The 56,366-nt window shown below is 63.2% G+C and carries 55 protein-coding genes, 1 other RNA gene and 1 pseudogene (2 of these 57 cut by a window edge); 13 read left to right on the forward strand and 44 right to left on the reverse strand.

All coding sequences use genetic code 11. The features are described from left to right. From dnaN to NKH99_RS00260, 4 genes are all read left to right on the forward strand, one after another. Positions 1 to 584: the 3' portion of a DNA polymerase III subunit beta gene (gene dnaN / locus NKH99_RS00245; RefSeq protein WP_023676920.1), read on the forward strand. The gene continues 535 nt to the left of window position 1, outside the view; the window shows 584 of its 1,119 coding nt (coding positions 536-1,119); its start codon lies off the left edge, out of view; its stop codon occupies positions 582 to 584. Positions 585 to 610: 26 nt separating this feature from the next. Continuing rightward, on the forward strand, positions 611 to 1,759 hold the full coding sequence (gene recF / locus NKH99_RS00250; protein WP_352455124.1) for a DNA replication/repair protein RecF: 1,149 nt from the start codon (positions 611 to 613) through the stop codon (positions 1,757 to 1,759). 76 nt (positions 1,760 to 1,835) lie between these two features. Next, positions 1,836 to 2,597, forward strand: coding sequence for a molybdopterin-synthase adenylyltransferase MoeB (locus NKH99_RS00255; protein ID WP_352920671.1), 762 nt, complete (start codon positions 1,836 to 1,838; stop codon positions 2,595 to 2,597). Then, the gene (locus tag NKH99_RS00260) at positions 2,594 to 3,082 is read left to right on the forward strand and encodes a GNAT family N-acetyltransferase (protein WP_352744423.1); all 489 of its coding nucleotides are present in this window, start codon (positions 2,594 to 2,596) and stop codon (positions 3,080 to 3,082) included. The genes NKH99_RS00255 and NKH99_RS00260 overlap by 4 nt, the downstream gene beginning before the upstream one ends. A gap of 64 nt (positions 3,083 to 3,146) precedes the next feature. Here the strand turns inward: NKH99_RS00260 and NKH99_RS00265 are convergent, their stop codons facing one another. Continuing rightward, positions 3,147 to 4,148, reverse strand: a complete 1,002-nt coding sequence (locus tag NKH99_RS00265; protein WP_352455122.1) for a 2-hydroxyacid dehydrogenase — start codon at positions 4,146 to 4,148, stop codon at positions 3,147 to 3,149. A 156-nt stretch (positions 4,149 to 4,304) separates the two neighbouring features. Between NKH99_RS00265 and NKH99_RS00270 the strand changes: the two genes are divergently transcribed. Further along, positions 4,305 to 4,862 (forward strand): SH3 domain-containing protein, encoded by a 558-nt coding sequence (locus NKH99_RS00270; RefSeq protein ID WP_023676915.1) that lies wholly within the window; start codon positions 4,305 to 4,307, stop codon positions 4,860 to 4,862. 80 nt (positions 4,863 to 4,942) lie between these two features. On the opposite strand, the gene NKH99_RS00275 is transcribed toward NKH99_RS00270, so the two are convergent. Both NKH99_RS00275 and irrA read right to left on the reverse strand, forming a co-directional pair. Beyond that, positions 4,943 to 5,302 carry a DUF4260 domain-containing protein gene (locus NKH99_RS00275; RefSeq protein WP_352680480.1) on the reverse strand — a complete coding sequence of 120 codons (360 nt, stop codon included), beginning with the start codon at positions 5,300 to 5,302 and terminating at the stop codon, positions 4,943 to 4,945. Between the two features lie 10 nt (positions 5,303 to 5,312). After that, the gene (irrA, locus tag NKH99_RS00280) at positions 5,313 to 5,744 is read right to left on the reverse strand and encodes an iron response transcriptional regulator IrrA (RefSeq protein WP_023676913.1); all 432 of its coding nucleotides are present in this window, start codon (positions 5,742 to 5,744) and stop codon (positions 5,313 to 5,315) included. Between the two features lie 240 nt (positions 5,745 to 5,984). On the opposite strand from irrA, the gene fabA reads away from it, so the two are divergent. From fabA to fabI, 3 genes are all read left to right on the forward strand, one after another. Then, a complete protein-coding gene (gene fabA, locus NKH99_RS00285; protein WP_023676912.1) occupies positions 5,985 to 6,503 on the forward strand; it encodes a 3-hydroxyacyl-[acyl-carrier-protein] dehydratase FabA in 519 nt (172 codons plus the stop codon). Between the two features lie 120 nt (positions 6,504 to 6,623). Beyond that, positions 6,624 to 7,844, forward strand: a complete 1,221-nt coding sequence (gene fabB / locus NKH99_RS00290; protein WP_353011883.1) for a beta-ketoacyl-ACP synthase I — start codon at positions 6,624 to 6,626, stop codon at positions 7,842 to 7,844. Positions 7,845 to 7,857: 13 nt separating this feature from the next. Then, on the forward strand, positions 7,858 to 8,670 hold the full coding sequence (gene fabI, locus NKH99_RS00295) for an enoyl-ACP reductase FabI (RefSeq protein ID WP_352613887.1): 813 nt from the start codon (positions 7,858 to 7,860) through the stop codon (positions 8,668 to 8,670). Between the two features lie 36 nt (positions 8,671 to 8,706). Here the strand turns inward: fabI and NKH99_RS00300 are convergent, their stop codons facing one another. The 10 genes from NKH99_RS00300 to rimP all read right to left on the reverse strand — a co-directional run bounded on the left by NKH99_RS00300 (position 8,707) and on the right by rimP (position 21,094). After that, positions 8,707 to 9,720 (reverse strand): class I SAM-dependent methyltransferase, encoded by a 1,014-nt coding sequence (locus NKH99_RS00300; RefSeq protein ID WP_352541267.1) that lies wholly within the window; start codon positions 9,718 to 9,720, stop codon positions 8,707 to 8,709. 89 nt (positions 9,721 to 9,809) lie between these two features. Further along, complete coding sequence (gene pnp, locus NKH99_RS00305) at positions 9,810 to 11,957, reverse strand: polyribonucleotide nucleotidyltransferase (protein WP_353011887.1); 2,148 nt, start codon at positions 11,955 to 11,957, stop codon at positions 9,810 to 9,812. 418 nt (positions 11,958 to 12,375) lie between these two features. Continuing rightward, positions 12,376 to 12,687, reverse strand: a complete 312-nt coding sequence (rpsO, locus tag NKH99_RS00310; protein WP_280940423.1) for a 30S ribosomal protein S15 — start codon at positions 12,685 to 12,687, stop codon at positions 12,376 to 12,378. A 140-nt stretch (positions 12,688 to 12,827) separates the two neighbouring features. Then, positions 12,828 to 13,922, reverse strand: coding sequence for a magnesium/cobalt transporter CorA (gene corA / locus NKH99_RS00315; protein ID WP_023676906.1), 1,095 nt, complete (start codon positions 13,920 to 13,922; stop codon positions 12,828 to 12,830). Between the two features lie 133 nt (positions 13,923 to 14,055). Next, positions 14,056 to 15,015, reverse strand: coding sequence for a tRNA pseudouridine(55) synthase TruB (gene truB, locus NKH99_RS00320; RefSeq protein WP_353011890.1), 960 nt, complete (start codon positions 15,013 to 15,015; stop codon positions 14,056 to 14,058). Next, positions 15,015 to 15,440: a 30S ribosome-binding factor RbfA gene (gene rbfA, locus NKH99_RS00325; protein ID WP_352470068.1), complete on the reverse strand. Its 426-nt coding sequence runs from the start codon at positions 15,438 to 15,440 to the stop codon at positions 15,015 to 15,017. The genes truB and rbfA overlap by 1 nt, the downstream gene beginning before the upstream one ends. 125 nt (positions 15,441 to 15,565) lie before the next feature. Further along, entirely contained in the window at positions 15,566 to 18,133 is a 2,568-nt protein-coding gene (infB, locus tag NKH99_RS00330) for a translation initiation factor IF-2 (protein WP_353011893.1), read from the reverse strand. After that, a complete protein-coding gene (locus tag NKH99_RS00335; protein WP_352455116.1) occupies positions 18,130 to 18,780 on the reverse strand; it encodes an RNA-binding protein in 651 nt (216 codons plus the stop codon). The genes infB and NKH99_RS00335 overlap by 4 nt, the downstream gene beginning before the upstream one ends. A gap of 38 nt (positions 18,781 to 18,818) precedes the next feature. Further along, positions 18,819 to 20,414, reverse strand: a complete 1,596-nt coding sequence (nusA, locus tag NKH99_RS00340) for a transcription termination factor NusA (RefSeq protein ID WP_352681242.1) — start codon at positions 20,412 to 20,414, stop codon at positions 18,819 to 18,821. Between the two features lie 47 nt (positions 20,415 to 20,461). Beyond that, positions 20,462 to 21,094 (reverse strand): ribosome maturation factor RimP, encoded by a 633-nt coding sequence (rimP, locus tag NKH99_RS00345; protein ID WP_023676900.1) that lies wholly within the window; start codon positions 21,092 to 21,094, stop codon positions 20,462 to 20,464. A 281-nt stretch (positions 21,095 to 21,375) separates the two neighbouring features. Here rimP and NKH99_RS00350 point away from each other — a divergent pair, with 281 nt between their 5' ends. Beyond that, a complete protein-coding gene (locus NKH99_RS00350; protein ID WP_353011896.1) occupies positions 21,376 to 21,540 on the forward strand; it encodes a hypothetical protein in 165 nt (54 codons plus the stop codon). 60 nt (positions 21,541 to 21,600) lie between these two features. Here the strand turns inward: NKH99_RS00350 and trmB are convergent, their stop codons facing one another. From trmB to NKH99_RS00440, 18 genes are all read right to left on the reverse strand, one after another. Continuing rightward, positions 21,601 to 22,302 (reverse strand): tRNA (guanine(46)-N(7))-methyltransferase TrmB, encoded by a 702-nt coding sequence (trmB, locus tag NKH99_RS00355; protein ID WP_353011898.1) that lies wholly within the window; start codon positions 22,300 to 22,302, stop codon positions 21,601 to 21,603. Between the two features lie 11 nt (positions 22,303 to 22,313). Continuing rightward, positions 22,314 to 23,603, reverse strand: coding sequence for a methionine adenosyltransferase (gene metK, locus NKH99_RS00360; protein ID WP_023676896.1), 1,290 nt, complete (start codon positions 23,601 to 23,603; stop codon positions 22,314 to 22,316). A 330-nt stretch (positions 23,604 to 23,933) separates the two neighbouring features. Then, on the reverse strand, positions 23,934 to 24,353 hold the full coding sequence (locus tag NKH99_RS00365) for a helix-turn-helix domain-containing protein (protein WP_023676895.1): 420 nt from the start codon (positions 24,351 to 24,353) through the stop codon (positions 23,934 to 23,936). A gap of 137 nt (positions 24,354 to 24,490) precedes the next feature. Continuing rightward, positions 24,491 to 26,077: an apolipoprotein N-acyltransferase gene (gene lnt / locus NKH99_RS00370; protein WP_353011901.1), complete on the reverse strand. Its 1,587-nt coding sequence runs from the start codon at positions 26,075 to 26,077 to the stop codon at positions 24,491 to 24,493. Between the two features lie 93 nt (positions 26,078 to 26,170). Beyond that, positions 26,171 to 26,641, reverse strand: a complete 471-nt coding sequence (locus tag NKH99_RS00375; RefSeq protein WP_352680491.1) for a VOC family protein — start codon at positions 26,639 to 26,641, stop codon at positions 26,171 to 26,173. A gap of 17 nt (positions 26,642 to 26,658) precedes the next feature. After that, positions 26,659 to 27,732: a hemolysin family protein gene (locus tag NKH99_RS00380; RefSeq protein ID WP_352613880.1), complete on the reverse strand. Its 1,074-nt coding sequence runs from the start codon at positions 27,730 to 27,732 to the stop codon at positions 26,659 to 26,661. 28 nt (positions 27,733 to 27,760) lie between these two features. Continuing rightward, positions 27,761 to 28,258 carry an rRNA maturation RNase YbeY gene (gene ybeY / locus NKH99_RS00385; protein ID WP_352541254.1) on the reverse strand — a complete coding sequence of 166 codons (498 nt, stop codon included), beginning with the start codon at positions 28,256 to 28,258 and terminating at the stop codon, positions 27,761 to 27,763. A gap of 17 nt (positions 28,259 to 28,275) precedes the next feature. Then, positions 28,276 to 29,325 carry a PhoH family protein gene (locus tag NKH99_RS00390; RefSeq protein ID WP_352541253.1) on the reverse strand — a complete coding sequence of 350 codons (1,050 nt, stop codon included), beginning with the start codon at positions 29,323 to 29,325 and terminating at the stop codon, positions 28,276 to 28,278. Between the two features lie 26 nt (positions 29,326 to 29,351). Then, positions 29,352 to 30,761 (reverse strand): tRNA (N6-isopentenyl adenosine(37)-C2)-methylthiotransferase MiaB, encoded by a 1,410-nt coding sequence (gene miaB / locus NKH99_RS00395; RefSeq protein WP_353011906.1) that lies wholly within the window; start codon positions 30,759 to 30,761, stop codon positions 29,352 to 29,354. 63 nt (positions 30,762 to 30,824) lie between these two features. Then, entirely contained in the window at positions 30,825 to 31,625 is an 801-nt protein-coding gene (gene olsA, locus NKH99_RS00400) for a lyso-ornithine lipid O-acyltransferase (protein ID WP_353011909.1), read from the reverse strand. A gap of 21 nt (positions 31,626 to 31,646) precedes the next feature. Next, positions 31,647 to 32,141 carry a ribosomal protein S18-alanine N-acetyltransferase gene (gene rimI / locus NKH99_RS00405; RefSeq protein ID WP_352470057.1) on the reverse strand — a complete coding sequence of 165 codons (495 nt, stop codon included), beginning with the start codon at positions 32,139 to 32,141 and terminating at the stop codon, positions 31,647 to 31,649. Further along, on the reverse strand, positions 32,141 to 32,833 hold the full coding sequence (gene tsaB, locus NKH99_RS00410; protein WP_352541250.1) for a tRNA (adenosine(37)-N6)-threonylcarbamoyltransferase complex dimerization subunit type 1 TsaB: 693 nt from the start codon (positions 32,831 to 32,833) through the stop codon (positions 32,141 to 32,143). Before tsaB ends, rimI begins: the two co-directional genes overlap by 1 nt. Positions 32,834 to 32,991: 158 nt before the next feature. Continuing rightward, the gene (locus NKH99_RS00415; RefSeq protein ID WP_353011914.1) at positions 32,992 to 34,098 is read right to left on the reverse strand and encodes a DUF1513 domain-containing protein; all 1,107 of its coding nucleotides are present in this window, start codon (positions 34,096 to 34,098) and stop codon (positions 32,992 to 32,994) included. A 2-nt stretch (positions 34,099 to 34,100) separates the two neighbouring features. Continuing rightward, positions 34,101 to 35,174: an imelysin family protein gene (locus NKH99_RS00420; RefSeq protein WP_352613875.1), complete on the reverse strand. Its 1,074-nt coding sequence runs from the start codon at positions 35,172 to 35,174 to the stop codon at positions 34,101 to 34,103. Continuing rightward, complete coding sequence (locus NKH99_RS00425) at positions 35,174 to 36,760, reverse strand: di-heme oxidoreductase family protein (RefSeq protein ID WP_502899989.1); 1,587 nt, start codon at positions 36,758 to 36,760, stop codon at positions 35,174 to 35,176. Before NKH99_RS00425 ends, NKH99_RS00420 begins: the two co-directional genes overlap by 1 nt. Before the next feature lie 33 nt (positions 36,761 to 36,793). Then, positions 36,794 to 37,279, reverse strand: coding sequence for a bacterioferritin (gene bfr, locus NKH99_RS00430; protein ID WP_023676883.1), 486 nt, complete (start codon positions 37,277 to 37,279; stop codon positions 36,794 to 36,796). Next, the gene (locus NKH99_RS00435) at positions 37,245 to 37,556 is read right to left on the reverse strand and encodes a (2Fe-2S)-binding protein (protein ID WP_023676882.1); all 312 of its coding nucleotides are present in this window, start codon (positions 37,554 to 37,556) and stop codon (positions 37,245 to 37,247) included. Before NKH99_RS00435 ends, bfr begins: the two co-directional genes overlap by 35 nt. 57 nt (positions 37,557 to 37,613) lie before the next feature. After that, complete coding sequence (locus NKH99_RS00440) at positions 37,614 to 38,903, reverse strand: imelysin family protein (protein ID WP_353012441.1); 1,290 nt, start codon at positions 38,901 to 38,903, stop codon at positions 37,614 to 37,616. Between the two features lie 426 nt (positions 38,904 to 39,329). On the opposite strand from NKH99_RS00440, the gene NKH99_RS00445 reads away from it, so the two are divergent. Further along, positions 39,330 to 40,583, forward strand: a complete 1,254-nt coding sequence (locus tag NKH99_RS00445; protein WP_353011917.1) for an NAD(P)/FAD-dependent oxidoreductase — start codon at positions 39,330 to 39,332, stop codon at positions 40,581 to 40,583. A 9-nt stretch (positions 40,584 to 40,592) separates the two neighbouring features. On the opposite strand, the gene NKH99_RS00450 is transcribed toward NKH99_RS00445, so the two are convergent. The 12 genes and pseudogenes from NKH99_RS00450 to ffs all read right to left on the reverse strand — a co-directional run bounded on the left by NKH99_RS00450 (position 40,593) and on the right by ffs (position 53,530). Then, positions 40,593 to 41,870, reverse strand: a complete 1,278-nt coding sequence (locus NKH99_RS00450; protein ID WP_353011919.1) for a 4-aminobutyrate--2-oxoglutarate transaminase — start codon at positions 41,868 to 41,870, stop codon at positions 40,593 to 40,595. Between the two features lie 354 nt (positions 41,871 to 42,224). Continuing rightward, complete coding sequence (locus NKH99_RS00455; RefSeq protein ID WP_352470049.1) at positions 42,225 to 42,974, reverse strand: ABC transporter ATP-binding protein; 750 nt, start codon at positions 42,972 to 42,974, stop codon at positions 42,225 to 42,227. Then, a complete protein-coding gene (locus NKH99_RS00460; protein WP_352767069.1) occupies positions 42,971 to 43,804 on the reverse strand; it encodes an ABC transporter ATP-binding protein in 834 nt (277 codons plus the stop codon). The genes NKH99_RS00455 and NKH99_RS00460 overlap by 4 nt, the downstream gene beginning before the upstream one ends. Positions 43,805 to 43,814: 10 nt before the next feature. Then, a complete protein-coding gene (gene nikC, locus NKH99_RS00465; protein ID WP_353011924.1) occupies positions 43,815 to 44,735 on the reverse strand; it encodes a nickel transporter permease in 921 nt (306 codons plus the stop codon). Between the two features lie 13 nt (positions 44,736 to 44,748). Continuing rightward, positions 44,749 to 45,816 carry an ABC transporter permease gene (locus NKH99_RS00470; RefSeq protein ID WP_352448583.1) on the reverse strand — a complete coding sequence of 356 codons (1,068 nt, stop codon included), beginning with the start codon at positions 45,814 to 45,816 and terminating at the stop codon, positions 44,749 to 44,751. Between the two features lie 31 nt (positions 45,817 to 45,847). Next, a pseudogene (locus tag NKH99_RS00475) lies at positions 45,848 to 47,477 on the reverse strand (ABC transporter substrate-binding protein). A gap of 201 nt (positions 47,478 to 47,678) precedes the next feature. Continuing rightward, on the reverse strand, positions 47,679 to 48,944 hold the full coding sequence (locus NKH99_RS00480; protein ID WP_353011927.1) for a lytic murein transglycosylase: 1,266 nt from the start codon (positions 48,942 to 48,944) through the stop codon (positions 47,679 to 47,681). A gap of 178 nt (positions 48,945 to 49,122) precedes the next feature. Next, the gene (recR, locus tag NKH99_RS00485; protein WP_023676872.1) at positions 49,123 to 49,728 is read right to left on the reverse strand and encodes a recombination mediator RecR; all 606 of its coding nucleotides are present in this window, start codon (positions 49,726 to 49,728) and stop codon (positions 49,123 to 49,125) included. Positions 49,729 to 49,970: 242 nt separating this feature from the next. Continuing rightward, positions 49,971 to 50,909, reverse strand: coding sequence for a cell wall hydrolase (locus NKH99_RS00490; protein ID WP_353011930.1), 939 nt, complete (start codon positions 50,907 to 50,909; stop codon positions 49,971 to 49,973). 225 nt (positions 50,910 to 51,134) lie between these two features. Continuing rightward, positions 51,135 to 51,458, reverse strand: a complete 324-nt coding sequence (locus tag NKH99_RS00495) for a YbaB/EbfC family nucleoid-associated protein (RefSeq protein WP_353011933.1) — start codon at positions 51,456 to 51,458, stop codon at positions 51,135 to 51,137. Between the two features lie 32 nt (positions 51,459 to 51,490). After that, a complete protein-coding gene (locus NKH99_RS00500) occupies positions 51,491 to 53,329 on the reverse strand; it encodes a DNA polymerase III subunit gamma/tau (RefSeq protein ID WP_353011936.1) in 1,839 nt (612 codons plus the stop codon). A gap of 104 nt (positions 53,330 to 53,433) precedes the next feature. Next, positions 53,434 to 53,530: signal recognition particle sRNA small type (ffs, locus tag NKH99_RS00505), an RNA gene on the reverse strand. A gap of 358 nt (positions 53,531 to 53,888) precedes the next feature. Here ffs and NKH99_RS00510 point away from each other — a divergent pair. From NKH99_RS00510 to NKH99_RS00520, 3 genes are read left to right on the forward strand one after another with little or no spacing between them, the layout of a single operon-like run. Further along, the gene (locus NKH99_RS00510) at positions 53,889 to 54,308 is read left to right on the forward strand and encodes an HIT family protein (protein WP_023676868.1); all 420 of its coding nucleotides are present in this window, start codon (positions 53,889 to 53,891) and stop codon (positions 54,306 to 54,308) included. A gap of 38 nt (positions 54,309 to 54,346) precedes the next feature. Further along, on the forward strand, positions 54,347 to 55,288 hold the full coding sequence (nudC, locus tag NKH99_RS00515) for an NAD(+) diphosphatase (protein ID WP_352621955.1): 942 nt from the start codon (positions 54,347 to 54,349) through the stop codon (positions 55,286 to 55,288). 25 nt (positions 55,289 to 55,313) lie between these two features. Beyond that, a complete protein-coding gene (locus NKH99_RS00520) occupies positions 55,314 to 55,616 on the forward strand; it encodes a Dabb family protein (RefSeq protein WP_023676866.1) in 303 nt (100 codons plus the stop codon). 25 nt (positions 55,617 to 55,641) lie between these two features. Here NKH99_RS00520 and NKH99_RS00525 read toward each other — a convergent pair whose 3' ends face one another. Beyond that, a protein-coding gene (locus tag NKH99_RS00525) for a 2-hydroxyacid dehydrogenase (protein ID WP_353011939.1) crosses the window boundary here: on the reverse strand, positions 55,642 to 56,366 show its 3' portion. Its footprint extends 217 nt past the window's final position; 725 of the gene's 942 nt are visible here — the last part of the coding sequence; its start codon lies beyond the right edge, outside the window; its stop codon occupies positions 55,642 to 55,644.

Genomic DNA, 56,366 nt, shown 5'->3' on the forward strand with positions numbered 1-56,366 from the left:
GCCACCGGCTGGCGCGCGCCGAGATCGATGCGCCGGCAGGCTCTGAGGGCATGCCTGGCGTCATAATCCCGCGAAAGACGGTCAGCGAGCTGCAAAAGCTGGTCGACGATCCCGATGTTGCAGTCACTACCGAGTTGTCCGACACCAAGATCCGTTTCACCATCGGCAGCGTTATCTTGACCTCCAAGCTGATCGACGGCACTTTCCCGGACTACCAGCGCGTCATTCCGACCGGCAACGACAAGAAGCTGATTATCGATCGCCAGAGTTTCGCCGCTGCCGTCGATCGCGTTTCGACCATTTCGTCCGAACGCGGCCGGGCGGTGAAGCTTTCGATCGCCGAAGGGCAGGTCACGCTTGCGGTCAACAACCCGGATTCGGGCAGTGCCACCGAGGAACTGGCGGCCGACTATTCGTCCGATCCGATTGAAATCGGCTTCAACGCCAAATACCTGCTCGACGTTGCCGCGCAACTGACCGGCACGGAGGCGAAGTTCATGCTGGCGGATGCCGGTTCCCCGACGCTGATCCACGACATGGCCGACGAGACCGCGCTCTACGTGCTGATGCCGATGCGGGTGTAGGGCCCGAACGGGGCCATCTTGCTGTCGTGACCAGATCTGCAAAACCGCAGCAGACGCACATAAGTAAGCTCACACTTACTAATTTCCGCAACTATGCGGCGTTGGCAATCGACCTTGATCCCGGCGCTGTCGTTTTCTCCGGCGACAATGGCGCCGGCAAGACCAATCTGCTTGAAGCGATCTCGCTGCTCACGCCGGGCCGCGGCCTGCGCCGCGCACCCTATTCCGAGGTGGCGCGCGAAGGCGGCGACGGTGGGTTTGCGCTGCATGCCCGGCTTGACGGGCCGGAAGGCCAGGTCGAGATCGGTACCGGAATATCGGGCAGCGACGGCGAAGCCGGCCGGCGGGTGCGGATCAACGGCGCGACGGCACGCTCAGCCGAAGACATGCTGGAATGGCTGCGCGTGGTCTGGCTGACACCGGCCATGGACGGCCTGTTCCCCGGGCCGGCTGCCGACCGCCGGCGCTTCCTAGACCGGCTGGTGCTGGCGATCGATCCTGGCCACGGCCAGCGCGCGCTTGACTACGAAAAGGCAATGCGCGGCCGCAACAGACTGCTCGCCGACGGTTCACGCGACGGTGCCTGGTTCGATGCGATCGAGATGCAAATGGCCGAGACCGGCGTGGCGATTGCCGCGGCGCGTGCCGAACTGGTGCGCCTGCTCGCCGCCATGATCGACCGGCTGCCCGGCGACGGACCGTTTCCGCAAGCCGACATCGGCATCTCTGGCGAACTGGAAGGCGAACTCGGTATTTTGCCGGCCGTCGACGTAGAGGAACGGTTCCGTCGTGCGCTTGCCCAGGGGCGCGACCGCGACCGCACCGCCGGACGCACGCTCGACGGCCCGCACCGTTCCGACCTCGTGGTGCGCCACCGGCCCAAGGCGATGCCGGCCGAGCTCTGTTCGACCGGCGAGCAGAAGGCGCTGCTGGTCGGCATTGTCTTGTCGCATGCGCGGCTAACCGGCGAGATGTCGGGCATGACACCGATCCTGCTGCTCGACGAGATCGCCGCCCATCTCGACGGCGGTCGACGGGCGGCCTTGTTCTCGATCCTGGAGGAACTAAACTGCCAGGCCTTCATGACCGGGACCGATGCCGCGTTGTTTGACAGCCTCAAGGGACGCGCGCAATTCCTGACCGTCGATCACGGCACGGTCAGGCCGACCATTTGAACTTGGTTGATGGCGCACTTCTGAGCGGCATGCATTGATACCTGACAAGCTTTTTCCTCCGCTATATGGTCCGGCGATGATCACAGCCGCCCTCACCGATGAAGAGCTCGAACGCTACGCCCGCCACATCGTGCTGCCCGAGATCGGCGGCGCCGGCCAGCAGCGGCTGAAGCGGGCGCGGGTGCTCGTCATTGGCGCCGGCGGATTGGGTGCGCCGGTGCTCGAATATCTCGCCGCCGCAGGGATTGGCACTCTCGGTATCGTCGACGACGACATCGTTTCGCTTTCCAACCTGCAACGACAAGTGATCCACGCCACGGACATGGTCGGCATGGCGAAAACCGACAGCGCCAGAGCGGCGATCATCCGCATCAATCCAAACGTCGTCGTGGAAGAGCACAATTTCAGGCTGACCGTGGACAACGCCCCTACCCTCATTGCCCGTTATGACATCATCGTTGACGGCTCCGACAATTTCGAGACACGCTACGCGGTGGCCGACGCCTGCGCCGCGGAAAGCCGGCCGCTCGTGCATGCCGCCGTTGGCCGCTTCGACGGCTCGGTCACCGTACTGAAGCCATTCGAAACCGGCCCGGACGGCAAGTTGAACCCAAGCTACCGCGATCTCTTTCCCGAGGCGCCGCCGCCGGGACTGGTGCCATCCTGCGCGGTGGCCGGCATTGTCGGCGCGCTGACCGGGGTCATCGGCACGCTGCAAGCCATGGAAGCGATCAAGCTGATCACCGGGATTGGCGAGCCGCTGGTCGGACGACTGCTGCTCTACGATGCGCTGGCGGCACGCTTCGACACGATCCGCTACAAGCGAACCAGCCCGTGAGCCTGCCTGCCGACGTTTCCATCGTGCAGCTTGCGGCCGATTTCGACCGTTGGGACGAGGTGCTGGCGCTGGTCATGCGCGCCTTCGCCTTTATGGACGGGGTTATTGACCCGCCGTCCTCGGTGCATCGGCTCACCGTTGAAAATCTCAGGGCTAGAGCGCTGGAGGAAACAGCATTCCTGGCGCTGAAGGAAAACGAGATCGTCGGTTGCGTCTTCATCCTGAAGCGCGCAGACGAGCTCTATGTTGGAAAGCTCGCGGTCGAGCCGGTTCTTCAGGGACAAGGCATTGGAAAACAGCTGATGCAGGCCGTCGAAGATCTTGCCCGCAGCCACAACAGGACCGCCATCGAGCTCCAGACGCGGGTCGAGCTGACCGGAAATCACGCAGCCTTTGCCCGCCTCGGTTTTCGTGAAACCGAACGGACAGCGCACAAGGGCTACGACCGGCCGACCTCAATCACCATGCGCAAGGCGTTTTCGTAAGCCAAAGCTATCCAACGACGAACGCGCGGTTGCCGCGGCAAGACCGTGCCGGCGTGACGGCAGGTCACGCCCTCAACGGCAGCACGCGGTCGGGCGGGCGATGACCATCGAAGAAGGCGCGGATATTGATGATCACCTTCTCGCCCATGTCGACACGGCCTTCGAGCGTCGCCGAACCCATATGCGGCAACAGCACGACCTTGCCTTTGTGGGCAAGCTTCAGCAGCTTGCTGTTCAGCGCCGGCTCGTGCTCGTAGACGTCGAGGCCGGCGCCAGCGATCTTGCCGTCATGGATGAGCTTGACCAGCGATTCCTCATCGATGATATCGCCGCGCGCGGTGTTGACTATGTAAGCTGACGGTTGCAGAAGCGCCAGCCGCCGTGCCGAAAGCAGGTGGAAGGTTGCCGGTGTCGATGGACAATTGACCGAGATAATGTCCATGCGGGCGAGCATCTGGTCAAGGCTTTCCCAATACGTCGCTTCCAACTCGTCCTCGATTGCCGGCAGTACGCGGTGGCGGTTGTGGTAGTGGATCGAGAGGCCAAACGCCTTGGCGCGCCTGGCGACAGCGGTGCCGATGCGACCCATGCCGACAATGCCGAGCCGTTTGCCCCAAATGCGCCGGCCGAGCATCCAGGTCGGCGACCAGCCCGCCCATTTCTTATCGCCGGTCAGCACGTTGGCGCCTTCGGCCAGCCGCCGCGGTACGGCCAGCATCAGCGCCATGGTCATGTCGGCCGTATCTTCGGTCAACACGTTCGGCGTGTTGGTGACGGTGATGCCTTTCTTGGCCGCTGCCGCAACGTCGATCTTGTCGACGCCATTACCGAAGTTGGCGATCAGCTTGAGGTTGTCGCCGGCCTGGGCAATCAGCGCCGCGTCGATATTGTCGGTCACAGTCGGCACCAGCACGTCGGCCTCCTTGACCGCCGCCACCAGTTCCGGCTGCGTCATCGGCCTGTCCTCCACATTCAAGCGGGCGTCGAACAACTCGCGCATGCGGGTCTCGACTACGTCGGGCAACTTGCGCGTGATGACGACGAGGGGCTTCTTTTTGCCTGTCATTGTTTCCTCGAACCCGATCTCGTTGAGACCTCTTTAACCAAGAACGGCGAAACTGAGAGCCGATCGCGGTACCGTCATCCATGTAACAAGCGGTTCCGCCGAAGACAAAGAAAAATGGGCGCGAAGGCCGATGGGCGGGCGCCGAAAGGAACGAAAGTGTCTGGTTTCGCGTCGCTCCGCCTGACCCTCAGTGCAGCATTCCTCGGCGCTCTCATCCATAGCCCACTGGTGATGGCGCAAAGTGCCGCCGCACCCGCCCAGAGCGTCACGCTCGGACCAAGCGGCTTGCCGCTGCCGCGCTTCGTCAGCCTGAAATCCGGCCGCGTCAACTCGCGCGTTGGGCCGGGCGTCAATTATTCCGTCGACTGGATGTATATGAAGCCAGGCCTGCCGATGGAGATCATCCAGGAGTTCGATACGTGGCGCCGTGTGCGCGATGCCGACGGCTCGGAGGGCTGGATCAATCAGTCGCTGCTTTCGGGCCGTCGCACGGCGATCGTCGCCCCCTGGCAGCGCGGCAAGGACGCTCGCGTCAACCTCCTTGACGACCCGGCAAAAGATGCAGGCGTCATCGCGATCCTCGAACCGGGGGTGATGGGCACGATCAAGTCCTGCGATGGCCAGTGGTGCGAAATGACCTTCGACGGCCATACCGGCTGGCTCGCGCAGTCGCTGGTCTGGGGTGCCTATCCCGGCGAAAAGGTCAAGAACTGACTTTCCGAACCGGAGGTCGGGCCAGCGCTGCAAGCGCCGGATCCGGCATTTGTTCCGCTGATCTTCGGTTCGGGGATGGTTTAGCGGCCGATGCGGCCGAGATGGGTATCCTGGAAACTGCTTGACAGCTTCAAACCATAGCCCAGAGCGCGGTCGATGGCGATGTGGGCGATCCAGATCAGCGCGACAGCTACCGCCATTGCATTGTCAAAGACGCTGCCGACAAGCGCCAGCAGAACGGGCAAGATCAGTATGTGCAAGGCGTTGTAGGCGACCGCCCCGACGCGCGGCCCGGCCATGTAACCCAGCATCGACAGGTCGGGCGCCAGAATGAGCACGGCGAACAGCCACCAAGAAACACCGGCGATTGCATAGAAGACAAGAGCCGCCACCGCGACAGCGACCCATTCGAGCCGGAGCGTCAAATCCAGGAATTTCATAAGGCGCCGGTCAGTCGCAGCGTTTCGGACGCAGTCTCACCACGATATCGACATTGGCGATCTCCATGCCCTCCGGCGGTTCCGGCAGGTTGGAAACCGTCACCGGGCCGCTGTCGATATCGAAGATCCTGTTTTCGCCCTCGATATAGAAATGATGGTGATCGGAGGTGTTGGTGTCGAAATAAGTCTTCGATCCCTCGACGGCAAGGATGCGCAGAAGACCGGCCTGGGTAAACTGGTGCAGAGCATTGTAGACGGTGGCCAGAGACACCGGCACCCCGGCGGCAAGCGCCTCCTCGTGCAGTTCCTCGGCCGAAAGATGGCGGTCGCCCTTGGCGAAAAGCAGATCGGCCAGCGCGATGCGCTGGCGTGTCGGCCTCAGACCGGCCTCGCGAACCCGCTTGTCCACAGCGACATTATCCTTCCGGCAACCCAGATCCATCTATCCGTCGCGCTCACAGTTCCGCCTCAGACAGGTCCAAAATGGCAGAAATTGAGCATCTGCCGAAACTGGACGTGTCCTGACATATATTCTGTCGACCGAATGCGATCAATAGCGCGCATTGACCCGGGCAGACGGGCAGGTTAAGCGCAAGCGCCGGTTTCCGGCCTGAAACAGATTGTGTTAGGAAACCACCGACAAGGGCGCCTATCGCCCGGGACGATCACGGGGACGAGATTGATGGCGGGTTCGAAATCCAGCTACGGTTACGAGGAATTGCTTGCCTGCGCCCGCGGCGAGCTGTTCGGACCGGGAAATGCGCAGCTGCCCTATCCGCCGATGCTGATGTTCGACCGCATCACCGAGATCAGCGAGACCGGCGGTGCGTTCGACAAGGGTTTCATCCGCGCGGAATTCGACATCAAGCCGGACTTGTGGTTTTTCGCCTGCCATTTCATCGGTAATCCGATCATGCCAGGATGCCTAGGCCTGGACGCCATGTGGCAGTTGACGGGGTTCTATCTCGGATGGCTCGGTGAACCCGGCAAGGGGATGGCGCTGTCGACCGGTGAGGTGAGGTTCAAAGGCATGGTCACGCCTTCGGTCAAGAAGGTGGAGTATGGCGTCGACTTCAAGCGCGTGATGCGCGGTCGGCTTGTGCTTGGCATCGCCGATGGCTGGCTGAAGGCAGATGGCGAGCCCATATACGCGGCAACGGATCTGAAGGTCGGTCTGTCCAAGCAATCGGCCGCCGTCTGAACGAAGACCCTGCAGTACGACGTCTTGGACGTCTGATGAACGCTGTAGCACTTTAATTTTGCGCATGGTTCCATTCCGGAAATTGATTTCAGGTTCGGGGTCCGCTGGAAGGAGTTGCGAATGAGACGGGTCGTAGTCACAGGTCTCGGCATCGTGTCGTCGATAGGCAACAATGCCAACGAGGTGCAGACCTCGCTGCACGATGCCAGATCCGGCATCAGCTTCTCCGACTCTTTCGCCGAGCATGGCTTCCGTTGCCGGGTGTGGGGTGCGCCGACGCTGGACCCATCGGGCATGATCGACCGTCGCGCCATGCGCTTCCTGTCGCAGGGTGCTGCCTGGAACCATGTCGCAATGGACCAGGCGATCGCAGACGCCGGCCTCGACGAGGCCGACATCACCAATGAGCGCACCGGTATCGTGATGGGCTCCGGCGGACCGTCGACCCGTGCAATCGTCGAGGCGGCCGAGACCACGATCAAAAACGGCAGCCCCAAGCGGATCGGGCCGTTCGCGGTGCCAAAAGCGATGTCGTCGACCGCGTCGGCGACGCTTGCCACCTGGTTCAAGATCCACGGCGTCAACTATTCGATCTCATCGGCCTGCTCGACGTCTGCGCATTGCATCGGCAATGGCTACGAGCTGATTCAGTGGGGCAAGCAGGACATCGTCTTCGCCGGCGGCCATGAGGATCTCGACTGGACGATGTCGGATCTCTTCGATGCCATGGGCGCCATGTCGTCCAAGTTCAACGACAGGGCGTCGGTCGCCTCACGCGCCTACGACGTCGATCGCGACGGTTTCGTCATTGCCGGCGGCGCCGGCGTGCTGATTCTTGAAGAGCTCGAGCATGCCAAGGCACGCGGCGCCAAGATCTATGCCGAGATCGTCGGCTATGGCGCTACATCGGACGGCTACGACATGGTGGCGCCATCGGGCGAAGGCGCGACGCGCTGCATGAAGCAGGCGCTCGCAACGGTGTCCTCGCCGGTCGACTACATCAATACGCACGGCACCTCGACGCCGGTCGGCGACTCCAAGGAAATGGGCGCCATCCGCGAGGTGTTCGGCGAGAAGATGCCTTTCATCACGTCGACCAAATCGCTAACCGGCCATTCTCTGGGCGCCGCCGGCGTGCAGGAATCGATCTACTCGATCCTGATGATGCAAGGCGGCTTCATCGGCGAGAGCGCCCACATTGAGAACCTCGATCCGGAATTCGAGGGCATGCCGATCGTGCGCAAGCGCATCGACGATGCAAGGATCGACACCGTTTTGTCCAATTCGTTCGGTTTCGGTGGCACCAACGCAACGCTGATTTTCCAGCGCTATTCCGCATAAGGATTTGCCGACCATGGACGGATTGATGAAGGGCAAGCGCGGGCTTGTCATGGGTGTTGCCAACGATCATTCGATCGCCTGGGGTATCGCCCGCAAACTGTCCGAACATGGCGCGGACCTCGCCTTCACCTATCAGGGCGAGGCCTTCGGGCGCCGGGTCAAGCCGCTCGCCGAGAAATTGGGCGCATCCCTGGTGGTGCCTTGCGACGTCGAGGACAGCGTGTCGGTCGCCGCGACTTTCGAGACTTTGGGGAAGGCGTGGGGCGGGCTGGATTTCGTCGTCCATGCCATCGGCTTTTCCGACAAGAACGAGCTGAAAGGCCTCTACGCCGACACGAGCCGCGACAATTTCATCCGCACCATGGTGATCTCCTGCTACTCCTTCACCGAGATCGCCCGTCACGCCGCCACATTGATGAAGGATAGCGGTTCGATGGTCACGCTGACCTATGCCGGTTCGGTCCGTGTCATGCCGAACTACAACGTTATGGGTGTCGCCAAGGCGGGGCTGGAGGCCAGCGTCCGCTATCTCGCCAACGACTACGGCCCGCGCGGCATCAGGGTGAACGGCATATCGGCGGGACCGGTACGGACGCTTGCGGGCGCCGGGATTTCCGACGCACGCCACATGTTCTCCTACCAGCAGCGCAACTCGCCGCTACGCCGTACAGTAACGATCGATGAAGTCGGCGGCTCCGCGCTCTATTTGCTGTCCGACCTGTCCTCCGGCGTCACCGGCGAAATCCATTATGTCGATTCCGGCTATCACATCGTTTCCATGCCGACGCTTGACGAATTGAAGCAGACCGACGGCGGGCGGGAATAGCGCGAGCGACGTATCGCCGGCTTGCCCCGCAGGATTTCAGCGTCGCGCCGATAAGACCTTGAACATGCCGTCGCGGGCGAGCTCCGCATGGCTGGAGAAGGCGGCCGCCAGCACCGGTTCGTAGGGAAGCTGGCGGTTTGCCACCATGAACAGCCGGCCGCCGGGCTTCAGCGCCTTGCCTGCCGCGCGGATCATGCCGGCACCGATTTCCGGCTCAGTCGCCCGGCTGCGGTGAAAGGGCGGGTTCATGACGACCACGTCGTAGCGGCGCTCGACCGGTTCGCTCAACAGATCTATCCAGAAGAAACGTGGCTCCACGCCTATGTTGCCGACATTGGCCTTGGCCGCCTCCAGCGCCTCGAAGTCCGCTTCGTAAAGGTCAAGCGCCGATATGCCGGGTGAGCGGGCGGCGACTTCGGCGGCGACATAGCCCCAACCGGCACAGAAGTCCGCAACGCTGCCACGCAGATCGTTGGGCAGATTTTCGACTAGCAGCTTCGATCCGGCATCGATCTTGTCGAAGGAAAACATGCCTGGGGCCGTGCGGAAGCGGTCCTCGACCACCAAGTCCGGATTGGCGGCGCGAAGCGTTGCCGCGGCAACGGTATCGGCCGGCCGGCGAAACCAGAAGGCAATGCCGTGATGCTTCGGCAGGTGGCCTTCGAGCGGCACAAGGGCGCCGACATGCTTGCGCAGGCTGGCGATTCCATCGTCCTTGCTGCCGGCGACGACGATCAACCCGCCTGGTGCTGCGCGTTCGACCGCTTCGGCAACGCGCAACTCGTTTTGGCCGCGATGGCGGCCAGCGAGCACAAATGCCGCGTCGAAAGCCTCGCCTTCGACCTGCGGCGTGACCGCGAAGCCGGACGCCTGCAAGGCGCGAAAGTGCGGCCTGAAGCCTTGGACAAGATGAAGCTTGGCATCAAAACTTTCGGGCAAGCGAAAGCCGGGCTCGGCACCGAGAAAGAGTATGCGTTCATCCTTTCGTGGCAGGGAGACAGCACCGGCCTCGAACGGATGGAAAAGCGTTTTCAGCGGCTCGGCGGACATTCACCACTCTTGAACTGCAAGGCTGTTGTTGAAACGCAAACGGGCGCGACCTTCCGGCGCGCCCGCTTCGATTGCATAGTTAGATCAGCTTAGGCGGCGTTTTCTTCGCCTTCGCTCTTCTTGTCGCGCACGATTTCCTTGCCGGTGGCCTGGTCGACGACCTTCATCGACAGGCGGACCTTGCCGCGCTCGTCGAAACCCATCAGCTTGACCCAGACCTTGTCGCCTTCCTTGACCACATCGGAGGTCTTGGCGACGCGGTCATTGGCGAGTTGCGAGATGTGGACGAGGCCGTCACGCGGACCGAAGAAATTGACGAAAGCGCCGAAGTCGGCGGTCTTGACGACCGTGCCTTCGTAGATTTCACCGACTTCCGGCTCGGCGACGATGGTGTGTATCCACTTCTTCGCCGCCTCGATCTCCTTGGCATTGGCCGAGGCGATCTTGACGGTGCCGTCGTCCTCGATGTTGATCTTGGCGCCGGTCTTTTCGACGATCTCGCGGATGACCTTGCCGCCCGAGCCGATCACGTCGCGGATCTTGTCGGTCGGGATGTGCATGACCTCGATGCGCGGCGCGAACTCGCCGAGCTCGGCACGTGCGCCGGACAGCGCGTGGGCCATTTCGCCGAGAATGTACTGACGGCCATCCTTGGCCTGGTCGAGGGCGATCTTCATGATCTCCTCGGTGATGCCCTCGATCTTGATGTCCATCTGCAGCGAGGTGATGCCGTAGGCGGTGCCGGCAACCTTGAAGTCCATGTCGCCGAGGTGGTCCTCGTCGCCAAGGATGTCGGAGAGCACGGCGAAGCGCTCGCCTTCCTTGATCAGGCCCATCGCAATGCCGGCGACCGGCTTGGCAAGCGGCACGCCCGCGTCCATCAGAGCCAGCGAGGTGCCGCAGACGGTAGCCATCGACGACGAGCCGTTGGACTCGGTGATCTCCGAAACGACGCGCAACGTATAGGGGAACTGGTCGGCGGTCGGCAGCATCGGCCGGATGGCGCGCCAGGCGAGCTTGCCATGGCCGATTTCGCGGCGGCCCGGCGAACCCATGCGGCCGGTTTCACCGACCGAATAGGGAGGGAAGTTGTAGTGCAGGAGGAACTTCTCCTTGTACATGCCGGTCAACGAATCGACATACTGCTCGTCCTCGCCGGTGCCGAGCGTGGCGACGACCAGCGCCTGGGTCTCGCCGCGAGTGAACAGCGCCGAGCCGTGCGTGCGCGGCAGGACGCCGACTTCCGAGACGATCTTGCGGACCGTCTTCAGGTCGCGGCCGTCGATGCGCGAGCCGGTGTCGAGGATGTTCCAGCGCACGACCTTGGCCTGGAGCTCCTTGAACACGGTGCCGATCTGTTCGGACGTGTATTTGGCTTCTTCGCCTTCTGCCGGCGCGAACGCGGCCTTGACCTTCGCCTTGACGGCGTCGACGGCGGCATAGCGCTTCTGCTTGTCGGTGATCTTGTAGGCGTCGCGAAGCTCGCCTTCGACGATCTTGAGCATCTCGGCTTCAAGTGCGGAATATTCCGGCGCGGTGAAGTCGCGCGGGTCCTTGGCCGCGACTTCAGCCAGCTTGATGATCGCGTCGATCACCGGCTGGAAGCCCCTGTGGCCGAACATGACGGCACCAAGCATAAGGTCCTCGCCGAGTTCCTTGGCTTCGGACTCGACCATCAGCACGGCGTCGGCGGTGCCGGCGACGACCAGGTCGAGCTTCGATTCCTGCATCTCGTCGACATGCGGGTTGAGCACATATTCGCCGTTGATGTAGCCGACGCGGGCGCCGCCAACCGGGCCCATGAACGGCACGCCGGACAAGGTCAGGGCGGCGGAGGTGGCGACGATCGACAGGATGTCCGGGTCATTTTCGAGATCGTGCTGGACGACGGTGACGACGATCTGGGTGTCGTTCTTGTAGCCTTCGGCGAAGAGCGGGCGGATCGGGCGGTCGATCAGGCGGGAAACCAGCGTTTCCTTCTCGCTCGGACGGCCTTCCCGCTTGAAATAGCCACCCGGGATCTTGCCGGCGGCGTAAGTCTTTTCCTGGTAGTTGACCGTCAGCGGAAAGAAGTCGAGGCCGGGCTTCGGCTCTTTCATCGAGACGACGGTGGCGAGAACCTTGGTTTCGCCATAGGTGGCCAGCACCGCGCCGTCAGCCTGACGTGCGATCTTGCCGGTTTCGAGAATGAGCGGACGGCCGCCCCATTCGATTTCCACTTTGTGGTAATTGAACATGTCTTGTCCTTCATATGCGGAAAGGGCCGCGCCGTTTCAGCGTGCGCGGATGCCCCTTTCCCTTGGCTTCCTTTCTCGGGCAGCCACGGGCAAGACAACGGGAGGCTCGGTTTATTCGGCGCGGTGCCGCACGAGCGTCCTGCAATCCTGCCCCATGACCGTCCATGGGCGGTTTCGAGCGGCCCTCTGCTGTTTCGAAACCGGGTTGGCCAATCGATCCGAGTGGCCTTGCGCGTGAACCCGAAAACCAGGTTTTCGGAAAATATCCTGCGCAAATCTAAACTTCAGAGCGTCCTTTGCGCATCCAAACCGATGCGCGGCGCTCTAGTTCCTTCCTACTTCCTTCATGGAGCCTTGGATGACCCGATGCTCCAATGCGCGACCGGCGGGCTCTCGAAAGAACCCGCCGGTCAATTCGTCAACGGCGCAGACCGAGCTTCTCGATCAGCGTCTGATAGCGCGCGTCGTCCTTGCGCTTGAGATAATCAAGCAGGCTGCGGCGCTGGGAAACGAGAGCGAGCAGACCACGGCGGGAATGGTTATCCTTCTTGTGGTCCTTGAAATGGTCGGTCAGGTTCTTGATGCGCTCCGAAAGGATGGCCACCTGGACTTCCGGAGACCCGGTATCGCCTTTGGCGGTAGCGAATTCGCCCATCAATTCCTTCTTGCGTTCGGCAGTAATCGACATCGTGTTTTTCCTTGTCTGTTTGAGGAAACGGGACGCCCTCAGCCGGGATGTCGTCCAGCAGGGGCCGGTGCAAGCAACGCGTCAAAGCGCGAGGCTGCGGCGCATATAGTGCAATTCCGACAAAAAGGCCAGCCTAATTCACAAGCCGGCTTTTTGCTGCATAAACGGGCACTTCCGCCTAGTCAGAGCCATTTCTTCCATTTGAAGTACGCAAAGAGCCCGACCGCAACAAGCGCCATGAAGACGAGCGACAGGGGATAGCCGTAATAGGCTTTCAGCTCCGGCATGTTCCAGGGCGAGGTGTCGGGGTCGAAATTCATGCCCCATACGCCGACGAGAAAGGTAAGCGGCATGAAGATCACCGAGACGATCGTCAGATAGCTGATGACGTCGTTGGTGCGCGCCTGGCTGAGCGACAAGTGCATCTCGATCAGGCCGGTCAGCATGTCGCGCTGGGTTTCGACCAGTTCGATCAAACGCAGCGAATGATCGAGCGTGTCGTTCAGAAATATCTTGGTTTCGGCCTTCACATAAGAGACGTCGTTGCGGATCATGGTCGCCAGCGCGTCGCGCATCGGCCAAAGCACGCCCTTCAGCACATTGGCATCGCGCCGCAATTCGTGAAGCTGCCGCATCTGATGCTTGTGCGCCTGGTTCAGCATCTGGTCCTCAATGCTGTCGACCAATTCGCCGGCAGCCTCGATCGGCGGGAAATAGCTGTCGACGATGGCGTCGATCAAAGCATAGGCGAGATAGTCGGCGCCGCGCGAGCGCAAGCGGTTGGGCACCGAGCTTGCGATCCGCTTGCGCACGGGATCGAACGGGTCGCCTTCGCGCTCCTGAAAGGTGACGACGAAGTTCCTGCCGAAGAAGACGGCGATCTGTTCGTAGCGATGCGCGGTGACATCGTCGATCATCCTGACGACGACAAAGGCATGGTCCTCGAAGAAATCCACCTTCGGCCGCTGGCCGGTGTTGACGACATCTTCCAGCGCCAACGGATGCAGGTTGAAGATCCGGCCGATCTCCTCGATCAGCTGGATGTTGGCGAGGCCTGTGCAATCGAGCCAGATAACCGGCCAATTGTGGCAATGGGTGTTGACGTCGTCGATGCTGGCATTGTCGATGGTCTTGAACTTTTCGGGCGAGATCAATGTCAGCCTGAGCTCCGAGCGGCGTGCCGCCGGGTCGGCGATCAGCGTGCCCGGCGAAGCCCCGACGGGCGGCCGCCGTGTGTTGAGCACCGCCCGCTTCCTGCCCGTCTCAGCCTTTGCCATGTGCCCCCTCGAATGCAGCGTCGGTGCCGCGCGTCCTTTCGGACGGCAAACGACGCCGTAGCGCTGTTGATTTAGCGCATGATCCTTTCCCAAAATAGAATCCGGTTGGAGATCATGCGCCGAGAGATAGCTGTTACCCGATAAAGACCCGCTTTGGCTTGAACATGCCTTGCTCGATGGCGCCGATGGCGACCAGCTTGCCGCGCGCGGTGGCGCAGGCCTCCTCCGCTTCTACCGGCGCGTCACGGCCGCGAATGATGACCGGATTGCCGAGGCGGATTTTGGTTGCCGCATCATCGCTGATCGCGACCTGCGGCAGGCATTCGAGCGCGGCGGCGGTCTCGACCAGAAGTGCATCGATGGCACCGAAGTCGATCGGCGCGTCCGCTGTTTGCGAACCTTCCTCGCTCTGTTCGCCGAAGCGGGCGGCTTCCAGCTCGGCCAAGGTGACGAAATCTTCCTGCGTGAACGGCTCGACCTCGACCCGCCGCAGCTCGGCGATGTGACCAAAGCAGCCAAGGTCGCGGCCCATGTCGCGCGCCAGCGAGCGGACATAGGTGCCCTTGCCGCATTCGACCTCGAAGATGGTGCGATCGGCCATGTGCTCGACCAGATCGAGCCGGCCGATCTCGACCTCGCGTGGCGGAATGTCGATCGTCTCGCCATCGCGGGCAAGGTCGTAGGCGCGCTCGCCGGCGATCTTGATCGCCGAGAATTGCGGCGGTGTCTGCATGATCACGCCGGTATATTTCGAAAGCAGCGCCAGCACTTCGGATTCCGCCGGAAGGCGGTCCGAGCTTTTGGTCGCCGGGCCTTCGAGGTCGTCGGTCGAACGCTCCTCGCCCCAGGCAACCGTGAAGCGGTAGACCTTGGCGCCGTCCTGGACGTATGGCACGGTCTTGGTCGCTTCGCCGAGCGCGATCGGCAGCATGCCGGACGCCAGCGGGTCGAGCGTGCCGGCATGGCCGGCCTTTTCCGCCTGGAACAGCCATTTGATCTTGGAGACGGCTTCAGTCGAGCCCATGCCGACCGGCTTGTCCAGTACCAGCCAGCCCGAGATCGGCCGGCCCTTCTTCTTGCCGCGACGCGCCACTATTCGCTGTCCTTCCGGTCGTCTTTGTCTTTGTCGTCGGCGCTGAGATCGCGCGCCACTTCGGGCGAGTGCAGCAATTCGTTGATCTTCTGGAAATTGTCGTAGCTGGTGTCGAGCCGGAAGCGGAATTCCGGCATGTACTTCATCTGCCGCAGCGCGCCGGAGACACGGCCGCGGACGAACTTCGCATGCTTGTTGAGCGCTTCGACCACCACGCCGGCATCCTTGGCGCCGAGCGGCGAGACGAAGGCGGTGGCGATCTTGAGATCGGGCGACATGCGCACTTCCGAGACCGACACCACGGCATTCTCGATCAGCGGATCGAGGATCTCGCCACGCTGCAAGGTTTCCGACAGAGCATGGCGCACCTGCTCGCCGACGCGAAGCATGCGCTGGGATGGGCCTGATGTGATTGAACGGGGCATTTTTTTCTCTATCCTGAAATCGTGGGGCGCGGGATAGGACCGCACCACATGTCTCATATGGTTTGGGCGGCGGTCTTTCGACCACCGCCCGGTCTCGATGGATGCCCGAACTCGAACGTTCGAGCTCAGAGCGTCCTGGTCACCATCTCGACGCGGAAGCACTCGATGACGTCGCCGACGCGCATGTCCTCGTAGTTCTGGAAGGCCATGCCGCATTCCTGGCCGCCCGGAACTTCCGAAACCTCGTCCTTGAAGCGCTTCAGGGTCTTCAGCGTGCCTTCGTGGATGACGACGTTGTCGCGGATCAGGCGGACGCCCGCACCACGCTCGACCTTGCCTTCGGTGACACGGCAGCCGGCGATCTTGCCGACCTTGGTGATGTCGAAGATCTCGAGGATCTCGGCATTGCCGATGAAGGTCTCGCGACGCTCCGGCGAGAGCAGGCCGGAGAGCGCCGCTTTCACATCATCGACCAGATTGTAGATGATCGAATAGTAGCGGATCTCGATGCCTGCCGCAGCCGCGGCTGCGCGGGCCTGCGCATTGGCGCGAACGTTGAAGCCGATGATCGCAGCCCCGGAAGTTTCCGCCAGCGACACGTCGCTTTCGGTGATGCCGCCGGCCCCGGCATGGACGATGCGGGCGCGCACCTCGTCGGTGCCGAGATTGTCGAGCGCGGCGTTGATCGCCTCGATCGAGCCCTGCACGTCGCCCTTGATGACCAGCGGGAATTCCTTCAATCCGCTGGTCTGCAACTGCGACATCATCTGTTCAAGCGAGCCGCGCTGGCCGGCATGCCTGGCCACCGCCTTCTCACGCGCCAGACGCTGGCGATATTCGGTGATCTCGCGGGCGCGGGCTTCGTTGTTGACAACGGCGAAGCGGTCGCCGGCCAGCGGCGTACCTTGCAGACCGAGGACTTCCACCGGCATTGCCGGCGGCGCTTCCTTGACCTGCTCGCCGCGATCATTGACGAGCGCGCGTACCCGGCCCCATTCGTTGCCGGCGACGAGAATGTCGCCCGGCATCAACGTGCCGGTCTGCACCAGCACGGTAGCGACTGGGCCGCGGCCCTTGTCGAGCTGGGCTTCGATGACCACGCCTTCCGCGGTGCGGTCCGGATTGGCCTTCAGGTCGAGGATTTCGGCCTGCAGCAGGATCGCTTCGAGCAACTTGTCGAGATTGATGCCCTTGGTCGCCGACACCTCGACATCCAGCACCTCGCCGCCCATCGATTCGACGAACACCTCGTGGCGCAGCAGTTCCGAACGCACCTTCTGCGGGTCGGCGTCATGCTTATCGATCTTGTTGATCGCCACAATGATCGGAACGCCGGCCGCCTTGGCATGATTGATCGATTCGATCGTCTGCGGCATGACGTTGTCGTCGGCTGCCACCACCAGGATGGCGATATCGGTCGCCTGGGCACCGCGGGCACGCATCGCCGTGAAGGCGGCGTGGCCGGGAGTGTCGATGAAGGTAATCTTGTGACCGTTCTTCTCGACCTGATAGGCCCCGATATGCTGGGTAATGCCGCCGGCCTCGCCGGAGACGACGTTGGCATTGCGGATGGCATCGAGCAACGAGGTCTTGCCGTGATCGACATGGCCCATGATCGTTACCACCGGCGGACGCGGCCGCAGGTCCTCGGGACGATCGGCGATGTTGAACAAGCCCTCTTCGATGTCTGACTCGGCGACGCGGCGGACCGTGTGGCCAAATTCTGTGGCGACGAGTTCGGCCGTGTCGGCGTCGATGACGTCACCAGGCTTCAGGATCTGGCCCTGCTTCATGAAGAACTTGACCACGTCGACAGCGCGCTCGGACATGCGCTGCGCCAGCTCCTGGATGGTGATGGTTTCGGGCAGGATCACTTCACGCATGACTTTCTCGCGTGGCTCGTTATGCAACGCGCGCTTGAATTTCTCCTGACGGCGGCGCATCGACGAGAGCGAGCGGGCGCGCGCATCCTCGTCGGAAAGCGCCGAATTCAGCGTCAGCTTGCCGCGGCGGCGGTCTTCCTCGCCCTTGGTCGGTTTGGCCGGACGCGCCACTTCCGGCGTGACCAGACGGCGCACTGGTGCGCCGGCACCGGTCCGCTTCGGTTTGACCTCTTCCTCGTCATCGACTGTTGCCAGTTCGGCGGCGAGCGGCGCACGGCGGCGCGCCTCTTCCTCGGCACGGCGGCGGGATTCGGCCTCGGCTTGCAGCCGTGCCTCTTCCTCGGCCTGACGGCGAGCCGATTCCTCGCGCTCGCGGCGGCGGCGCTCTTCGTCCTCGCTGCGGCGCTTGGCTTCCTCGATGGCGCGCTGGCGATCCTCGACATCGCGGACCTTCGAGCCCTCGAGAGCCCGGCGGCGCGCTTCCATTTCCTGGCGCGACAACTCGTTCAGCACCATGCCGCCGCGTTCGACCGGCGGCGGAGGGGGAGGCGCCTTGGGAGCTTCCTGCACGGCAGGCGCTGCCGCGACCGGCTTCGGCGTGAAGACGGAAACAGGCGCTGCCGCCGGCTCCGGCTTGTCGCCGGGCAGCGAGAACTTGCGCTTCTTGGTCTCGACGACCACCGACTTGGTGCGGCCGTGCGAGAAGTTCTGGCGCACCGTGCCCTGTTCCATACCGGGGCGCTTCAGCGTCAAGGTCTTCTTCGGCGTAACACTCAGCGTCTTGTCGTCGCCCGATTTCGTATCGCTCATTCCATATCCTCTGCGGCATCATCTTCGTCAGCAACGGCCGCAAGCATTGCCAGATCGTCCGGGGAACCGCCCCGATATCGGTCGAGCGCAACCATGCGCTTCTGGACCGCCCTGCCCGCGTCTCCCGCGAGAACGGCAGCATGTATCACATTTGTACCCCCCAATGCCAAGCTCAACTCGGCCTCGGAGAAAAGTTTGTAAGCGCGGATCGCAGGCCCGCCAAGGTGGACGGTTGCCCGTCGCGCCTGGCTTATCTTGCGGACGCCATCGTCGGAAGCCTCGGTCGCGTGGAGCACGAAAAGTGCAAGTCCGCCGCGCACGGCGCTCTCGACCTTGGTCGCTCCGAGCGCTATGGCGCCCGCCTTGCGGGCCAGGCCAAGCATGCCCAGAGCGGACCTGGAAAGCAGCGCGTCGACCATGCCGCCAAGATCGGCCGGCACGCTCACCTGCGCCTTAAAAGCACGGGCAAACAGGTTTTTGGCCGCTGCCTTTTCTATATGTAGGCGGTCGGCCGTCACCCAGCAACCGCGGCCGGGCAGGTTTCTCTTGATGTCCGGAACGACGGCCGAATCCGGGCCGACGACGAAACGGATCAGTTCATCCGGTTCGGCTTGCCTGCGGGTGACGATGCAGGTGCGATCGTTCATCTCGTCCAAGGGCGGGTTCGGTGCGATGCGGTTTCACCTCACGCACCGACGGTTTCGTCAGCCGGCACGCCCTCGGCGGCAAGCTCGTCTTCGGTGATCCAGCCAGCCTTCAGGCGAGCGGCCAGGACCATCTGCTCGGCATCGGCGCGTGATACGCCGTGGTTGGCGAGCACACCCGGGAATACCTTCGTCTCGCCGTCCTTGCGTTCCTTCCAACCGGTCAGGTCGTCGGCGGCGTAGCCGGCGAAATCCTCGATCGTCTTCACGCCGTCCTCGCCGAGCGTCACCATCATGGCGGTGGTGATGCCGGGAATCTCGCGCAGCTCGTCCTTGACGCCGAGCGCCTTGCGCTTCTCGTCATGCTGGGCTTCGATCTTCTCCAGATATTCGCGGGCGCGGGTCTGGATTTCCGAAGCCGTGTCCTCGTCGAAGCCGTCGATCGACGCGATTTCGCCGGAGTCGACATACGCGACCTCTTCGACGCTGGTGAAGCCTTCGGAAGCGAGCACCTGGCCGACCATCTCGTCGACGTCGAGGGCTTCCATGAACAGCGACGACCGTTCGACGAATTCCTTCTGGCGGCGTTCGCTCTCTTCCTGCTCGGTCAGGATGTCGATATCCCAGCCGGTGAGCTGCGAGGCAAGACGGACGTTCTGGCCGCGGCGGCCGATGGCCAGCGACAGCTGATCGTCGGGAACGACGACCTCGATGCGCTCGGCATCCTCGTCGAGCACGACCTTGGCGACTTCCGCCGGCTGCAATGCATTGACAATGAAGGACGCCGCCGAAGGCGACCAAGGAATGATGTCGATCTTCTCGCCCTGCAATTCACCGACGACCGCCTGGACGCGGCTGCCGCGCATACCGACGCAGGCACCGACCGGATCGATGGAGCTGTCGCGCGAGATGACAGCGATCTTGGCGCGCGAACCCGGATCGCGGGCGACCGACTTGATCTCGATGATGCCGTCGTAGATTTCCGGCACTTCCATGGTGAACAGCTTCGCCATGAACTGCGGATGGGTGCGCGACAGGAATATCTGCGGGCCGCGCTGTTCGCGGCGCACGTCATAGACATAGGCACGGACGCGATCGCCATACTTGTAGTTTTCGCGCGGAATCAGCTCGTCGCGGCGGATGATCGCTTCGCCGCGGCCGAGATCGACGATGACGTTGCCGTATTCGACGCGCTTGACGGTACCGTTGACGATCTCGCCGATACGGTCCTTGTATTCGTCATATTGCCGGTCGCGCTCGGCCTCGCGCACCTTCTGCACGATGACCTGCTTGGCCGACTGGGCGGCGATGCGGCCAAAATCCATCGGCGGTAGCTGTTCGGCAATGAAATCGCCGAGCTGGGCGTCCGGATTGCGCTCGCGCGCCGAGGAAATGGCAATCTGCGTCGCGTAGTCATCGACCTTCTCGACCACTTCCATCAGCCGCTGCAGCTTCATCTCGCCGGTGTTGGCATTGATGTCGGCGCGGATATTGGTTTCCTGGCCGTAGCGCGAGCGCGCGGCCTTCTGGATCGCATCGGCCATGGCGGCGATGACGATCGACTTGTCGATCGACTTTTCACGCGCGACCGCATCGGCGATCTGCAGCAGTTCAAGCCTGTTGGCGCTTACAACCATCTTCTTTCTCCCGAGCTTGTTGCCGACCTTTACGGCCGGCAGCCCAATCACATTTCCTGTTCGGTTTCGTCTTCCGCACCCTCTGGTGCGTCTTCGGGTTCGCCGCGGCGTTTCCTGGCTTCCTTGCGCGCCCGATTGTCCTTCGACAGCGCATCGCGGATAAGGTCGTCGGTCAGAATCAGCCGCGCTTCGGCAATCGCATCGTAGGGAACACGTACCGTCGGCTCCTCGCCGTAAGCGGCCTTGTCACGCTCGATCAGCACACCGTCCGCGTCGCTTTCGGCGATCTTGCCCTTGAAGCGCTTACGGTCGGCGACGAGAACCGACGTTTCCATCTTCACCAGATGGCCGGTCCAGGCTGCAAAGTCCGATTTGCGGACCAGCGGCCGGTCGATGCCCGGCGACGACACTTCGAGATGATAAGCCTTCTCGATCGGATCATCGACATCGAGCGCCGGCGATACCGCCCGGCTGACCTCTTCACAATCCTCGACCGTCATGGTGCCGTCCTCGCGCTCGGCCATGATCTGCAGCGTCAGCCCGTTCTGGCCCGACAAGTGCACACGTACCAAGCGGAAGCCAATGGCGCGCAGTACCGGCTGAACGATCAGCGCGATGCGCGCATCGATGCCGCTTTCGCGGATGATGCGGTCGTCGCCTTCGCTTGCCGTCACTGTCATTCGGTCCCGTCACTCGATTTCTGTCGGTCGGCAGGTAATAAAAAAGAGCGGGACCGGGTGGACCCACTCTTCGTCATACCGACCAAGAATTTGAAGCTGATATAGACGATCGTGGTCCTCGTTTCAAGCCCGTCCTGCATGACGGCAAGGCTCCGAGTCCGCAGCGCTGCTCCAAATGCATGGCGCCCATGCAGTGATCACCGTTTGAGCACCGGCCACGCACGACTATCTACGTTGCATTGCACAATTGGAGCGCTCACTGCGCTCGAAAGGGTCCCATCATGAACAATCGTGGATTTTTTTCAGCCATAGGCGATGTCTTTAGCGTGTTCGGCAGCGCCGTAGCCGCGTCGCGGGCTGTGGAACGCGGTCGCAAGCCGCGTGCGCATGATCTGCGCAATCTCGGCATGGAGCCGGCAGCCTTCGACAAGATCCGTCGCTTCTGAGCCAAGTGGCCGCCGAGAGCCTTCGGCCCGCTCGCCTTGTGCTCAGCTCTAATTTCCCGCTTATTTCCGCACGAAGGTGAGATAGGCGGGCCGTCGGCCTTCGCGAATGGCCTTGGCCTCATAGCGCGTCCCCGGCCAGCCATCATAGGGCCGGTGCCAGTCGGCTGCTTCGCTTGCCTGCCACGTGAAGGCGTCGTGCGCCCGGCAATGCAGGAGCGTCCAGTTCACATAGCTGTCGATATCGGACGCAAAGTGGAATTTTCCGCCGTGCTTCAGGACGCGCGCGAAGCGGTCGAGATTGACCGGGCTGACGAAGCGCCGCTTCCAGTGCTTCTTCTTCGGCCACGGATCCGGATAGAGAAGGTCAATGCCGTCAAGCGAAGCCTGCGGCAGCCAGTCCAGCAGACGTGTGGCGTCGTCGTCATAGACGCGCAGATTGGCAAGCGGCCGCTTCCGGACCGCCATCATCATCTTGGCCATGCCGTTGACGAAAGGCTCGACACCGATAAAGCCGGTCGTCTGGCTGGCCGTAGCACGGTGCAGAAGATGTTCGCCGCCGCCAAAACCGATTTCGAGCTGGACAGCCGAAACTTCGGCTTCGAAAAGGCTGCGCAAGTCGGCCGGCGGTTCAACCGTCAGATCGAGCTTGTAGGCGGCGAAGCCGCTCTCCAGCGCCGCTGCCTGTTGTGGTCGAATGGTCTTGCCGCGCCGGCGACCGAAAAAGGCCTCGGTCGCACGGCTTGGCCGGTCCTTCGGATCCATAGGCGCCGCGGTTAGGCGGCGACTGCTTCGGCGACCGGTTCGGCGAGAGCGTCCTTGAGCGCCTTGGCGAGATCGGTCTTCTCCCAGGAGAAGGATCCGTCGCGGCCGGCCTTGCGGCCAAAATGGCCGTAGGACGACGTCTTGGCATAGATCGGCTTGTTGAGATCGAGGTGGCGGCGGATGCCGGACGGCGACAGGTCCATCACGGCGCGCAGTGCACGCTCGAGTTTTGCCTCGTCGACCTTGCCGGTGCCGTGCAGGTCGACGTAGATCGACAGCGGCTGGGCGACACCGATCGCATAGGAAAGCTGGATGGTGCAGCGATCGGCGAGCTTTGCGGCAACCACGTTCTTGGCGAGATAACGCGCCGCATAGGCCGCCGAGCGGTCGACCTTGGTGGTGTCCTTGCCAGAAAAAGCGCCGCCGCCATGAGGCGCAGCCCCACCATAAGTGTCGACGATGATCTTGCGGCCGGTCAGGCCGGCGTCGCCATCAGGCCCGCCGATGACGAACTTGCCGGTCGGATTGATGTACCAGTTGCAATTGTCGGCAATCTTCAGGTCGCCCAGTGCTTCGCGAATATAGGGCTCGACGACGTTGCGCACCTTCTTCGAATCCCACGTCTCATCGAGATGCTGGGTCGACAGCACGATCTGCGTCACTTCCGCCGCTTTGCCGTCGACATAGCGGACGGTGACCTGGCTCTTGGCATCCGGCCCGAGCCTGCCGGCATCACCGCTGCCTTCATGGCGCGCAGCCGCCAGCAATTCGAGGATCTTGTGGCTGTAATAGATCGGCGCCGGCATCAGGTCCGGGGTTTCGCGGCAGGCATAGCCAAACATGATGCCCTGGTCGCCGGCTCCCTCCTCGCCTTGCCGGTCGGAGGCGTTGTCGACGCCTTGGCCGATATCCGGCGACTGGCCGTGCAGCAGGACCTCGATCTTGGCTGTCTTCCAGTGGAAGCCGGCCTGCTCGTAGCCGATTTCGCGGATCGCCTTGCGAGCGACCGACTTGAACTTGGCCGGGTTGACGATCGGATGGCCGGCCGCATCCTTCAGGACGTTGCCCTCCTTGTCCTTCTTGAGCAGCGTCTCGGGGACGCGCACCTCGCCGGCGATGACAACGCGATTGGTCGTCGCAAGCGTCTCGCAGGCAACGCGGACCTTCCACGGGTCCATGCCGGTCTTTCTGGCTTCGCGATAGACGAGATCGACAATCTCGTCGGAGATGCGGTCGCAGACCTTGTCGGGATGGCCCTCGGCAACGGATTCCGAGGTGAAGAAGTAATTGTGCCGCGTCACGGGTGTCCCCTCTTGAAAAAGATATCGGCAGGCCGCCGATTTTGGCGCGCCAGTTGTTAACGGTGCCGGGCGTCGCTCGTCAAGCCATGCAGCCGTTCTGGCATGAATTTTGACGTTATTATCTTTGCATCCAGAGACGGCGGCAGGGCGCACTGCGATCAGCCCTTGCACCAACAGATAGAGGAAAACGGCTTCGAGGAAGCGAGTCGAGCGAAATCGATCTGCGCTTTAGGGCATCTGCGGAATGAACATCCCTCAATGCGCGCAGCCGCGAGAAATTGCATGCCCAGCTACGACGAGCCCTTCCTTGTTGAACTCTTCACGGGCCAGTCAATCGACTTCGTCGGTGGAAAGCGACTTCACCAGCTCGATGATCTTGCGGCGCACTTTCACATCGGCGATCTTGACGAAGGCGCGATTCAGCTGGAGGCCTTCCGGGCTGCCGCAGAATTCGACGGCGGAGGTCATCGAAGCATCCTCGGCAAATCCACGGTTGCCCACGGGCTCCTGACCGGGCGCATCCTCGAAAAAGAAGGCGACGGGGACGCCGAGTATGGAGGCGATTGCCTGCAAACGGCTGGCGCCGACGCGATTGGTGCCCTTTTCGTACTTTTGGATCTGCTGGAACGTTATGCCGAGGTTTTCACCCAGTTTTTCCTGGCTCATTCCCAGCATATTGCGGCGAAGCCGGATGCGGCTTCCGACGTGGATGTCGATCGGATTCGGCTTTTTCTTGTTTTCTTCTGTCATTTTTTCCTCGCCGAATTTTTCCGGCTTTTTCTATTTTGCTGCCCAAACGACGCCGCGGCCCGTGCCCCAACAGAACGACCTTATCGACTTCGAAAATTTTCAGGCGCTTACAGTATGAGTTTCTAATGTGTCGGCTGTCAATTCGCCCGTAGCCTTTGCCTTACGTTCAAAATGCATGCCGCAACGGCAAGCAAAAACATGATCAGCATTCCGTTAATGCGTCGTTGGCCGGAGGAAACGATGGCTTGGTCGGAGATCGGCACACGCACATCGATCGCGCCGCGTGCATCGATTGCCAGCGCGTCGACGATGCGACCGCGTGGGTCGACAACGGCCGAAATGCCGTTATTAGCCGCGCGCAACAGGGGCACCCCATTCTCCACCGCCCGGATCTGCGCCTGCCTGAAGTGCTGGTACGGCCCCGGCGTGTCGCCGAACCAGGCGTCATTGGTGACGTTCACAATAAGCTCGGCTGACGTTGCGTCAACTGCGACCAGATCGGGAAAGATGACCTCATAGCAAATAAACGGCAGCGCCCGGATACCGCCGGGCAGCGCGATCGGATGCCGCTCATTGCCCGCCGCGAAGGTCATTGGACCGGCAACAAGCTGCTCAAGCCCGAAGCGGCCGAGCAGATCGGCGAAAGGCAGGTATTCGCCGAAGGGTACCAGGTGGACCTTGTCGACGGCATCGATGATTTCGCCTCTTTCGTCGATCGCCACCACAGAGTTGTAGTAACGGCTGCCGGCCACCGAGCCGCCTTCCTCGCGAACGACGCCGGCGACCAGCATCTGGCCATCGCCAAGCATCTCTCCGATCGCAGGCAGGGCATCCGGACGTTCGGTGAACAGAAACGGCACGGACGTCTCCGGCCACAGGATCAATTGCGGCCTGTCATGGCCGGGTTCCGGCGCCTTGGCCGAAAGCCCCATCATGGTGGCGAAGATACGGTCACGCACCGAGGTATCCCATTTTTCCGTAAGGTCGACGGCAGGCTGCACGATACGGACGTCAAGACTGCGGGCGGCCGGCTTTTCGGGGGCGGCGAGCCGGATATAGCCGAAGCCGGCATGGGCGGCGACGAGAACGACAAGCAATGCCGCGCCGAGGCGGAGATGCCGGCGCGCCGCAAGCAGCGCCGGCAGCGCAAAGACGAAGACCGCAAGCGCGTCCATGCCGACCATGCCGGTCACCGATACGCTCTGCATCAGCAAAGGCACCGGCATCGCCGCATAGCCGACGGCATTCCAGGGAAAGCCGGTGAACAGGAAGCCGCGCAGCCATTCCGCCAAGGCAAAGCCGAAGGCAAGTGCCGCGATGCGTCCGATGTCGTTGCTCCACAACAGCCGGGCGACCACGGCGGCGAAGCCATAGAAGAAGGCGAGCGCGAGGGGGATGCCGACCACCGCGAACGGCAAGGCCCAGGCGAAGCTGTCGGCCTCGACCAGAAGCGCCGAGCCGACCCACCAGAGACCGGCAAGAAAGTAGCCGAAACCGAACCACCAGCCGATGGCGAAAGCCGGCAGCAAGCGCCGCAGAAAACCGCCCGAGGCTTCGCCGGTCGCGCCGTCGAGTAGCCACACCAGCAGGGGAAACGAAACGAAACAGACGGCGAAGAAATCGTACGGCGCCTGGGCAAGAACCGCCAGCGCCCCGGCAAGAAACGCAACCAGCGCGCGCCGCCAGCCCCAAAGCAGAATTATCCGGCCGGCCTGGCGCTCCATCTATGCTTCCGAGTCGTGCGAATCAGGAAGCAAGATTTATCAGGCCGCGGGCTTGGCTCCAAACCGGATAAGAGCGAACAAGTCCGCTCATAGCTATCGATGCCAGCCTTCGATCTTCAGTCCGCCCAGCCGCTCAGCCTCTTCGCGTGGGACGGAGCGGACAGTCTGGGAAAAGGTCCAGACATGGCCTTCAGGATCGCGCGCCCTGTACTGCCGTTCACCGTAGAGCTGGTCGGCAGGCTCCTCGACGATCTCGGCTCCCGCCGCCCTTGCACGATCGCAGTGGGCATCTATCCCGTCCTTCAGGCGTACATAGACCGACTGCGTGTTCTTGCCTGCAACTGAAGCCGGGCTGGCTATATGGTCGGCCCATTCGGAATCGACGATGATATAGCCGTCGCCGAACCGCATCTCGGAATGGACGAGCCTGCCATTAGCATCGCTGACCACCATGCTCGGCTCGAAGCCGAAAGCCTTTTCAAGCCATGTCAATGCGGCCCGCGGATTCTGGTAGAAGACACCCGAGCCCAAGGTTGAGTGCTTGAACGGGTCCTCAACCGGCATCGGGCAAGCCGCGTCCTTCAAGCCTGCTCGGTGCGGACGGCGCGGCGGCGGCGCTCGCCCTTCAGGGTCTCGACGATGCGCACGCGCTTGACGCGGCGCGGATCGGCGTCGAGCACATGGAACTCGAAGCCGGGTATGGCCTGCACCACTTCGCCGCGCGCCGGCACCCGGCCAAGCGTGTTGAAGATCATGCCGCCGATCGTGTCGACATATTCGCCGTGCTCGCCGGCGGCGAAATCCTCGCCGATCATCTTGGCGACGTCGTCGATCTCGGCCTTGCCGTCGACGATGAAGACGCCTTCGCCGGCCTGGGTAATCATCGGCTCGTCTTCGTCATGCTCGTCCTCGATGTCGCCGACCACCATCTCGACGATATCCTCGAGCGAGACGAGACCGTCAGTGCCGCCATATTCGTCGATGACCAGCGCCATCTGGGTGCGCGTCGTCTGCATTCGCCCCATCAGGTCGGAGGCGAGCATCGACGGCGGCACGAACAGCACCGGTCGGATCAGGCTGAGATCGCCTATGGTGCGCGCCAGATCGACCTGGGCGAGATCGAGAACCGTCGCGACCGGAGTTTTCCTGGTCGTCCTGCCCTTTCTGACGCGGGCGACCTTGGTGATATGCGCCAGCACGTCGCGGATATGGACCATGCCGCGCGGATCGTCGAGCGTCTCCGAATAGACCGGCATGCGGGAATGGCCGGACTGCTCGAACAACCCCAGAAGGTCGCCGAGCTTCGTGGTGATCTCGACCGCCTCGATGTCGGCGCGCGGCACCATGACGTCCTCGACCCGCACTTCGCGCAGGCGCAGGATATTGTTGAGCATGGCGCGTTCGCCGGGCGAGAAGGATTCTGCATCGCTCGCCGTTTCGGCAAGCGCACCGGCAATCTCCTCGCGCAGGCTGGTGCCGTTGCGGTGCCTGAAAAGCCCGAGCACGCGATCGAACAGGGAAGGACCGGCAGGCGATGCCTCGCTGGCGAAGCTGCCGGTCGTGGTACTCGGACTCGAGCCCTCTTCCGTCGTTTCGGAAGGCTTGATCACACTGCCGGCGTCGGAGCGGGCGGCAGTCTCTGGTTTGTCGTTCATCATCGTCCGGTCAATTGGTCTTTTGTAATTACGTGTAGGGATCGGGAATGGCAAGCCTCGCAAGTGCTGCGCGCTCTGTCGCTTCCATCAGTTCCGCTTCGGCATCCGTTTCGTGATCATAGCCCAGCAAATGCAGCAGGCCATGGATGACGAGATGGGAGATATGGTCCTCGATGGGCTTGTCTTCCAGTGCCGCCTCGCGCGCGACAGTCTCGGCGGCCAGCACGATGTCGCCGAGCATCGGCGGCAGAGGCCCTCCCCTGGCAAACGGAAAAGCTGGAAAAGACAGGACGTTGGTCGGCTTGTCCTTGCCACGCCAGCCGGCATTGAGCGTGCGGATACGGGCATCGTCGGAAAAGACGATGCTGAGCTCGGAACGGCCGTCGGCACCGGTTTCGGCAAAGGCGGCCGAGACGGCGTGGTCGACCAGCCGCATCAGCACCGCCTCGTCGGGCCAGTCGCCCGCCTCGATCGCGATATCGATTTCGACGGGAAGCGGTCCCCCCGCCTTTTGCTCCTCAGCCATGCGGCCGCATAATCGTATCAGCTTTCGACACCCAAACCCCTGGCCAGCTTGCCGTCACGGTCGTAGGCCTTGACGATCTCGGCGACCAGAGGATGCCTGACGACGTCGCCTTCATTGAAGCGTACGGTCACCATGCCGGTGACGCCGTCGAGGATTCTCAGCGCCTCGACCAGGCCGGATTTGGTGTTTGGCGGCAGATCGATCTGGGTCGGATCGCCGGTGACGATCATGCGCGAGTTCTCGCCGAGCCGGGTCAGGAACATCTTCATCTGCATCGGCGTGGTGTTCTGCGCCTCGTCGAGGATGACGGCAGCGTGCGCCAGCGTACGGCCGCGCATGAATGCCAGCGGCGCGATCTCGATGACCTCAGCAGCAATCGCCCGCTCGACCTTGTCGGCCGGCATCATGTCGTAGAGCGCGTCATAGAGCGGCCGCAGATAGGGATCGACCTTCTCCTTCATGTCACCCGGCAGAAAGCCAAGCCGTTCACCGGCCTCGACCGCGGGGCGCGACAGCACGATCCGTTCGACCATGCCACGTTCGAGCAGCATTGCCGCATGCGCCACCGCCAGATAGGTCTTTCCGGTGCCGGCCGGGCCGATGCCGAAGACGAGTTCCGACCGCTCCAGCGCGCGCATATAGGCGTCCTGGTTGAGCGAGCGGGCATAGATGGTCTTCTTGCGCGTCGATATCTGGGCGGCGGACACCTTGCCCTTGCGCTCCAGCGTCGGCAGCGTCAGCTGGTCGTCGGTGGCGATCGCCATGCGCACGGCGCCGTCGACATCGGACTGGCCGATATCGGTGCCTTTCTGCAGAATGCCGTAAAGATTGTCCAAGGCGCGGCGCGCCTGCTCGGCGGCCGAGGAAGAGCCCTTGATGGTCAATTGGTTGCCACGCGAGCGGATATCGACGCCGAGCTTCTGCTCGAGCCTGGCCAGATTCTCGTCGAACTGGCCGTAAAGGGCGCTGGCAAGCTTGTTATTGTCGAAAGTCAGTACGATGTGCGCGATATCCGAGGCCCCGGAGGGTAGATTCTGGGGCAGGTTCTTGACTTCAGCAGCGCTCAACCGTCTCTCCTCATCTGCCGAGGCCTTCAGGCCAATTCGGCGAACAGGCTGTTGTAGCCCGTCTTCGTGATTCGTACCTGGATAATGTCACCGATTTCGCCGGCCTTTTCATCAACAATAACCGGCTGCAGCCACGGCGAGCGGCCAACCTTCTGGCTGGCCTGGCGGCCAGGCTTTTCGATCAGCGTGTCGATAGTCCTGCCGACCAGGCTTGCGCCGAAATGCTGCTGCTGTTTCAGAAGCAGCGCGTGCAGCCGCTGCAGGCGCTCGTCCTTGACGGCCTCCGGCACGTGATCGCCCATCTCCGCGCCCGGCGTGCCGGGGCGCGGAGAATATTTGAACGAGAAGGCCGAGGCATAGTTGACGTCTTCGACCAACTGCATCGTCGCCTCGAAATCCGCTTCCGTCTCACCGGGAAAGCCGACAATAAAATCGCCGGACAGTGCGATGTCGTTCCGTGCGGCACGGATGCGGTCGATCAACGTCAGATAGTCCTTGGCCATATGCCTGCGGTTCATCGCCTTGAGTATGCGGTCGGAGCCGGATTGCACCGGTAAATGTAGATAGGGCATCAGCGTAGGCAAATCACGATGGGCGGCGATCAATTCATCGTCCATGTCGCGCGGATGGCTGGTCGTGTAGCGCAGCCGCGCCAGACCTGGAATCTCTGCCAGCCTGAACAGCAGCCGGCCAAGGCCCCATTCCTCGCCGTCTTCACCTCTTCCGTGCCAGGCGTTGACATTCTGGCCGAGCAGCGTCACCTCGCGCACGCCGGCATCCGCCAGGCGCTCGGCTTCGGCGACGATCTGTGCCACCGGCCGCGAGACTTCCGAGCCGCGCGTATAGGGCACGACACAGAAGGTGCAGAACTTGTCGCAGCCTTCCTGAACGGTCAAGAACGCCGTCACGCCGCGCCTGATCAGTTCGGCGCGCTTCGGCTGCGGCAGATGCTCGAACTTGTCTTCGACGGCATAATCGGTCTCGACGATCTTTTCGCCGCTCCGCGCCCTCGCCAGCACCCCGGGCAGCCGGTGGTAGGTCTGCGGACCGATGACCAGATCGACAGCCGGCGAGCGGCGGATGATCTCGGCACCCTCGGCCTGCGCCACGCAGCCGGCGACGCCGACCAGCATTTCGCGCCCGGCCTTGGCACGCTCCGCCTTCAGCTCACGGATGCGCCCAAGTTCGGAATAGACCTTTTCCGCCGCTTTCTCGCGGATGTGACAGGTGTTGAGCAGCACCAGATCGGCCTCGCCGATGGCGTCTGTCGCGGCATAGCCGTCGGCCGCCAGAGCATCGGTCATGCGCTGCGAATCGTAGACGTTCATCTGGCAGCCATAGGTCTTGACGAAGACCTTTCTGGTCGCGGCAGGCGGAACGACCAGGTTTTCGGCGGCAGCGCCGATGTCGTCGCGTTCTATCGTGTTCAATTCCATTTCGCGGCTTCTAGCGCCTTTCCCCGACAAAAAACAGACGAATCTGGCCGGAACCTGCGCAGACTACCGGCTCGGGCGCGGTTCGGCGAGCGCCGCCTGCACCATCTCGCGCACCTGGCGTTCCATCTGCTTTGCCGTCTCCTTGCGGCTGGAGCCCTTGGAGAAAGCAATCGCCTCGCCAAAATGCACCTCGACGTCGAGGGCGCCCTCGGCCATCAGCACCTTGAGGTGCGGCATCAGCTCCTCATCGCCGATCCAGGCGGCAACCGGCCGATGCCGGCGGCCGAGCGGCACGCCATGCAGGCGCGTATAGACGATCGCCACCGGTTGGATGAAGACCTGTTCGGTCGCCCCTTCCGCAATCGCCATTGTAGCGGCGCCGAACAGCGTGCTCTTGAACGGCAGGATCATGTTCCCGTCGCCGGTCGAGCCTTCGGCGAACAGCACCATGGCGTCGCCCTTGGCCATCCGGCCGGCGATCTCGCTCGCCTGGTCGCCCGACGAGCGTTTGCGCTCACGTTCAATGAAGACGGTGCGTTGCAGCTTCGACAGCATGCCGATCAGCGGCCAGCCTGCCATATCGGCCCTGGCGATGAACGTCACGTCGACCATCGACCCCAGCACCATGATGTCGGTCCAGGAGATGTGGTTGGCAGCAATCAGCAATGGGCGCTGGCCGGACAGCGCTCCCTTGACATGGATGCGCAGCCCCAGCGCCCTGACGATCATTCTGTGCCAGATCTTCAGGATGAAGGTCTCGCGCCAGAGTCCGGTCCTCATCGACAGTATCTGCAAAGGCACAAGCACCAATGAGCCGACGACAACCAGCCCCAGGGCCAGGAAAATCCTGATTTTTCCGATCATCCGCACCACCCCGGCGTTTGGCTAGCGAAGATCGCGGCGCATGACAAGCGCGCCGGTCGGGCCGTGCTCCGGCGACTTGTAATAGTTGGCGCGCTTGCCGACCTCGCGGAAGCCGAACCGCCGGTAGAGCGCGATCGCGGCGACATTGGTCTCGTCGACCTCGAGGAAAAGTGCCTCGGCGCGCTGTGCGTGCAGTTCACGCAGCACCGCATCCATCAATTGCCAGCCGAGCCCCCGGCGCCGATGCGAGCGTGCCACCGCGACCGTCAGGATCTCCCCCTCGCCGGCCGCCAGCCGAGCCAGCACGAAGCCGACCGGCGGCTTGGCACCCTGTCCGGTCTCGCGCGCGGCATAGCCGAACACCGTGTCCTGCTCGAGCAGCGCGGCGAATTCGTCGTCGGTCCACGGCCGCGCGAAATCCTCGCGATGCAGCACCGACATGGCCGCGCTGTCGGCAACCGTCAGCGGCTCGATCGCATAGTCCCTGCGACGCGGCTGGAGGAATGGAATGCGCATCAGTTTTTTTGCCTAGATAGAATAAAGCCGGCCTGCGGCTTGGCGTCGGCGCCGCGCAGATAGAGCGGTTTCGGCTTTTCGCCCTCGCCCTTTTTACCGGCACGTTGGGCGGCGGCCAGCCGGGCATAGACGGCGATGTCGGCGGTGGCCGCCGTCCCGCCGAGATCGAAGCTGCGCCCGGCCGCCGCGGCAATTTGGGTTGCCGCCGTGCCGGCGAGAACCGCAGATCTGTCGACCGCGATGGCGGCTGCTTGCGAGAGCGTGGTCACGGCCGGACCAAAGATCAGAACCGACCTCTCATCGTAAAGTGCCGCATGGATCTCCTCGCGACCTGCATCGAGCGCGGCGAGCACGGCGCGACCGGGAAATGCCGCTCTCGCTTGCGCCGCCAGGGCCTCCAGAGTCGTCACGCCGATCGCCGGGATTTTCAGCGCCAGCGCAAGGCCGCGCGCCGCCGAGACGCCGACGCGCAGACCGGTGAAGGAGCCCGGACCCGTCGAAACGGCAATGGCGCCGAGGCCGGAATAGTCGGTTCTGCTGGTCCCCAACGCCTTTTCGATGACACCCATCAGATGCTCGGCATGACCCTTACCGAGATCGAGCACCGAACGGCCGAGTTCTTTCCCGGCCGCCGCGTCGTAGACGCAGGCGGCGCAGAGATTGGCGGCACAGTCGATGGCAAGCAATTTCATGAAGCGGCCGGTTGAGACAGTTTCGAAAACAGCTTCCCTCTGCCCGCCAGGGCTGATCCCCGCAAGGGAATAATGGATAAATCGTCAGGCGACTTGGCTTCGGCGCGGGTCCAAGAATGTAAGTTCCAACGCACGCAATCGCCACATAGGTATCGGGACTAGCCGACCTGCTCGATACGCAGCACGTGATTGTCCCAGATATAGTCAGGCTCGGAATGTATCGAGCCACCGGACTCGACGATATCGCCGGCGCCGGTCGTCGCCATGAAGCTTTCCCCATCGGCTGCAACGCCGCAAACCTCGACCAGCGCCTTGGTGGCGACGATACGGCCGCTGGCCGCGTCGATCACGGCAAGCGAATTGCCCTCAGGCGAAGACACCGCGATGGTGCCGGCGGCAGGGTTGGCGGCGACCGAGCCGATATAGTTCCTGAAGGCGGAGAGCACGTCCTGCGACATGTCGAGTAATTTCAGGTCCATGCCGCGCGCCGCGCGGCCGAGCAGTGGGGGACGATCGGTACCGGGCCCCCTGTATTGACAGCCGAACCAGACGGTGCCGGAGCGGTCGGCATCCATATGGCGGATCGACAGTTGGTGTAGCGCCGGCGGTAATTCGTGCTTTTCGGTGAGATCGCCGGTAAGGCGGTCGACCAGAACATAGGAAGGCTTCATCGTTGCGATATTGAGCTCGGCGCGGCCATAATCCGGATGCGTTTCGATGCCGCCATTGGCGACAGCGATTGTCCTGCCGTCGGAGAGAAGCAGAAGTTCGTGCGGGCCCACGCCGTAGGTCGGGAACTCGCCGATGCGCTTGAATTTCGCATGCGCGTCATAGACGCCGACGACGCCGGCGGCATTGTCGAAATCGTTCTCGGTTGCGTAGAGCAGCGTGCCATCGGCCGAGAACACACCATGGCCGAAGAAATGCCGGCCGGCAACGCTGGCAATGGTGTGCGGTTTATAGCGGCCGGTATGGTCGAAGACGACAGCAAAGGTGCCCGGCTGCCTGGCAAACACCACCGAACGATTGGACACCGGGTCGAAGGTAACGTCGTGGCCCCGATCGGGCAGATCGATCGTGTGCAACAACTTGCCGGCCTCGGACAGGACGGCCGCGCCATAGCTGCCGTCGCGCTTGACGAAAGCGGTGGCGAAGACCGAGTCGGCGTCGAGTGTCTTTGCCCAGGCCGACGGCGCCATCGCCGCTACGAAACCAGCGCCTGCGGCCCTCAGGAAATCGCGCCGATCGATCAGCGGCGTCCTCATGATCAGTCGCCATCCAATGACGAGAACCCGGCGGTCAGGCCGAATTCGGCGGTCAGCCTGGTGCCGATCAGGGTCGTCAGGCTGGATGTCACCAGCGAGAAATAGTCGAGCTTCTGGCGCAGCGCCGGATCGGCAAGTGCCTTGTCGATCGGTCCCCTGATCGCCTTGGCCGCCTCGATCCCGTTGGTGAGCTGGATGTGGACCGATTCTGCCATCCAGCGCGCATCGGCCGGCAGCGCGTCGCCAAGCTGCGAGGCCTGGAACAGCGTGTCCATGCCCGCCAGATTCCCGGTCAGCGAGCGGGCGGTGTTTTGCGAGCGCCAATAGATCGCCTGTTTCGGTTTGTCGGCCTCCGGCTTGGCGCCCAGGAAGCCTTTCAGGCGTACGTCGCGGACCATTTCCAGCTCGTTGATGAAGACGCCGACCAGTTCGGTCACCGCTTCAGTTCCGTCGTGGTAGAGCGCGTTCTGCGGACCCGGATTGGCCCAGAGCGCGGCAAAGCCGTTGGGCTCGTTCCAGGCATCGCCAACCTCGCCGGCAATCGTCTCGACATTGCCGGCAATGGCCGCACCGTAGGCGCAGCGATAGGCGTCGTCCCTGCCGACCAATTGACCGGCTCCGTCGCCGTAGAGGACGAATTCCAGTGCGCCGAGCCCTTGCATGGCGACGCTCTTTGTAGCCAGCTGGGCCGGATCGGCGGCTGTCGGATCCTTGCCGGCAAGTGCCGCCTGCACCTGCTTCAGGCCGATGCTCTTGCGGTCCGGCCAAAACAGCATGCGCTCAAGCCGGTTGTTTTCCGCGATCGGCCCGAAACGGATGATTTCCACCACCGACCAGGCATCCACGACACCGGCGAACTCGGCGCGTGCCGCATCGAGATTGTCTCGCGAGGGCGCTTGGCAAAGCGCGTGCATGGTCTTGGCCAAGCTGTCCGCATGGTCATGCAGTCTGGCATAGGCCGGGCGGACGAAGCCGTCGATCGCCCGCTGGATCACATCCGAAGCCTTCACCGTCGCGGATGCCGGCAGCGCACCGGCGAGGACCAGCATCAGAGCGAATGCAAGACGCTTCCGCATCAGAGCGACTCCAGAAACTTGATCAGCGCGGCGCGGTCGGCCGCATCGGCAGCGGCAAAGCGGTCACGCGCCTTCTGACCCTCGCCGCCATGCCACAGAATCGCCTCGGCCAGGCTTCGTGCGCGCCCGTCATGCAGGAAGAAGGTGTTGCCGCTGACGGTCTGGGTGAGCCCGATGCCCCACAGTGGCGGCGTGCGCCATTCGCTTCCCGTGGCCTCGCCCACCGCCTGTCCGTCGGCAAGACCGGGTCCCATTTCATGCAGCAGGAAATCGGAATAGGGCCAGATCAGCTGGAAGGCCTGCGCCTTGTTCGGGGTGTCGCGACGGGTGACGAATTTCGGCGTATGGCAGGAGATGCAGCCCATATCGTAGAATAGTTTTTTGCCGGCGAGCACGTCCGGTCTGTCGAGATCGCGCCGGGCCGGCACGGCAAGGTTTTGCGAATAGAAGGTCACGAGGTCCATGACCGGCGGCGGCGCTTCGACCGGACCGAGGCGCTCCTGTACACCGTTAGGTAGGCCAAGGCAGGTCTTTTCCGCGGCGCTGCAATCGCCCCAGTGCTTCGGCACTTCGGGCGTCGAAATGCCAATATCGCCGGCAAAAGCGTCCGCCGATTGCTGGCGGATCGATGCCGCCTGCGCCTTCCAGCCGAAACGGCCGAGCGTCAGTTCACCGCTGCTGGCGTCGCGTATTATGTTTGGCCTGCCGGAAATCCCGTCACCATCGCGGTCGGCCGCATCGGCACGCGTAAGGATGTCGGCGGGAGCGATCTGCTCGACCAGGCCAAGGCCGATCATCGGCGGTGTCATGCGCGGCGACAGCGTGGTGTGCGGATCGAGCGGCCCGTAGGCGAGACCCTCGACCGAATAGCTCGGCTTACGCAGCGACACGACGCTGCCGTCCGCCAGTTTTACTTTTTGCTCCTGATAATCGACATGCATCCTGCCTTCGCCCTGCAGGCCGGGAACGGCTAGCTCCTGAAGTTGTGTGCCATAGACCGGGTCGGGAAAGTTGAGCACCTTGTGATCGGCGAGCGCGGCTTTCTCCTCCTCGGTACTGGCTTCCCTTGCCAGGCGCAGGAACATCGAGGTGGTGCCGCTGTCGCCTTGGGGCGGATGGCCGCGACCGTCCTTCAGATGACAGTTCTGGCAGGCGCGCTCGTTGAACAACGGACCGAGCCCATCCGAGGCTTGTGTCGAGGATGGCGAGGACACCCAGTTCTTGCGGAAAATGGCGTTGCCGAGCTTGAAGGTGCCCTCTTCCTCGAAGCTGATGTTGGCGGAGGATTGCGAGAAGGCGTCCTTGTTGACGTCCTTCTTCGAGGTGCCGGCGCCGCCCTGCATCAGCTCGAATTGCTCGGGCTTGGAGAAATCGCTGGTCGGCCTGGTGATGGCGATGACGCGCGCCAGATCCTTCGGCGTCAGATCCGTGCGGCTGGTGGCAAGCCCCGCCGGTTGCGGCGCCCCGGCCAGCGCCGAGGCTGTGAGCGTCGCCACCACGGCAAGAAAGGCGCCGCGAAGGATACCGTATCGCGGCTTCTTCTGAGGCGGCAGGCCACAATGCTCGGCCGGCCGCAAGCGGCGCATGAAATCTAGGGGGCGCCGCATTCCGGCATATCCTTATTCCGCCTCGTCGGCCGACGCTGCGTTGAGTTGACCGTACTTTTCTTCGCCGATCGAGGCGAGCAGGTCGAGTTGCGTCTCGAGAAAGTCGATGTGACCTTCCTCGTCAGCCAGCAATTCCTCGAACAGCTTCATCGTCACGTAGTCGCCTGCTTCGTTACAAACCTCGCGCGAACGCTTGTAGGCGGTGCGCGCGTCATATTCGCCGGCAAGATCGGATTCGAGCACTTCCTTGACATTCTGCCCGATGCGCAGCGGCGCCACGGACTGCAGGTTCGGATGGCCCTCGAGGAAGATGATGCGCGCCACGAGCCGGTCGGCATGGTGCATTTCCTCGATCGATTCAGCGCGTTCCTTTTTCGCTAGCTTGGCGTATCCCCAGTCTTCCAGCAGCCGGAAATGCACCCAGTATTGATTGACCGCCCCAAGTTCCAGAAACAGAGCCTCGTTAAGCCGCTCTATGATCTGCTGTTCGCCTTTCATGGGTTCTGCTCCCGTATTGGACGCGCAGGCCTCTGACGCGATCCAGGTGTGAAACGATGTCCACGCCACTCGCCGCCGAGCGGGCATGGTAATTTTCGGTGACCCGAATGATCGTTTCGACCACATTTGGGAAGCAGCCGCAACAGCGACCGCGCTTGTGCATGGCGTGATAGACCTTCGCCGGCACGATCAGCTGCCAGGGGTCCTCATCCAGCAGCCCGACGATCGTCTGCTCTATCTCCTTTTCGGTGATGATGTTGCAATGGCAGATCAGCATTTTGTCGCTCTGGCTAACGGCGCTTCGCTGCGTCGCGTGGCTGGTGGTTTCGATAGTCTATTGGAACACCTTGTCCGGTGAATCGAGGCTGTCCGAGCCCTCGAAGGCTATCGCATTGAGCTTCAGGGTACCGACGGCGCGTTCGATCGATTTGGTCTGATCGACCAGCGCGTCGATCGCCGCCTGCACAGTGGCATTGCCTTCCGTGTTGCCTTCTCCGATCTGCTGGTCATAGGCCTCGCCGGCAAGCGCCCGCGCCTTGACGGCCTCCATCTTGGCGACGGTGACGTCCAGTTTGTCCGACAATTCCTTGTCAACCGCCGGGTCGGCCGCCTTGACCATGTCGGCCACCGACGGCCCCTCGACGACAGTGCCGTCGAGCCGCTTGTAGCTGCCGTGATAGGCGGCACGGATGCCGATCGCATCGTAAAGATGGGAGTTGTAGGTATTGTCGGAGAAGCAATCGTGCTCCTCTTCCGGGTCGTGCAACAAGAGGCCGAGCTTCATCCGCTCTCCGGCGAGCTCGCCATAGGACAGCGAGCCCATGCCGGTGAAGATGGTCGAAATGGCGGCGTTCGGCTCGCCATCGACAAGGTTCTTGCGGGCGGCGCCGCCCTCCTTCCAGTCGTCGACCATATCCTTTAGATCGGAAACCAGAAGGTCGCTCGCCGATTTCAGATACTGTCCGCGGCGGTCGCAATTGCCGCCGGTGCAATTGGCGAGGTCGTAATCGGTGTAGGGCCGTTCGCCGGCGCCCGGACCGGTGCCGTGCAGGTCCTGACCCCAAAGCAGGAATTCGATCGCGTGATAGCCGGTCGCCACATTGGCCTCGATACCGCCGGCCTCCTGCAGGGTGCCGGAGAGGAACTCCGGCGTCAGGTCGGTGGCGTCGACCTTCTTGCCGTTGATCTCGATCGACTTGTTGGCGATCACATTGGCGGTGTAGAGCGCGTTGGCGTCCGACTCGGTGCCGTAGCTCTTGGCGACATAGTCGATCAAGCCTTCGTCGAGCGGCCAGGAGTTCACCTTGCCTTCCCAGTCATCGACGATGGCGTTGCCGAAGCGATAGACCTCGGTCTGCTGATAGGGAACGCGCGATGCCTTCCAGGCCTCGCGGGCGGCGTTCAGCGTTTCGGCAGATGGCTTGGCGAGCAGCGCATCGACGGCCTTGTCGAGCGCCTCGGCCGTGATCAGCGAATCCTCGTATTTGGCGAGCGCAATGTCGGAATAGGTCTTGATGACCGCCTTGGCATCGGTTTGCGCCTTGGCCGGCAGCACGAACACCGCCGCCGTCAGCATCGCGGTGGCGCCGATCGCTGCAAGCCTGCCGCCATACCGCGCGGTCATCATCGTTCTCATGATTGTCTCTCCTCGGGAATCAATGAAATGCCGGCGCCGCGGCGGGCAGTTGCCAGCGGGCAAAGAAGGGTCGCGCCATCGCGCGGTTCGCGGAAGAAAGACACCGAAATGCCTCCAATCGAAAGGGTTCAAGGCCCAGACATCAAAGGGATGCGCTGACGCGCGAGCTTCCATAAAACGGCGAAGACACCGGATGTCAACTGGGGGCGTAGAAAAAATTCAATTGAAACAACAGTTTAGAATTATTCTAAACTAGAACTGTCAACTTTAACACCGACGTATGAGGAATGCCGGCGCATGACGCAGTTGACAGGCGGCCGTTCCGGGTGCGACCCGGATCGGCGCTCTTGCGGCGGCGCCGGACAATCGCCACCTGGCGAGACGTCCTAGATTTGGACGAGGAATCGGGCTGTTATGAAGAACGGGGTCGTCATTGTCGGTGCGGGTCATGCGGGCGTGCAAGCGGCCGCCAGCCTGCGCGAAGAAGGCTATGACGGCCCGGTGATCCTGGTCGGCGACGAAAACGAATTGCCCTACCACAAGCCGCCGCTGTCGAAGACCTTCATCAAGGATCAGCAAGCAAAGCCGCAGCCGTTGCGCGGCGAGGCTTTTTATACCGGCAGCGCCATCGACTTCCGGCCAGGCATCCGGGTCGAGCGGATCGACGTAGGCGGCCGCAGGCTGGAGATATCGGGCGGCGGTGTGTTGCCGTTTGACCGGCTGATCCTCGCCACCGGCGCGCGGCCGCGCCTGCTGCCGCTGCCGGGTTCGGAACTTTCCGGCGTTGTGTCGCTGCGCTCGCTCGGCGATGCCCGCCTGATCCGCGAATTGAGCGCGCAAAGCGAGGAGGTCGTCATCCTCGGCGGCGGCTTTATCGGCCTGGAGATTGCCGCGACCCTCACCGCGGCAGGCCGCAAGGTCACGGTGGTCGAGGCGGTCGACCGGCTGCTCGGCCGCGCCGTGGCACCGGTCATCGCCGGCCATGTGCGCCAGCGGCTGGAGGCCACCGGTGTGCGCATCCTTACCGGCACCACCATCGAACGGCTGGAGGACGAGAACGGCCGTGTTTCGGCTGCAATCACCTCATCCGGCGAGACATTGCCGGCGCAGATGGTCGTCATCGGTATCGGCGTCGTGCCGAATGTCGAACTGGCCGAAGCCGCCGGCATTGTCATCGCCAACGGCATCCGCGTCGACCAGCAGATGCGCACGTCGGTGCCGGAAATCCTCGCCATCGGCGATGCGGCGTCTTACCGGCACTGGTTCACCGGCGGCGACGTGCGGCTGGAATCGGTGCAGAACGCCACTGACCAGGCGCGGCTCGCCGCACGCACCATCGCCGGCCACACCGACAATTACTCGGCAGTGCCGTGGTTCTGGTCCGATATCGGTGACATGAAGCTGCAGATGGTCGGCCTGATTGCGGGCGGCGACAGCCATGTCGTGCTGGGCGACGTGGCCGAGAACAAATTCTCCATCTACCACTATGCCGGAAGCCGGCTGCTCGGCATCGAATCGGTCAACCGGCCCGGCGACCATATGCTTGGCCGCAAGATGCTCGGCGCCGGCTTTTCGCCGTCGCCGCAGATTGTCGCGACCGGGCCCGACGGGCTGAAGGCCGCGCTCGCCGCCTTCCAGGAAGGAGAGCCTGTCCGCGCTGCAGAATAATCGTATCGCTCAGGCGGCGCGGGCTTCGCGGATCGAACTTTCCAGGATGTCGAGCGCCTCGTTCATGACGCCGTCCTGGATGGTGATCGGCGCGAGGAAGCGGATGACGTTGCCGTAGACGCCGCAGGTCAGCAGGATCAGGCCCTTGTCGAGCGCCTTCAGCCGGACCGCATTGGCGAGTTCCGGAGACGGCAGGCCCTTCGCCACATCGTTGAACTCGACCGCGTTCATGAAGCCGGGGCCTCTGATATCGATGATCTCCGGGGCTTCGTCGCGGATCGATTGCAGGCGCTGCTTCAGACGGTTGCCCAGCGTGTTGGCGCGGTCGCAGAGCTTCTCCTCGTCGATGACGTCGAGCACGGCATGCGCCGCGGCGACGCCGATCGGGCTGCCGCCATAGGTGCCGCCGAGTCCGCCGGGGTTCGGGGCATCCATGACCTCGGCCCGCCCGGTGACCGCCGCCAAGGGGAAGCCGCCGGCCAGGCTCTTGGCCATGGTGGTGATGTCGGCCGCCACCTCGTGGTGGTCCATGGCGAACATCTTGCCGGTGCGGGCAAAGCCGGTCTGCACCTCGTCGGCGATCAGCAGCATGCCATGCTGATCGCAGATCTTGCGCAATGCGGTCATGAAATCGCGCGGCGCCTCGTAGAAGCCGCCCTCGCCCTGCACCGGCTCGACGATGATGGCGGCAACGCGGGCCGGATCGACGTCGGCCTTGAACAGCCGGTCGAGCGCAGCCAGCGAATCGGCGACCGACACGCCGTGCAGCGCAACCGGGAACGGCGCATGGAAGACATCCGCCGGCATGGCGCCGAAGCCGACCTTGTAGGGCACGACCTTGCCGGTCAGTGCCATGCCCATGAAGGTGCGGCCGTGAAAGCCGCCGGAAAAAGCGATGACCGCCGGCCGGCCGGTGGCGTTACGGGCAATCTTGATAGCGTTTTCGACCGCCTCGGCGCCGGTCGTGACAAAAATCGTCTTCTTGTCGAACTTGCCGGGCAGCATGCCGTTCAGCCGTTCGGCCAGCCGGATATAGCTCTCATAGGGCACGACCTGGTAGCAGGTATGGGTGAAGCGGTCGAGCTGCGCCTTGACCGCTTCGATCACCCTGGGGTGACGGTGGCCGGTGTTGACGACGGCGATGCCGGACGAGAAGTCGATGTAGCGGCGGCCTTCCACATCCCAGATCTCCGAGTTTTCGGCGCGATCGGCATAGATCTGAGTGGTCATGCCGACGCCGCGCGAAATCGACTGGCTCTTGCGTTCGGAAATGGCTGAATTTGTCATCGTATCCCTCACCGGGCCGGCGCCCGCTCTCGTTTGATGGCTGTTGAGACTCTTCTGGGCTTATTTCAGGTTTTCCTCAAGTTGGCACTGGCGGCGGGCGATTGGGCCTGCGGTCCGGCGGGCGACCTGACACAAAGTTGCCAAGTCCCGTTCCTTCGCGCCCCCCTCTGTCCTGCCGGACATCTCCCCCACAAGGAGGGAGATTGGCAGCTTCGTCGGCAGCGTTCCTTCTATAACGTTGGCGATTGGCGAAATCAGTGGTGACGGCCAATCTCCCCACCCGTGGGGGAGATGGCCGGCAGGCCAGAGGGGGGCGCGAAAGAACACGACGCGGGGAATTGAAAGCAAGCCTACTCACGCCGTCCGCACGAACCCCTCGCTGGCCCTCAGCAAATTGCGCGTATAATCCTTGGTGACACGGCGTTCGACAAGATCGTCCGCGGTCAGATTCTCCATCGCCTCGCCGTTCTGCATCACCATCAGCCGTTCGCACATGTGGGTGATGATGGCTAGGTCGTGGCTGACCATCAGGAAGGTCAGCTTGCGGCGGCGCCTGATCTCTTCCAGCAGGTTCAGCACCTCCGCCTGCACCGAAGCGTCGAGCGCCGAGGTCGGCTCGTCGAGCAGCAGGATCGACGGTTCCAGAATCAGGGCGCGGGCGATCGCCACGCGCTGGCGTTGACCGCCGGACAATTGATGCGAATAGCGAAAACGGAACCCGGTGCCGAGGCCGACCTCGTCGAGTGCCCGCTGGATGCGCTTTTCGCCGTCGGTGAAGCCGTGAATGGCGAGCGGCTCCTGCAGCAGGCGGTCGACGGTCTGGCGCGGGTGCAGCGAACCGTACGGGTCCTGGAACACCATCTGCACCTCGCGGTAGAACGCCTTGTCGCGGCGCGCGCCGAGCGTTTTGCCGTTGACCGCGATGGTGCCCGAAGCGGCCGGCGCCAGGCCGGCGATTGCCCTGAGCAACGTCGACTTGCCGGAGCCGGACTCGCCGACCAGGCCGAAGGATTCACCGGATTCGACCTCGAGGCTGACGCCTTTCAACGCGCGGAAGCGGTCGAAGACCACCTCCAGCCTGTCGACGGAAAGCGCTGCCGTCATGCTGCCCACTCCGGCTTGCGGTCGAGCACCGGCAGCGGGTGACGGTCGGCGCCGATCTTGGGCATGCAGTTGAGCAGGCCGCGCGTATAGGGATGCTGGGCGCGGCCGAGCTCCGAGGCTTTGAGCTGTTCGACCACCTTGCCGGCATACATGACGATGACACGATCGCAGAAGGACGAGACCAGGCGCAGATCGTGCGAGATGAAGATCAGCCCCATGCCGCGCTCGCTGACCAGCCGGTCGAGGATGCCGAGCACGTCGAGCTGGACAGTAACGTCGAGTGCCGAGGTCGGCTCGTCGGCGATCATCATCTCCGGCCCGGCGATCAGCATCATGGCGATCATGGCGCGCTGGCCCATGCCGCCGGAAACCTCGTGCGGATGCAGGTCGAAGACACGGGCCGGATCGCGGATCTGCACCGCCTCCAGCATGGCCAGCGCGCGGTCGCGGGCTTCGGCCTTGGAGACCTTCTCATGCGTGCGCAGCGTCTCGACGATCTGGCGGCCGATGCTCATCACCGGGTCGAGCGAATATTTCGGATCCTGCAGGATCATGGCGATACGCTTGCCGCGCAGCGCGCGGCGCTCGCGCGCCGAGGCGGCCAGCAGGTCGATGCCGTCAAAAGCGAGCGTCTTCGCGGTCACATCGGCCTGCGGCGGGGTGACGCCCATGATGGCGCGGCCGGTCTGCGACTTGCCCGAACCGCTCTCACCGACGATGCCGAGCCGCTCGCGGCCGAGCGAGAAGGAAACGCCGCGCACTGCCTCGATCAGGCCGGTGCGCGTCGGGAAGGTAACGCGCAGGTCGTCGACTTCGAGAAGCGTGCTCATTGGTCGCCACTCATTGGTCACCGCTTCGGGGATCGAGCGCGTCGCGCAGGCCGTCGCCGAGCAGGTTGAAGCCGAGGCTGACGATGAGGATGGCAAAGCCCGGCGCGCCCGCCACCCACCACTGGTCGAGCACGAAGCGGCGGCCCGACGCGATCATCGCGCCCCATTCGGGCAGCGGCGGCTGCGCGCCGAGGCCGAGGAAGCCGAGGCCGGCCGCGGTCAGGATGATGCCGGCCATGTCGAGCGTCACCCTGATGATCAGCGAGGAGATGCAGAGCGGCATGATGTGGCGAAGCACGATGCGAAACGGCGAGGCGCCCATCAATTGCACCGCCTTGATGTAATCGGAATTGCGCACCGTCAGCGTTTCGGCGCGGGCAATGCGGGCATAGGGCGGCCACGAGGTGATGGCGATGGCAAGCACGGCATTTTCGATGCCGGGGCCGAGCGCGGCGACAAAGGCCAGCGCCAGGATCAGCTTCGGAAAGGCGAGAAAGATGTCGGTGATGCGCATCAGGATCGCATCGGTCCAGCCGCTGGCGTAACCGGCGACGGTGCCGACCAGCAAGCCGATGGGCGCGGCGATAATGGCAACCAGAATGACGACGTACAGTGTCCAGCGCGAGCCGAAGATGATACGCGAATAGATATCGCGGCCGAGATCGTCGGTGCCGAACCAGTGCGCCGCACTGGGCGCCAGGAGCCGCGAGCCCTTGAGGTCGCCGAATGTCGGCGAATAGGGCGCCAGCACATCGGCGAATGCCGCGACCACCAGCAGGGCGACGATGATGAGCAGGCCGGCAAACGCCAGCCGGTTGGCGGAAAAGCGCCGCCACGCCACATAGGCGCGGCCGAGCCTCGCCTGCACGCGCGACGCCGGCCGCTCGCTGAGCAGCCAGTCGCGGCGGGTTTGAATCGCTTCCGTGCTCATCCTGCCTTGGTCCTTATCCTGCCTTGGTCCTTGGATCGAGCAGCCGGTAGAGCAGGTCGGAGAATAGATTGATGGCGATGAAGACCGAGCCGATGATGATCGTGCCGCCAAGCACGGCATTCATGTCGGCGTTCTGCAGCGAGTTGGTGATGTAGAGGCCGATGCCCGGCCACGAAAACACTGTCTCGGTCAGCACTGAGCCTTCGAGCAGCCCGGCATAGGAAAGAGCGATCACCGTGACCATCGGCACCGCGGCGTTGCGCAGCGCGTGACCCCAGATGATGCGCGTTTCCGACAGGCCCTTGGCGCGCGCTGCGACGATGTATTCCTGGGTGAGTTCGTTCAGCATGAACGAGCGCGTCATGCGGCTGATGTAGGCGAGCGAGAAATAGCCGAGTAGCGAGGCCGGCAGGATGATGTGGCGGAAGGCATCGGCAAATACGTCCCACTGCCGCTGCCAGAGCGCATCCAGCAGGTAAAAGCCGGTAATCGGCGTGAAGGTGTATTCGTAGACGACGTCGAGCCGGCCGGGAAAGGCGACCCATTGCAGCTTGGCGTAGAACAGCACCAGCGCCAGCAGCCCCAGCCAGAAGATCGGCACGGAATAACCGACAAGGCCGATGATGCGCACGATCTGGTCGATGACGCTGCCGCGCCGCACGGCGGCCAGCACGCCAAGCGGCACGCCGATCACCGAACCGATCAATGTTCCTAACGTCGCCAGTTCGAGCGTCGCCGGAAAGGCGCGGCGGATATCGGTCATCACCGGATTGGTGGTCAGCACCGAGGTGCCGAAATCACCGTTCAGGGCATGTTTGACATAGATGTAGAACTGCTCGACCAGCGGCAGGTCGAGGCCCATCTCGCGGCGCGTTCGCTCGACGACGTTGGCCGGCGCCCGGTCGCCGAGCACCGCCAGCACCGGGTCGATCGGGATCACGCGGCCGATGAAGAAGGTCACCGCGAGCAGACCGAGATAAGTCGTTATCGCGATGACCAGGAACCGGGCGATCGATGAGGCCACGGCAACGGCGCGGGCGCCGCCGCGCCCTGCCGTCACTTCGCTTTCAACTACGCTCATACGGCGCGTCCGCCGGCATCACTCCCCGGCGTCACTCCTTCGAAACGGGGCCGACGAAGTTGGTGTCGAAGCTCGGGCCGAGCGCAAAGCCCTTGAGGTTCTTGCGCAGGCCGGCCACTTCCAGCTGCTGGTGGATGATGACGAAGGGGCTGGTATCGAGAATCTTCTTACATTGCGGCGCGCTTGGCCGCGTCCTTCTCGAGCAGGGCGGCTTCGGTCTGCTTGGTCAGGTCCGGAATGTCCCAGGCGTTGCGCCAGGCCAGCGTCTTGGTCTTGCCTTCATCCGAATTGTCCGGGTTGCTGGCAAAGGTCTGGGCATTGGAGTTCGGATCGAAATAATCCTGGCCCCACTGGCCGATATAGATGTCGTGGTTGCGGGCGCGGTATTTGGTCAGCGTCTGCTTGCCGTCGCCGGGGATGATCTCCAGCTTGATGCCGGCCTGTCCCAGCGTCTGCTGGATCGATTCCGCCATGCCCGTCGTCGGCTGCCCGGTACGCACGTCCATGGTGACGGTGAAGCCGTCGGCGAGGCCGGCCTTGGCGAGCAGTTCCTTGGCCTTGGCGACGTCGAGCTTGAACGGATTCTCGTCCAGCTCGCCAAGCACGCCTTTCGGCAGGAAGGTCTGATGGATCTCGCCGATGCCCTTGAGGATGGTCGAGCTCAAGGCGTCGTAGTCGACCAGATATTTGAACGCCTGGCGAACCTCGGGCTTGGCGAGGTTGGCGTTCTTCTGGTTGAGGCTGATGTAATAGACCGTGCCCTTCGGCGCGCTGGTGGTGGTGAGGTCGGCATTCTTGGCGATCGCATCGAGGTCGTTCGGTTCGAGATTGCGGGCAACGTCGATGTCGCCGGCCTCCAGCGCCAGGCGCTGGCCAGAGCTTTCCTTCATGTTGCGATAGATGACGCGGGCAAGCTTGGCCTTCTCGCCGTAGTAATTGTCGTTGCGCTCCAGCACGACGGCCTCGTTGGCGCGCCATTCGCGCAGTTTGAAGGCACCGGAGCCGGCATAGCCGGTCTTTAGCCAGGCATTGCCGAAATCATTGTCCCATTTGTAGTCGGCGCTCGGCGTGACCGCCGCGACATGCTCCTTGACCAGCTTGGCGTCGACGACCGAGGCGACCGTCGCCGACAGGCAGTTCAGCACGAAGCTCGGCGCATAGGCCTTGTCGACCGTGAACTGGAACGTGGTGTCATCAACGGCCTTGGCTTTCTCGGTGACGTTGCCGCCATCGATACCGAACTGGCCGATAATAAAGGCCGGGCTCTTGTCGAGCTTGATGGCGCGCTCGAACGAATAGGCGACGTCCGCCGCTGTGATCGGATTGCCGGAGGCGAATTTGAGGCCGGGCTTGAGCTTGAACGTGTAGGTCAGGCCGTCGTCGGAGACGCTCCAGCTTTCGGCGAGATCGCCCTTGACCTTGGATGTGTCGCTGAGGTCGAGGCGTACCAGAAGATCATAGGTGTTGCCGGTGACCTCTGCGGTCGACAATTCGAATGCTTCGCCCGGATCCATGGTGATGATGTCGTCGATGGCGAAACCCTCGACCAGCGTGTCGGCGGGCGTGACCGCGAAGGCAGGCGCACCGGCCAGAAGCAGCGCGGACATGGCCGCGCCCGCGAGCAAGAAGCGGGAGCGTAGAGCAAACTTTTCCATCATCATTTTAACTGTTCCCTGTTTTTGTTGACCTGAGTTCCCGGCTCAGGGTTGTGGCATTTCTTGCCGCGTCGAACGGTGATCCCCGGACCGTTGTCTTGGCAATTTTTTATGCGGTTCCGGTTCACCATATCCGGCGGTTTCGAGCGCGGCAACGAGCATTTGCAGAACGGTCGATTGGGCCAGACCGGCGGTGCGAAAATCCGGCTATTTCAGCGCGGTAACCAGGTCGGCGTCGGGAAAGCAGGTAGCGGAACGGCCGTTGCTGGCCTGCCATTTGCCGATCGAGCGGCGCGTCTTGAAGCCAGGCAGGCCGTCGGCGCTGCCGACATCGTAGCCCTTGGCTTCCAGCGCCCGCTGCAGGGCGGCGATGTCGGAGCGGTAGAGCCCGCCGACTGCGCCCCAATTGCCCGAGAAATTGCTGTCGCCATGGGCGATGCGATCGGCGCCATGGCCGATGAACAGGGCATAGAGATCGCTGGTGTTATACTGCTTCAGCACATAGAAATTGGGGGTGACGATGAAGGCCGGGCCGCTACGCCCGGCCGGCATCAAAAGAAAGCCCTCGGCTTTCAGTTCGCTCGGCGGGAACGGTTTACCCGACACACGCCTGATGCCCATATCAGCCCATTGGGAAATCTTCTTGCCCTGGTCCGGACCTTCGAGCGAGCACGGGACGCTGTCCGGCACAGTCACCTCGAAGCCCCAGCCGCGGCCCCTGACCCAGCCATAATGGACGAGATAATTGGCGATCGAGGCCAGTATATCGGGCGTCGAATTCCAGATGTCGGTGCGGCCGTCGCCGTCGAAATCGACGGCATGCTTGAGGAACGATGTCGGCATGAACTGCGGCTGGCCAAGCGCGCCTGCCCAAGACGATTTCATCGCGCCGACCGGGGCAAGCCCGCGCTCGACGATCTCGAACGCAGCCAAGAGCTCGGTGCGGAAGAATTCGTTCTTGGTCGACATGAACGCCTTGGTGCCCAGCACCTCGAAGGCGTCATAAGGCATCTTCGCCGCGCCGAAGCCGCTCTCGCGGCCCCAGATCGCCAGCAGCACTTCGCCAGGCACGCCGTAGCGTTTCTCGATCGCGGCAAGCGTCCTGGCGTTGGTCGCCTCGCGGGTGCGGCCGCCGGCGGTCACCGCTCGGACTATCTTTTCAGCGAAATAGGCGCCCGGCGAACCGAATTCGGCCTGATGCTGCTTCTGCGGCGTCGTCGCCTTCTCGCCCGGCTTCACCAGGTCGGGCAGCCTGAGGTTCGGCTTGACGCCGTCGAAAGCGGCATCGAAGGTTTTCCTAGAGATGCCTTTGGCCTTGGCTTCGGGCCAGAGGTCGTTGCTGAGCCAGGCGTGGAACTGGTCGTCGATTTTTGCGGCGGAGGCGGGAGTGGCGAGGAGGAAGGCGAGAAAAAACGCGACGGCCAGCCTGCGAAGTCGGCGTCCTGTCGCGCCCCCCTCTGTCCTGCCGGACATCTCCCCCTCCAGGGGGGAGATTGGCTGTCGCGTCTGTTTTCGCCAATCTTCAACGTCGCAAGCTTGGCGGGGATATCGAGGCTGCCAATCTCCCCCCTTGAGAGGGAGATGTCCGGCAGGACAGAGGGGGGCGCGACAGAATGCAATCATCACAGAAGCACCCTTCCCGCCGCTCGCCTCAAAACACTGTCCGCGACTTCAGTGCTGCGGCCAGCGTACCTTCGTCGAGATAATCGAGTTCGCCGCCGACCGGAACACCGTGCGCCAGGCGCGTCACCTTGATGTCGAAGCCGGAAAGCTGGTCGGTGAGGTAGTGCGCGGTGGTCTGGCCCTCGACCGTGGCGTTGACGGCGAGGATCACTTCCTTGACTTCGCCGCCGGCGACGCGATCGACCAGCGAACGGATGTTGAGCTCATCAGGACCAATGCCGTCGAGCGGCGACAGCGTACCGCCGAGCACATGGTAGCGCACGTTCATGGCTGTCGCCCGCTCCAACGCCCAAAGGTCGGCCACGTCCTCGACGACGATGAGCGTAGTGGGGTCGCGGCGGGGGTCGGTGCAGATCATACATGGATCTGAGGTATCGACATTGCCGCAGGTCGAGCAGATGCGCACCTTGTCGACCGCCTCGCCCATGGCGGCGGCGAGCGGCGCCAGCAGCTGTTCCTTCTTCTTGATGAGGTGGAGCGCGGCACGGCGTGCCGAACGCGGACCGAGCCCCGGCACCTTGGCCAGCAGCTGGATCAGGCGTTCGATCTCGGGACCGGCGATTCGCTTCGACATCGCACCGGTTTAGGATTTTTCCGCGCGCTTTGGAACAGTTGAGCGGCCAGGGGCTCCGCTCTTCCCTTCTCCCCTTGTGGGAGAAGGTGGATTGGCGCGCAGCGCCAAGACGGTTGAGGGGTGTTGGCCGGAGCGCCGTCGATGCCAAGCTGGAGCACCCCTCATCCGACCTCGCTCCGCGAGGCCACCTTCTCCCACAAGGGGAGAAGGGAAGGCCGACGTCGCGGCCAGTGCTGCCGCCCTCAGTTTTCTTCCAGTGGCCGGGTCTGGCCGGCGATCATCGCGCCGATGGCGTCAGTGTTCTCGGGCGTCGTCTCGAACGACATTGTCGGCTCTGCCGGCGCGGCCTGGAAGGAGGTGACAGGCCGCTCGCTCACGGTTCCGCCAAAACGGGCCGCATCCGGCTCCTGCATTGGCTCTTGCAGCGCTACAAGCATCGGCTTCTCCGGTGTCGCCCTCGCCGCGGTTGCCATCCCGTCAGTCACCCTTGTCTGCTGTGCCGGCAGCGATGCGGCGGCGGTCACATAGGTCGCTTTGGCGAATGTCGGCTTGGCGCTGCGTGCCGGCTCCGCCGAGGCGACAAGTATGGCCTGAGCGGCAGGCGCTTGCGGCTTGGCCTGGGCCATGGCGACCACCGGTTCGTCCGGCAGCGGCTGCCAGTTGCGGCCGCGCTTTTCATAGAAGGCATTGCCGCCGGCGACCATGGTGTAGTGCATGTTCTTGTAGGGGAAGCGCAGGCCAGCGGTGTGGAAATACATGGTGTTCTTCAGCTTGGCTTTGCGCTCGCCCTTGAGCACCGCCTCGGCGGCTTCCTCGACGTCGGGCATCGCCTTCGAATTCATCGGCCGTGTCATGACGCCCGGCGCGAACTGCCCGCGCTCGCCGACGACCTGGCAGATGGTGTTGCCGTGATTGCCGGACCGCAGCCGGTTCATCACCACCGTGCCGACCGCAATCATGCCGTCACGGCTCGACCGGTTGGACTCGAAGAACATTGCCCGCTCCAGGCATTCCTTCTCCTTCGGCGTGGAATTGTAGGAGCGCGAGCTCAGGAAACTCGGCGTAATAGCATCGGTCAGGCTGGACATGCCGTGCGAGGCGGTCTGATTGCAAGCGGCCAAAAACAGCGGCGAGATAACGACGCCGAGCCGCAACGGCGTCTTCCATCGGGTAGAGATCAACAGGTGTCCCCTCAATTCTGCTGCCAGCCCGCCCCTGGTTGCGGCAAGAATGAGACACTTTCAGGCAAAAAGATGGCTAAAGCGTTATTAAGTGTGGTGAGTTGCCCAATAGACACAGTTGGCGGGCTTCCGAGAACCGGAGCGGAGCGTACGTTTCGTACGTGAGCACCGGAAGCGCAGGAAGCCGCCGTTTGCAGGCCGGCATCACCTGAATATCAACACACCTTAGAATGGCAGCTTCATTCCCGGCGGAATCGGTAGGCCCGCGGTCAGCGCCCTGGTCTTCTCCTGCATGGTCTGCTCGACCTTGGTCCTGGCGTCGTTGTGGGCAGCGAGAAGCAGGTCCTCGAGAATCTCGACCTCGTCTTCCTTGAACAGCGACGGGTCGATCTTCAGCGACTTCATCTCGAATTTGCCGGTCAGCGTGACGCTGACCAGGCCGCCGCCCGCCTGCCCGGTGGCTTCCAGCGTGGCGATCTCATCCTGCATGGCCTGGAACTTGGCCTGCATTTCCTTTGCCTTGCCCATCATGCCGAGAAGGTCTTTCATCGCACGGTCCTTTGCAGTTGGTGCTGGTTGTTTCAGGTTTCGTCGTCGTCGGCCGGCGGCTCGACCGGCACTTCGGCCTCGTCGGTTTCCGGCGCGTCGGGAATGCGCACGTCGATGATCTTGGCACCGGGAAAGCGCGCCAGGATGGCGGCGACCGTCGGGTCGCTCTTGGCATCGAGGAAGGCGTTTTCGCGTTTTGTCGATTCCATCTCGGCCAAGGTCTGGCCGCCCTCGTCCTTCGACAGCGACACCAGCCAGTTGCGGCCTGTCCAGGCGCGCAGCTTGGCGGTCAAATCGTTGAGCAGCATCTTCGGCGCATCGTCGGTCAGGCTGACGTCGATACGGCCGGGTTCGATGCGCACCAGCCTCACGCAGCGCTTCACCAGCACCTTGAAGGCCATGTCGCGCTGGGCGTCGGCAAGGGCGACAATGTCGGCCAGCGATTTCACCGGCACCGGCGGCGCCTCGACCGCCGGCTCCGGCGGAGCAACGAAGTTGGTCGGCACGGGCTCGGCCTCGACCAGGCGCATCGTCTCGACCAGGCGCATTGTCTGGGCGCCGCCATTGGCCGTCGGCATCCGCGCCTGAGCCACGGCGCCGGCACCACCGCTTGCAGGCGCATGGTTTGCGGGGCCGGGGCTTGCCGGCGTGCCATTCACGCGCGGCGCAGCGCCCGGCAGGGTACCGCCGTTCTCCAGCGATTTCAGCGCCTCGTCCAGCGTCGGCAGGTCGGCGGCATGGGCCAGCCGGATCAGCACCATCTCGGCGGCGCTGACCGGGCGGTTGGAGGTCTGCACCTCGGGAATACCTTTCAAGAGCATCTGCCACGTCCGCGACAGCACCTTGACCGACAGCGTGCTGGCGAAATCGGCGCCGCGCCGGCGCTCGTCCTCGGACAGCGAGGCGTCGTCGATGGCAGCCGGCACGAAACGCAGACGGGTGACCAGATGGTTGAACTCGGCAAGGTCGGTCAGCACCGCGGCAGGATCGGCGCCGGTATCGTACTGGGCACGGAATTCGGCAAGTGCGGCGGCGACGTCGCCCTTCATGACATGCTCGAACAGGTCGACGATGCGGGCACGGTCGGCGACGCCGAGCATGGCACGCACCGCTTCGGCGCTGACCGCGCCGCCGCCATGGGCGATCGCCTGGTCGAGGATCGACTGCGCATCGCGCATCGAGCCTTCGGCCGCGCGCGCGATCATCGCCAGCGCATCGTCTTCGACTTCGATGCCCTCCAGACCGGCTATCCTGGCAAGGTCGGCCTTGATCATTGCCGCATCGATGCGCCTGAGGTCGAAACGCTGGCAGCGCGACAGGACGGTGATCGGCACCTTGCGGATTTCGGTGGTGGCGAAGATGAACTTGACGTGCGGCGGCGGCTCTTCCAGCGTCTTCAGCAGGCCGTTGAAGGCCTGGTTGGAAAGCATGTGCACTTCGTCGATGATGTAGACCTTGTAGCGCGCCGACACCGGGGCGTAGCGCACACGCTCGATGATGTCCCTGATGTCGTCGATGCCGGTATGCGAGGCGGCGTCCATCTCGATGACGTCGACATGCCGGCCTTCCATGATCGCCTGGCAATGCTCGCCGAGCACGGCAAGGTCGACGGACGGCTGGTCGACGGTCGATGTTTTGTAGTTCAGGGCCCGCGCGAGGATGCGCGCGGTCGTCGTCTTGCCGACGCCACGCACGCCGGTCAGCATCCAGGCCTGGGCGATGCGGCCGGTGGCAAAAGCATTGGTCAACGTGCGGACCATCGGCTCCTGGCCGATCAGTTCGGAGAAATTCGACGGTCGGTATTTGCGCGCCAGCACGCGGTAGGCGGCAGGCTTGTCCAATTTCCCGGCCTCGTTTCCGGCTTCGCTCATTCGCCCGTTAAGCTCCAAGGGCTGCCACTGGAGGCGGCCGATTCCTGCGCATAGTTTCGCCCGCGCGGCTTGGCGCCGTCAATGTCGGGGTAAAAGGCGAAGAGGCGGGAGGCTGGAACAATGACCCGTTCCGGGCTCGTTAGGGCTGCTTCCTTCCGGACCTGACCCGGTTGGCGAGTGGACCGTCCACCACCAACCTCCCAGCCTCCATATCGGCAATCCGGCGATGAAATGCAAGTGCGGATGATAGGGTCCTTGAGCGATGGCGAAAGCTGAAACCAAAAACCCGCCTCGGCGGGCGGGTCGTTGGTGCGAATAATCACCATAGCGAGATTAGTAGCATAGCTGCCGGCACAAAGCAAGAACAAAATGTGGCCGCGATCAAAATCGTGACCTCGGCGGGGCAGCGCCAACCTGATGCAATTTGCCCGGGCCCTCACTTCTTCGCGCACAATCAGCGCCGCGACGGCCAATGTTGCTTGCTGCCCCTTGCGGCCCTTCGGAAGCCGCTCTAGCGTCGATGGAGTTCAAAAAACGTCAAAAAGTGAGGGAAACGCCGATGTTGCCGGGCCTCAAGGCCGGATTCACGCTTGACGCCCAGCTGGAAGCCGACAGCGAACAGCTGATGTGGCTCGGCCTGTGCGAATTGCGCGTCATGAACGACCGCCGCTGGCCATGGCTGCTGCTGGTGCCGCAGCGGCCGGGCATCGAGGAAATCCACGACATGACGCCGCTCGACCAGGCGATGCTGACCTTCGAGACCAACATGGTGGCGCTGGCGCTGAAGCGGGTGACCGGCTGCACCAAGATCAACACCGGCGCACTCGGCAACATCGTGCGCCAGTTGCATGTACACGTCATTGCCCGCTCGGAAGGCGATCCCGGCTGGCCCGGCCCGGTGTGGGGGCACGGCCTGCGCGAGCCCTATCAGCGCTCCGACCTTCGCAAGTTTGCGGAAAAGATCAAGGCAGCGCTATAAGCCTCTCCCGTGTCCACCTTGAACCTTCCCGAGTCTGCATGAGCTTTCGCCTGTTTGACGCGCCCTTGCGCGAGCCGAGCCAGTTCGTCGGCTTCGCCGGCAACATTATCGACCGGCAGTCCGAAAACCGCGCCGACGATTCCGTCGAAAAGGCACTCGCCGATCCCTCGGCGCGGCTTTTGCTGATGCGTGGCGGCCGGCTCTATTTGAAGCTTGCGCAAGGCGCATTCGACCCCTGGTTCGGCGTGGCCGAATGCCGGCCGCTCGAAGCATCGCTCGAAAACGGCGTCCTGCTCGGTTTTTCCGAAAGCGGCCCGGTGCTGGCGGTGCCGGCCGGGGTCGAGCCCGAGCAGCTTCCCGAGACGATCAAGGCGATCGACTATCGCTCGGTCTATATGCAGGGGCTGATCGACGAAGCGGCGGCCGGCGCGCTGGCGCAAGGGGCGGCGCTGCTCGCCTGGCATGCCAGCCATCGCTTCTGCAGCAAATGCGGCACCGAAGCCGAGATGCGGGCGGGCGGTTACAAGCGGCATTGCCCGGCCTGCGGTACGGAGCACTTTCCGCGCACCGACCCGGTGGCGATCATGCTGACGGCAACACGCGAAAAATGCCTGCTCGGCCGCGGCCGGCATTTCGGGCCCGGCATGTATTCGGCGCTCGCCGGTTTCATCGAGCCGGGCGAGACGATCGAGGCGGCGGTGCGCCGCGAAACGCTGGAGGAAGCCGGCATCAGGCTCGGCCGCGTCGTCTACCACGCCAGCCAGCCCTGGCCGTTCCCCTATTCGCTGATGATCGGCTGCTTCGGCGAACCGCTCAATGACGATATCCAGCCCGACCTCAACGAGCTGGAAGATTGCCGCTGGTTCTTTCGCGACGAGGTGCTCTCGATGCTGGCCCGCGAGCATCCGGGCGGCCTGGTGACGCCGCCGAAAGGCGCGATCGCCTATAACCTGATCCGCGCGTGGGCCGACAGCGCGTGACACGAAGACATCGCAGGAGCAAAAAATGATCCGTCACACCGTCGTGTTCACGCTGAAACACCCGCCGCATTCGCTCGAGGAAAAACGGTTCCTCGCCGACGCCAAGAGGATTCTCACGGCGATAAAGGGCGTCACGCATTTCGAGCAGTTGCGGCAGGTCAGTCCCAAGAACGACTACCGCTTCGGCTTCTCGATGGAGTTCGCCGATCAGCGGGCCTATTCCGGCTACAACGACCATCCCGACCACGTCGCCTTCGTCCGCGACCGCTGGATCCCGGAAGTCGAGGCGTTTATGGAGATCGACTACGTGCCGCTCGGCTGGGGCTGAGACTGGAAAGCGGCGCTCTAAAAAATTAATACCCGGCGTCGCGATCCACTACATTTTCCAGCGCTTCGCCGCGCTCGAAGGCGTCCATCTGGCGCAGCATGATCGGCGCCAGGTGGACCGGATCGGAAGTTGCCGCCGCGTGCGGCGTCACGAACACTTTGGGGTGGCTCCATAGCGGGCTGGTCTTCGGCAGCGGCTCGACCTCGAAAACGTCGAGGCTGGCTTCCTTCAGCGTGCCGTCGTCCAGCGCGCGCAAAATGTCGGCGTCCTTCTGCAGCCTGCCGCGCCCGGCATTGATCAGCACCGAGCCGCCGAGGCCGTTGCGCTTGCGCAGCTCCTTCAGCACGCCGTGGTTGATGATACCGTGCGTCTGTGGCGTCAGCGGCAGCAGCACCACCAGGATGTCGGTGGCGTTTAGGAACGGGATCAGGCCGGCCTCGCCCGCGTAAGTCGAGACACCTTGCATCGGCCGATCGCTGCGCGACCAGCCATTGACGGGAAAGCCGAGCGACAACAGCACCGATGCCGCCCCGCGGCCAAGCGTGCCGAGCCCCATAATGCCGACCGAGATGTCGCTGGCCGGCCGCTGCTGCGGTTCATGCCAGATCTTCTTCTGCTGCTGGGCGCGGTAGAGCATGCCCTGGCGATGGTGGTCGAGCACCCGCCAGACGACGTATTCGGTCATGTACTGGGTCAGGTTGTCGGCCACCACCTTGACGACCGGTACGTCGGGCAAGGTGGGATCGGCGA

The organism is Mesorhizobium sp. M0854 (genome assembly GCF_040319815.1).
Lineage (GTDB): Bacteria > Pseudomonadota > Alphaproteobacteria > Rhizobiales > Rhizobiaceae > Mesorhizobium.

Bases quoted from the DNA above. Each gene is read 5' to 3' on its own strand.
- NKH99_RS00255 (WP_352920671.1), top strand. From the start codon at position 1,836: ATGATCACAGCCGCCCTCACCGATGAAGAGCTCGAACGCTACGCCCGC.
- NKH99_RS00265 (WP_352455122.1), bottom strand. From the start codon at position 4,148: ATGACAGGCAAAAAGAAGCCCCTCGTCGTCATCACGCGCAAGTTGCCC.
- NKH99_RS00275 (WP_352680480.1), bottom strand. From the start codon at position 5,302: ATGAAATTCCTGGATTTGACGCTCCGGCTCGAATGGGTCGCTGTCGCG.
- irrA (WP_023676913.1), bottom strand. From the start codon at position 5,744: ATGGATCTGGGTTGCCGGAAGGATAATGTCGCTGTGGACAAGCGGGTT.
- fabA (WP_023676912.1), top strand. From the start codon at position 5,985: ATGGCGGGTTCGAAATCCAGCTACGGTTACGAGGAATTGCTTGCCTGC.
- fabB (WP_353011883.1), top strand. From the start codon at position 6,624: ATGAGACGGGTCGTAGTCACAGGTCTCGGCATCGTGTCGTCGATAGGC.
- fabI (WP_352613887.1), top strand. From the start codon at position 7,858: ATGGACGGATTGATGAAGGGCAAGCGCGGGCTTGTCATGGGTGTTGCC.
- NKH99_RS00300 (WP_352541267.1), bottom strand. From the start codon at position 9,720: ATGTCCGCCGAGCCGCTGAAAACGCTTTTCCATCCGTTCGAGGCCGGT.
- pnp (WP_353011887.1), bottom strand. From the start codon at position 11,957: ATGTTCAATTACCACAAAGTGGAAATCGAATGGGGCGGCCGTCCGCTC.
- corA (WP_023676906.1), bottom strand. From the start codon at position 13,922: ATGGCAAAGGCTGAGACGGGCAGGAAGCGGGCGGTGCTCAACACACGG.
- rbfA (WP_352470068.1), bottom strand. From the start codon at position 15,440: ATGCCCCGTTCAATCACATCAGGCCCATCCCAGCGCATGCTTCGCGTC.
- infB (WP_353011893.1), bottom strand. From the start codon at position 18,133: ATGAGCGATACGAAATCGGGCGACGACAAGACGCTGAGTGTTACGCCG.
- NKH99_RS00335 (WP_352455116.1), bottom strand. From the start codon at position 18,780: ATGAACGATCGCACCTGCATCGTCACCCGCAGGCAAGCCGAACCGGAT.
- nusA (WP_352681242.1), bottom strand. From the start codon at position 20,414: ATGGTTGTAAGCGCCAACAGGCTTGAACTGCTGCAGATCGCCGATGCG.
- rimP (WP_023676900.1), bottom strand. From the start codon at position 21,094: ATGACAGTGACGGCAAGCGAAGGCGACGACCGCATCATCCGCGAAAGC.
- NKH99_RS00350 (WP_353011896.1), top strand. From the start codon at position 21,376: ATGAACAATCGTGGATTTTTTTCAGCCATAGGCGATGTCTTTAGCGTG.
- trmB (WP_353011898.1), bottom strand. From the start codon at position 22,302: ATGGATCCGAAGGACCGGCCAAGCCGTGCGACCGAGGCCTTTTTCGGT.
- NKH99_RS00365 (WP_023676895.1), bottom strand. From the start codon at position 24,353: ATGACAGAAGAAAACAAGAAAAAGCCGAATCCGATCGACATCCACGTC.
- lnt (WP_353011901.1), bottom strand. From the start codon at position 26,077: ATGGAGCGCCAGGCCGGCCGGATAATTCTGCTTTGGGGCTGGCGGCGC.
- NKH99_RS00375 (WP_352680491.1), bottom strand. From the start codon at position 26,641: ATGCCGGTTGAGGACCCGTTCAAGCACTCAACCTTGGGCTCGGGTGTC.
- NKH99_RS00380 (WP_352613880.1), bottom strand. From the start codon at position 27,732: ATGAACGACAAACCAGAGACTGCCGCCCGCTCCGACGCCGGCAGTGTG.
- ybeY (WP_352541254.1), bottom strand. From the start codon at position 28,258: ATGGCTGAGGAGCAAAAGGCGGGGGGACCGCTTCCCGTCGAAATCGAT.
- miaB (WP_353011906.1), bottom strand. From the start codon at position 30,761: ATGGAATTGAACACGATAGAACGCGACGACATCGGCGCTGCCGCCGAA.
- olsA (WP_353011909.1), bottom strand. From the start codon at position 31,625: ATGATCGGAAAAATCAGGATTTTCCTGGCCCTGGGGCTGGTTGTCGTC.
- rimI (WP_352470057.1), bottom strand. From the start codon at position 32,141: ATGCGCATTCCATTCCTCCAGCCGCGTCGCAGGGACTATGCGATCGAG.
- tsaB (WP_352541250.1), bottom strand. From the start codon at position 32,833: ATGAAATTGCTTGCCATCGACTGTGCCGCCAATCTCTGCGCCGCCTGC.
- NKH99_RS00415 (WP_353011914.1), bottom strand. From the start codon at position 34,098: ATGAGGACGCCGCTGATCGATCGGCGCGATTTCCTGAGGGCCGCAGGC.
- NKH99_RS00420 (WP_352613875.1), bottom strand. From the start codon at position 35,174: ATGCGGAAGCGTCTTGCATTCGCTCTGATGCTGGTCCTCGCCGGTGCG.
- NKH99_RS00425 (WP_502899989.1), bottom strand. From the start codon at position 36,760: ATGCGCCGCTTGCGGCCGGCCGAGCATTGTGGCCTGCCGCCTCAGAAG.
- bfr (WP_023676883.1), bottom strand. From the start codon at position 37,279: ATGAAAGGCGAACAGCAGATCATAGAGCGGCTTAACGAGGCTCTGTTT.
- NKH99_RS00435 (WP_023676882.1), bottom strand. From the start codon at position 37,556: ATGCTGATCTGCCATTGCAACATCATCACCGAAAAGGAGATAGAGCAG.
- NKH99_RS00440 (WP_353012441.1), bottom strand. From the start codon at position 38,903: ATGACCGCGCGGTATGGCGGCAGGCTTGCAGCGATCGGCGCCACCGCG.
- NKH99_RS00445 (WP_353011917.1), top strand. From the start codon at position 39,330: ATGAAGAACGGGGTCGTCATTGTCGGTGCGGGTCATGCGGGCGTGCAA.
- NKH99_RS00450 (WP_353011919.1), bottom strand. From the start codon at position 41,870: ATGACAAATTCAGCCATTTCCGAACGCAAGAGCCAGTCGATTTCGCGC.
- NKH99_RS00455 (WP_352470049.1), bottom strand. From the start codon at position 42,974: ATGACGGCAGCGCTTTCCGTCGACAGGCTGGAGGTGGTCTTCGACCGC.
- NKH99_RS00460 (WP_352767069.1), bottom strand. From the start codon at position 43,804: ATGAGCACGCTTCTCGAAGTCGACGACCTGCGCGTTACCTTCCCGACG.
- nikC (WP_353011924.1), bottom strand. From the start codon at position 44,735: ATGAGCACGGAAGCGATTCAAACCCGCCGCGACTGGCTGCTCAGCGAG.
- NKH99_RS00470 (WP_352448583.1), bottom strand. From the start codon at position 45,816: ATGAGCGTAGTTGAAAGCGAAGTGACGGCAGGGCGCGGCGGCGCCCGC.
- NKH99_RS00480 (WP_353011927.1), bottom strand. From the start codon at position 48,944: ATGTCCGGCAGGACAGAGGGGGGCGCGACAGGACGCCGACTTCGCAGG.
- recR (WP_023676872.1), bottom strand. From the start codon at position 49,728: ATGTCGAAGCGAATCGCCGGTCCCGAGATCGAACGCCTGATCCAGCTG.
- NKH99_RS00495 (WP_353011933.1), bottom strand. From the start codon at position 51,458: ATGAAAGACCTTCTCGGCATGATGGGCAAGGCAAAGGAAATGCAGGCC.
- NKH99_RS00500 (WP_353011936.1), bottom strand. From the start codon at position 53,329: ATGAGCGAAGCCGGAAACGAGGCCGGGAAATTGGACAAGCCTGCCGCC.
- NKH99_RS00510 (WP_023676868.1), top strand. From the start codon at position 53,889: ATGTTGCCGGGCCTCAAGGCCGGATTCACGCTTGACGCCCAGCTGGAA.
- nudC (WP_352621955.1), top strand. From the start codon at position 54,347: ATGAGCTTTCGCCTGTTTGACGCGCCCTTGCGCGAGCCGAGCCAGTTC.
- NKH99_RS00520 (WP_023676866.1), top strand. From the start codon at position 55,314: ATGATCCGTCACACCGTCGTGTTCACGCTGAAACACCCGCCGCATTCG.